Origin of the sequence: Pseudomonas sp. MEJ108, from assembly GCF_030208985.1 — a bacterium.
In the GTDB taxonomy this organism is placed as follows: domain Bacteria; phylum Pseudomonadota; class Gammaproteobacteria; order Pseudomonadales; family Pseudomonadaceae; genus Aquipseudomonas; species Aquipseudomonas fragariae.
The window spans coordinates 1-54,404 of sequence record NZ_JARVSW010000003.1; the positions used below are offsets into that span (position 1 = coordinate 1).

Sequence of the window (54,404 nt, forward strand, 5' to 3'; positions counted from 1 at the left end):
GAGCGTCCAGAAAGGCATGCGACGCAGAGCGCCGCACGATAGTCGCGCCTGCACCTGCCCCTTCGTGAGCAAGCTCCCACAAAGGCTGGGTACGCATGGCCTTGCCGCTGCAGCCCGGCCGCATTTCACGGCGCAGCTGTGTCTTGACCGTTCATTAAAAAAAGCCAGACTGAATAGCTGACTCAACTCAGGGATTGGAGCCAATGGACATCTCGACACTCGCTGTATTCATTCCGGCCTGCTTTGCGCTGAACATGGCGCCCGGTCCGAACAATCTTCTGTCGATCAGTAACGCTACCCGCTACGGCTTCTCCAGCTCTTGCGTCGGCGGAGCGGGGCGCTTGCTGGCGTTTGTCATCATGATCGCCTTGGCCGGCGCAGGACTGACTGCTGTGTTGCATACGTCCGAATGGTTGTTTCATGTGATCAAGGTCGTCGGCGCAGCGTATCTGTTTTATCTCGCGGTGCAGCTATGGCGCGCCGACCCGGCTATTCAGAACCAGGCAGAGATCACAACAGCCAACGCTGGCAGCCTTGCGCGTCAAGAGTTTCTGGTGGCTATTGGCAATCCGAAAGCGATCCTGCTGTTTACTGCTTTTCTTCCGCAGTTTGTGGATCAGCAAAGTGATGTGTCAGGTCAGTTCGCGGTGCTGGGTGGTCTGTTTCTGGTACTGGAGTGCATAGCGATCGCGTTGTATGCCGCGATGGGGATCCATGCTCGTCGCCTGTTGGCCAGACCCAGTGGCAAGCGGTTGTTCAACAGGGTATGCGCGGGGTTGTTGGCAAGCGCTGCGTCGGTACTGCTGGTGTCGCGGCGGGCTTGAAGTGTGACCGTGGAATGACTGCCGCGCAGACGAAAAAAAGCCCCGAAACGACCAGGTCGTTCGGGGCTTTTTTCTGGGTTTTTACAGACCGGCAGCTGCGCGCAGGGCGTCGGCGCGGTCGGTTTTTTCCCAGGTGAAGGCGGTGAAGGTGTCATCGCCAACGGTCATTTCGACCGGGATACGACCGAAGTGGCCGTAGGCTGCAGTGGCCTGGTACATCGGGTGCAGCAGGTCGAGCATGGTGGTGATTGCGTAAGGACGCAGGTCGAAGTTGTCGCGGACCAGCTTGATGATCTTGTCATCGGACAGCTTGCCGGTGCCGAACGTGTTCAGCGAGATCGAAGTCGGTTGAGCGACGCCGATGGCGTAGGACACCTGAATCTCGCAACGCTCGGCCAGGCCGGCAGCGACGATGTTCTTGGCGACGTAGCGACCGGCGTAGGCAGCCGAACGGTCAACCTTCGATGGGTCCTTGCCGGAGAAAGCACCGCCGCCGTGACGGGCCATGCCGCCGTAGGTGTCGACGATGATCTTGCGGCCGGTCAGACCGCAGTCGCCTACCGGGCCACCGATGATGAAGTTGCCGGTCGGGTTGATGTGGAACTGGGTGTCCTTGTGCAGCAGGTGCGCAGGGATGACGTGCTTGACGATCAGCTCCATCACGCCTTCGCGCAGGTCCTTGTACGACACATCCGGGTTGTGCTGGGTCGACAGTACGATAGCGTCGACGCCGACCACCTTGCCGTTTTCGTAACGGCAGGTCACCTGGGATTTGGCATCCGGGCGCAGCCACGGCAGCAGGCCGGATTTACGCGCTTCGGCCTGACGCTGCACCAACTGATGGGAGAAGGTGATCGGCGCTGGCATCAGCACGTCAGTCTCGTTGCTGGCATAGCCGAACATCAGGCCCTGGTCGCCAGCGCCCTGATCTTCTGGCTTGCTGCGGTCAACGCCCTGGGCGATGTCTACCGACTGCTTGCCGATGATGTTCATCACGCCGCAGGTCGCGCCGTCGAAACCGACGTCGGAGCTGTTGTAGCCGATGTCGAGGATGACGTTACGCACGATGTCTTCCAGATCGACCCAGGCCGAAGTCGACACTTCGCCAGCGATGATCGCCACACCGGTCTTGACCAGTGTTTCGCACGCTACACGGGCGTATTTGTCTTCAGCGATGATGGCGTCCAGAACCGCGTCGGAAATCTGGTCGGCGATCTTGTCCGGATGCCCTTCGGACACGGACTCGGAGGTGAAAAGTGAGTATTCGCTCATCTCTACGGGTTTCCTTCATTTTACCGATGGTGAGTGTCGCCAGCCGGTCGCTGAAAATGGCGAACCTGGATCTGGAAACCATTACGTAAGCCTACATAGAGGCTTTCCCCGGGAACTAGCCCCGCAGCGATGGCCCAACGGGCCAGGTCTTCCTGCTCGAAACCTAACCAGAGATCGCCACAGGCCTCCCTGGCCCAACTCTGGTCATGACTACACAATTCTGTTACCAGCAGGCTACCGCCGGGTTTTACATGTTCGGCCAGTTGCCTCAAGGCTTCGGCCGGTACCGCGAAATGATGCAGCACCATGTTGAGGACGACGCAATCGGCACTGACTTTAGCGTCGGTCAGTGCATCGGCCAGTCTGAGCTCAACGTTAGCCAGTGCCTTGCGCTCGCAGACGCCGCGTGCCAGGTCCAGCATGACCGGGCTGTTGTCCATCGCGATCACCTGACCGAAGCGTCGCGCCAGCTCTGGAAGGAAGCCGCCGTCGCCGGGGCCTACTTCCAGAGCGGTCGCTTGCGCGCCGAAGCTCAGTTTGTCGAGCAAGGTCAGCAGGCTTTCGCTGTACTGCGCCAAACCGGCGATCAGGTCCTGCTGGGCGCGAAACTTTTCTGCGGTGCGGGCGAAAAAATCCTGACTGGCCAATGCCCGTTGCCGATGCACCAGGCCGATACGGCTTTGTACGTCGTCCGGCAAGTCCAGCGTATCCACTTCATCGAGCAGCGCCGCATGCAGCCTGCCGCCCGGTAATTCGGTGTGGGGCAGGGCGCGGCGGTAGAAAATCGCGTTGCCTTCACGCCGTGTCGCGACCAGATCAGCCTGCGCCAGCACCTTGAGGTGGTGGCTCATGCCGGACTGGCCGATGGCGAAAATCTGCGCCAGTTCCAGCACGCCGAACGAGTCATTGGTCAGCACACGCAGCACGTTCAGCCGCAAGGGATCTCCGCCGGCCTTGCACAATGCAGAGAGGTCGTCGCATGCATCGTGGCGAATGGCAGGTACACGCAGGTTCATAGCTGCGCAGTCTAGAGAGCGATCCGGAGTGTCGCAAGGGCAATATCAAAAAGTTTTGATATTGCGGGATGGATGGCGTCGGTCAGGCGTTGTGAACTTGTCGTGCAGGCGGGTGATCCAGTCTTTGCGTGGCAAATAATGTCCGCAACCCCGGAAAAAAGCCTATGGTCGTCTATCTGTGATTGCCCCCGGCCTGTCCGTGAGGGAAAATGGCCTTCTTTTTATCAATCCTATTTCTTAATTCCCAGGAGATCAGCGATGCCAAGCCGTCGTGAGCGTGCCAACGCTATTCGTGCCCTCAGCATGGATGCCGTGCAAAAAGCCAACAGCGGCCATCCGGGTGCCCCCATGGGCATGGCGGATATCGCCGAGGTTCTTTGGCGCGATTATCTGAAACACAACCCGGCAAACCCTTCATTTGCCGACCGTGACCGTTTCATCATGTCCAACGGCCACGGCTCGATGCTGGTCTATTCGCTGCTGCACCTGACCGGCTATGACCTGTCCATCGACGACCTGAAAAACTTCCGTCAATTGCACAGCCGTACACCGGGTCACCCGGAGTACGGTTACACGCCTGGCATCGAGACCACCACCGGTCCGCTGGGTCAGGGCTTTGCCAACGCTGTCGGTTTCGCTGCTGCCGAGAAGACGCTCGCCGCGCAGTTCAACCGCCCAGGCCACTCCATCGTCGATCACCATACCTACGTGTTCATGGGTGATGGCTGCATGATGGAAGGTATTTCCCACGAAGCGGCCTCGCTGGCCGGTACGTTGCAGTTGAACAAGCTGATCGCGTTCTACGACGACAACGGCATCTCCATCGATGGCGAAGTGGAAGGCTGGTTTACCGACGACACGCCAAAGCGTTTCGAGTCCTACGGCTGGCTGGTGATCCGCAATGTCGACGGTCATGATCCTGAAGAAATCAAGACGGCCATCGAGACCGCTCGCAAGAGCGATCAGCCGACGCTGATCTGCTGCAAGACCACCATCGGTTTCGGTTCGCCGAACAAACAGGGCAAGGAAGAGTCCCACGGTGCGCCGCTGGGTGCTGACGAAATCGCCCTGACCCGTGCTGCACTGAAGTGGAACTACGGTCCTTTCGAAATCCCGGCTGATATCTATGCCGAGTGGAACGGGAAGGAAAAAGGCCTGGCTGCCGAAGCCGAGTGGGACCAGCGCTTTGCTGACTATTCCGCCGCGTTCCCGGAACTGGCCAATGACTTCATTCGTCGCATGAGTGGGCAGTTGCCTGCTGATTTCGCTGAAAAATCAGCGGCTTATGTCGCCGAAGTCAACGCAAAGGGCGAAACCATCGCCAGCCGCAAGGCCAGCCAGAACGCGCTGGGAGCACTGGGCCCGTTGCTGCCTGAAATTCTGGGAGGTTCGGCTGACCTTGCCGGGTCCAACCTGACCATCTGGAAAGGCTGCAAGAGCATCACCGGCGAAGACCCTAACGGCAACTACCTGCACTACGGTGTTCGCGAGTTCGGCATGGGCGCCATGATGAACGGCATCGCCTTGCACGGCGGTTTCGTGCCTTACGGCGCCACCTTCCTGATCTTCATGGAATACGCGCGCAACGCGGTGCGTATGGCCTCGTTGATGAAGAAGCGCGTGATCTACGTATTCACCCACGACTCCATCGGTCTGGGCGAAGACGGTCCGACTCACCAGCCGATCGAGCAATTGACCAGTCTGCGTACCACGCCGAACCTGGACACCTGGCGTCCTGCGGATGCCGTGGAGTCGGCCGTGGCCTGGAAACACGCGATCGAGCGTGACGATGGCCCGTCGGCACTGATCTTCTCCCGTCAGAATCTGACCCATCAGGCGCGTGACGAGAAGCAACTGTCCTACATCGCGCGTGGCGGCTACGTGCTGCGTGACTGTGCTGCCGAGCCTGAGCTGATCCTGATCGCAACCGGTTCGGAAGTCGGTCTGGCTGTGCAGGCGTACGACAAGCTGACCGAGCAGGGTCGCAACGTGCGCGTGGTGTCCATGCCATGCACCAGCATTTTCGAAGCTCAGGATGCTGCTTACAAGCAGGCGGTGCTGCCGTTGCAGGTCAGCGCGCGTATTGCCATCGAAGCGGCTCACGCCGACTACTGGTACAAATACGTTGGTCTGGAAGGGCGCGTGATCGGCATGACCACCTTCGGCGAGTCGGCCCCTGCGCCAGCGCTGTTCGAAGAGTTCGGCTTCACGCTGGAAAACGTCCTGAGCACTGCTGAAGAGCTGCTGGAAGACTGATCAGCTATGTGATGTTGATGTTGTGGGAGCGGACCGGGCGACGCTTCGCTCCCACATGATTGTTATTCCCTGGCGAAAACTTCATGCCCCAGCCCCGCCCTTACAAAGTTGCTCTGAACGGTTACGGCCGTATTGGTCGTTGCGTCGTTCGCGCGCTGTGCGAGCGAGGGGCCAAGGCCGGGTTTGAAGTGGTTGCCATCAATGATCTGGCCGACATGGCCAGTCTCGAATACCTCACGCGCTTTGATTCCACACATGGCCGGTTCCCCGGCGAAGTGCGGGTCGAAGGGCAATACCTGCACATCAATGATCACCGGATCAAGGTGTTGCGCAGTGCGACGCCGGAAGGCATCGACTGGGCCGCTCTGGAAGTCGATCTGGTGCTTGAGTGTTCCGGTGTCTACAACACTCGCGAAGATGGCCAGCGCTTTCTGGATGCCGGCGCGCCGCGGGTGCTGTTTTCCCAGCCGATGGCCAGTGAACGAGATGTCGATGCCACCGTGGTGTTCGGCATCAACCAGCACAAGCTGACCGGCCGCGAGCTGCTGGTCTCCGCCGCGTCGTGCACCACCAACTGCAGTGTGCCGCTGCTGCGCTTGCTGGATCAGGCCATCGGCCTGGAATACATGACCATTACCACCATCCACTCGGCGATGAACGATCAACCGGTGATCGACGCTTATCATCACGAGGATCTGCGCCGTACCCGCTCGGCCTTCCAGTCGATCATCCCGGTGTCCACCGGTCTGGCGCGAGGAATCGAACGGCTGCTTCCGGAACTTGCCGGCCGAATTCAGGCCAAAGCTGTTCGCGTGCCGACCGTGAATGTGTCCTGTCTGGACATTACGTTGCAGATGTCGCGAGACACCGATGCCGTGGAGATCAACCGTATCCTGCGTGAGGCCGCCACCAGCGGTCCGCTCAAGGGACTGTTGGCCTACACTGAATTGCCGCACGCCAGTTGCGATTTCAACCATGACCCGCATTCGGCCATTGTCGATGCGAGTCAGACCCGCGTTTCCGGACCCCGGCTGGTCAATCTGCTGGCCTGGTTCGACAACGAGTGGGGCTTTGCCAATCGAATGCTCGACGTCGCCGATCACTTTCTGCGCGTCGCTGACCAATAACAGTAAAAAAACAGGAATGCTCATGACCGTCTTGAAGATGACCGACCTCGATCTGCAAGGTAAACGTGTACTGATTCGCGAAGACCTCAACGTCCCGGTAAAGGACGGCGTGGTCAGCAGTGATGCACGTATCCTCGCTTCGCTGCCGACCATCAGGCTGGCGCTGGAAAAGGGCGCGGCCGTCATGGTCTGCTCGCACCTTGGCCGCCCGACAGAAGGTGAGTTTTCTGCCGAGAACAGTCTCAAGCCGGTTGCCGACTACCTGAGCAAGGCGCTGGGTCGTGACGTTCCGCTGGTTGCCGATTATCTGGACGGCGTCGACGTGAAGGCCGGTGAGGTGGTCCTGTTCGAGAACGTTCGCTTCAACAAGGGCGAGAAAAAGAACGCCGATGATCTGGCGCAGCAATACGCAGCGCTGTGCGACGTGTTCGTGATGGATGCCTTCGGCACCGCGCACCGTGCCGAGGGGTCTACTCATGGCGTGGCCAAATTCGCCAAGGTGGCGGCGGCGGGTCCGTTGCTGGCTGCCGAGCTCGAAGCACTGGGCAAGGCCCTGGGCGCTCCGGCCCAGCCGATGACCGCCATCGTTGCCGGCTCCAAGGTCTCCACCAAGCTGGATGTGCTCAACAGCCTGAGCGGCATCTGCAATCAGTTGATCGTCGGCGGCGGCATTGCCAACACCTTCCTGGCTGCAGCCGGTCACAAGGTCGGCAAATCGCTGTACGAACCTGATCTGCTCGACACCGCCCGCGCCATCGCCGCCAAGGTCAGCGTGCCACTGCCAACTGACGTGGTGGTTGCCAAGGAGTTCGCCGAGAGCGCTGCCGCTACCGTCAAGCTGATTGCCGATGTCGCCGATGACGACATGATTCTCGATATTGGCCCGCAAACTGCTGCACATTTCGCCGAATTACTGAAATCTTCCGGGACTATCCTGTGGAACGGTCCGGTCGGCGTATTTGAGTTCGATCAGTTCGGTGAAGGCACCAAAACGCTGGCCAAGGCCATTGCTGAAAGCCAGGCGTTCTCCATCGCGGGCGGTGGTGACACACTGGCGGCCATCGACAAGTATGGTGTGGCACAACAGATTTCCTACATTTCGACCGGTGGCGGTGCGTTCCTCGAGTTCGTGGAAGGCAAGGTCCTGCCAGCGGTGGAAGTGCTCGAACAACGCGCCAAGGCTTGAGTGAAAGCCTTGGACAAGGAGTGGTCAATGGTCAGGGCGTTACCGTGGTTTCTCATCGCAGGTTTACTGGCCGGTTGCGCGGGCAAGCCTGCGGCTGAAGAGGTGGAGAGCGACTCCCCGACGCAACCGCTCCAGCTGAGCTGCTATCAGGCGGGCTGGCAGGCCGAAACGGTGCCGGTGGTCTACAAGCGCGGCGGCCCGGAAGTATGGGATCGTTACGAATTCATGCCGCGGACCGGCAATGTAGGTTGTCTGTGAGCCAGGTCTGAAACCCGTTGGCAACATTGACGGGCTTCAGTGGTCTTTAAAGGGTGGATATTTTTCCGCGAAAGGAGTTTCGCCATGAAGATCGCTGCCCTGGCTCTTATGAGCTGCATTGTACTGGCTGGTTGTACCGGTTCTGGCTCGCGTGCCAAGACCTGTCAGATATTCAGCCCGGCCGACGTGAATGTGCCGACGACCGAAAACAGTCAACGGGTCGAGGCGCATGTGACCGGTGAGCCGGCCGATGACCGAAAACAGGAACAGAACTGCCCCTGACAGTTGAAACGGCCGGCACACGCCGCGTTTCGCAGGGCAGCCAGGAGACGTAATGAAAGGCGTGATTGCCCTCGGGGTTTTGGCAGTGCTTGGCGGTTGTTCGAGCATGAGTTCACCGCAGCAGAATGATCCCTGGAATCGCTGGGTATGCGACAGCAATGCTGAGGTCAACTGGCGCTACATCGACTCGGCCAAAAAGGAAGTCGATGTGCGTCTGAATCAGAGCGATCAGGTGTTCAGGCTCAAGGCCGAACCCGGCGCTGCCAGCGGAACGCTGTACAGCAACAATGTGTTGGCATTCGTCAACAAGGGTAGCGAGGGCCTGATCTACTGGGACGCTACCAACGATCTGATCGGTCGCGGCTGCAAGGCCAGATAAGTCGGATCTCGGGCACACACGCACGGCCTCGCGGCTGAGCTTATAACTTGAATGGCAGCCGCCACTACGGCAGGCTTGCTCGACTAACGACCCTACCGGGAGAGAAACAGACAATGGCACTTATCAGCATGCGCCAGATGTTGGACCACGCAGCCGAATTCGGCTACGGCGTTCCAGCCTTCAACGTAAACAACCTGGAACAGATGCGCGCCATTATGGAAGCGGCCGACAAGACCGACTCCCCGGTGATCGTCCAGGCTTCTGCCGGTGCCCGCAAATACGCCGGTGCGCCGTTTCTGCGTCACCTGATCCTCGCCGCGATCGAAGAATTCCCGCACATCCCGGTGGTCATGCATCAGGACCACGGCACCAGCCCTGACATCTGCCAGCGCTCGATCCAGCTGGGTTTCAGCTCGGTCATGATGGACGGCTCGCTGCGTGAAGACGGCAAGTCCCCGGCCGATTACGACTACAACGTCGACGTTACCCGTCGCGTGGTGTCCTTCGCTCACGCCTGCGGCGTTTCCGTGGAAGGCGAGCTGGGCGTGCTGGGTTCGCTGGAAACCGGCATGGCCGGTGAAGAAGACGGCGTTGGTGCGGAAGGCGTTCTGGATCACAGCCAGATGCTGACCGACCCGGAAGAGGCCGCTGACTTCGTCAAGCGCACTCAGGTCGATGCCCTGGCCATCGCCATCGGCACCAGCCACGGCGCTTACAAGTTCACCAAGCCGCCTACCGGCGACATCCTGGCGATCGAGCGGATCAAAGAGATCCACAAGCGCATCCCCAACACTCACCTGGTGATGCACGGTTCTTCGTCCGTTCCACAGGAATGGCTGAAGATCATCAACGAGTTCGGCGGCGACATCAAAGAAACCTACGGTGTGCCGGTCGAAGAAATCGTTGAAGGCATCAAGCACGGCGTGCGCAAGGTCAACATCGACACCGACCTGCGTCTGGCGTCGACCGGTGCCATCCGCGAATTCATGGCCAAAAACCCGAGCGAGTTCGACCCGCGCAAGTATCTGGCCAAGACCGTTTCGGCCATGCGTGATGTATGTATCGCTCGTTACGAAGCATTCGGCACCGCTGGCAACGCCTCGAAGATCAAGCCGATCTCCCTGGACGCCATGTTCGAACGCTACGCGCGTGGCGAACTGGATGCCAAGGTCAACTGAGTTGACTGAGCATTGAAGAAACCCGCAGAAATGCGGGTTTTTTTATGTCCGGTCAAAAGCACCTGCCGGGTGAATGAATGCTCCGCGCTCATGGTTAGACACAAGTACTGAAGAGCCTGAACATCTCGCTTCTGCGCGGCGGGCGTAGGAGCGAACTTGTTCGCGAAAGGGCCGGTACATTCTCCAAAAATGCATTTTATGAACTACCGTCTTCGCGAACAAGTTCGCTCCCACGGCCTTCGGCCAGAATCAAAAGCGGACTTGTGCGTAACGATGGGTACTCCGCGTGGGCATGCGGTTCCGGACGCTCTTGAAGCGTCTAAACGCTCTTCATCAACCCTGCACACGCCGCCTTGTACGCTTCGTGCTGGTACTTGTTCAGGGTGTCAGGCAGGGCGAAGGTGTGTTTCTTGTTCTGTGCGTTGATGGTTTGCGGCGAGATCAGCACCACGTCGCAATCGGACATCAGTTGAAAGATGGTTTCGATCTTGAAGGTGGTCGGGCCGCCAGCGAATTCGCCTTTCTTGCTGCGCTTCTTGATGGCGATGTGGCTGACGCCGTTTTCACGCACGAAGCCTGCGATTTGCGTGGCGAAAGCCTTGACGTTGGCAGGCTCTTCATCGTCCTCCAGCGCGATCTTTTTCGTGGCCAGCGGCAGGTGGGCGAGGCCGCTGCTCTGCCGTGTGGCGAGGGCGAAGATGGCTTCGCTGCCTTTGATTTCTACACCGCAAATAATCATGAGAAAACCTGATGAGCTCGTTCATATAAAGAGGCAGGTTATCTCATCGTAGACGTTATTCCTGAGCTATCGACTCCAGATACTCCGAGCGCTCGTCACTCATGCGTGCAATGCAGTCGTTTTCGCTGATGGTGAAGGCCTTGCTGCCTGCTGCAGAAGGAAAGACTTCCACCGCGCAGTCGGCGTCACGCAGCTTCTCCCAGGCTTGCTGGGCGGTTTTGAGTTTGCTGGTAAAGTCGTTGAACTGCGTCTTATTGGCAACGAACTGGGACTGAACCCGCTTGAGCAGATTGTCGAAGTTCTCCTTGAGCAACTGTTCGGCAGTGGTACGGCTGTAGGCCGAGCATTCCAGTGTCTGCTTGTCGTCCTCGACACCGTCGCAGGGCGACGCGTCCGGATTCTGAGCAGCATGTACGCCTGTCACAGCTGTCGTCATAAGGGCCAGGGTCAGCAAAAACGTTTTCATCGAGTCGCTCCGATCCATTGATAGGCTCGATTCTGTCTCAAGCGCGAGACATTGAACAGGTTTACGACATCGCACGACCACGCGCCGTACCCCTTTGTCGCATCTTGACGCTTTCGGCAAACCCCCTGTCGTTTTTGCACCCGGTTCCCCTGACCCTCCGGCATATGCTGACCCCATTAGCGCCGACAGCCGATTCGGCGCACCGGAATCAAAAAAGGGGACAGCCTGATGAGCCCAGCCGAATTACACGCTGACAGCATCGTTATTGACGGGCTGATCATCGCCAAGTGGAACCGCGAGCTGTTTGAAGACATGCGCAAGGGCGGCCTGACCATGGCCAACTGCACCGTGTCGGTGTGGGAAGGCTTTCAGGCGACCATCAACAGCATCTGCACCAGCCAGAAACTGATGCGCGAGAACAGCGACCTGGTCATGCCGGTGCACACCACAGCCGATATCCGCAAGGCCAAGGAACTGGGCAAGACCGGCATCCTGTTCGGCTTCCAGAACGCGCATGCCTATGAAGACCAGATCGGCTACGTCGAGATCTTCAAGAAGCTCGGCGTCGGCATCGTGCAGCTGTGCTACAACACCCAGAATCTGGTGGGCACGGGCTGCTACGAGCGCGACGGCGGGCTGTCGGGTTTCGGTCGTGAGATCGTCGCTGAAATGAACCGTGTCGGGGTGATGTGCGACCTGTCCCATGTCGGCTCGAAAACCTCGGAAGAAGTCATTCTCGAATCGAAAAAACCGGTCTGCTATTCCCACTGCCTGCCGTCCGGCCTCAAGGAACACCCGCGCAACAAGTCTGACGCCGAACTGAAGTTCATCGCCGACCATGGCGGGTTTGTCGGTGTGACCATGTTCGCGCCGTTCCTGGCCAAGGGCATCGAGTCGACCATCGACGATTACGCCGAAGCCATCGAATATGTGATGAACATCGTCGGCGAAGACGCCATCGGCATTGGTACTGACTTCACCCAGGGTCACGGCCAGGAATTTTTCGAGTACCTGACCCACGACAAGGGCTACGCCCGCCGCCTGACCAACTTCGGCAAGATCATCAACCCGCTGGGCATCCGCACCGTCGGGGAGTTTCCCAATCTGACTGAAACGTTGCTCAAGCGCGGTCACTCCGAACGCGTGGTGCGCAAGATCATGGGCGAGAACTGGGTCAACGTTCTGGCCGACGTCTGGGGCGAGTAAACCGCCCGCCATACCTTATCGAATTGAACCCCCACGGCCTTTCGAGCGGTGGGTGTAGCCCGAATCATCTGGAGTTTGACCGCCATGGCTAAAATCGCCCCGCAACTGCCCATCGAAGTCGACAGCGAAACCGGCGTCTGGACCTCCGATGCGTTGCCGATGCTGTACGTGCCCCGGCACTTTTTCGTCAACAACCATATGGGCATCGAAGAAGTGCTGGGCGCCGATGCGTACGCCGACATCCTCTACAAGGCGGGTTACAAATCCGCCTGGCACTGGTGCGAAAAGGAAGCCGAATGCCATGGTCTGCAAGGCGTTGCGGTGTTCGAGCACTACATGAAGCGCCTGTCGCAGCGTGGCTGGGGCCTGTTCAAGATCCAGGACATCGACGTCGAGAAAGGCACTGCCAGCGTGAAGCTGGAGCACTCCTGTTTCGTGTACGTCTACGGCAAGGTCGGGCGCAAGGTCGATTACATGTTCACCGGCTGGTTCGCCGGGGCCATGGACCAGATCCTCGCTGCCAGCGGCAGCCCTGTGCGCACGGTTGCCGAGCAGGTTTACGGTGGTTCCGAAGAAGGTCATGACGACGGTCTGTTCGTCGTCAAGCCGCTGTAAATCGAGGATCGGGTTATGGCTTTCGAAGCGATGTTCCAGCCGATCCAGATCGGCAAACTCACCATCCGCAATCGCGTGCTGAGCACCGCGCACGCTGAGGTCTACGCCACCGACGGCGGCATGACCACGGATCGTTACGTGAAGTACTACGAGGAGAAAGCCAAGGGCGGCATCGGTCTGGCCATTTGTGGCGGCTCTTCAAGCGTGGCCATCGACAGCCCGCAAGGCTGGTGGAAATCGGTCAACCTGGCGACCGACAGAATCATCCCGCACTTCCAGAACCTCGCCGACGCCATGCACAAGCACGGCGCCAAGATCATGATCCAGATTACCCACATGGGCCGTCGCTCGCGTTGGGATGGCGATCACTGGCCGACCCTGCTGTCGCCGTCGGGCATTCGCGAGCCGGTACACCGGGCAACCTGTAAAACCATCGAGCCGGAAGAAATCTGGCGGGTGATCGGCAACTACGCCAGCGCTGCGGCGCGTGCCAAGGCCGGTGGTCTGGATGGCGTCGAGTTGTCGGCGGTGCATCAGCACATGATCGACCAGTTCTGGAGCCCGCGCGTCAACAAGCGTACCGATGAGTGGGGCGGCAGTTTCGAGAACCGCATGCGCTTCGGTCTGGAAGTGATCAAGGCGGTGCGCAAGGAAGTCGGCCCCGACTTCTGTGTGGGGTTGCGCATCTGTGGCGACGAGTTTCACCCCGACGGCCTCAGCCACGAGGACATGAAACAGATCGCCAGGTATTACGACGACACCGGCATGATCGATTTCATCGGCGTGGTGGGCTCGGGATGTGACACCCACAACACCCTGGCCAACGTCATTCCGAACATGAGTTATCCACCGGAGCCGTTCCTGCACCTGGCGGCCGGCATCAAGGAAGTGGTCAAGGCCCCGGTGCTGCACGCGCAGAACATCAAGGACCCGAACCAGGCAACGCGAATTCTGGAAGGCGGCTATGTCGACATGGTCGGCATGACCCGCGCGCATATCGCCGACCCGCACCTGATCGCCAAGATCAAAATGGGCCAGATCGATCAGATCAAACAGTGCGTCGGTGCCAACTACTGCATCGATCGTCAGTATCAGGGCCTGGACGTGCTGTGCATCCAGAACGCCGCGACCTCCCGCGAATACATGGGCGTGCCGCACATTATCGAGAAATCCGCCGGGCCGAAGCGCAAGGTCGTGGTGGTCGGTGCCGGTCCTGCCGGCATGGAAGCGGCGCGGGTCTCCGCCGAACGCGGCCATGACGTGACCCTGTTCGAGAAGAAGGACTTCATCGGCGGGCAGATCACCACGGCATCGAAGGCACCGCAGCGCGACCAGATCGCCGGCATCACCCGCTGGTTCCAGCTGGAGCTGGCGCGCCTGAAAGTCGACCTGCGTCTGGGGACCGCAGCGGATGCGGCAACCATTCTCGACCTGCGCCCGGACATCGTGGTGCTGGCGGTCGGCGGTCATCCGTTTCTGGAGCAGAACGAACACTGGGGGGCGGCGGAAGGCCTGGTGGTCAGCAGTTGGGACGTGCTGGACGGCAAGGTGGCGCCAGGCAAGAACGTGCTGGTCTACGACACCATCTGCGAGTTCACCGGCATGTCGGTGGCCGACTTTCTGGCCGACAAGGGCTGCCAGGTCGAAATCGTCACCGATGACATCAAACCGGGCGTAGCGATTGGCGGAACCTCGTTCCCGACCTACTACCGCAGCATGTACCCCAAGGAAGTGATCATGACCGGCGACATGATGCTGGAAAAGGTCTATCGCGAGGGCGACAAGCTGGTAGCGGTGCTGGAAAACGAATACACCGGCGCCAAGGAAGAGCGGGTGGTCGATCAGGTGGTGGTGGAAAACGGTGTGCGTCCGGACGAAGCGATCTACTACGCGCTCAAGGAAGGCTCGCGCAACAAAGGCCAGATCGACATCGACGCGCTGTTCGCCATTCAGCCACAGCCATCGTTGAGCCAGCCGGGTGACGGTTACCTGCTGTTTCGTATAGGCGATTGCGTGGCGCAGCGTAATACCCACGCGGCGATCTATGACGGCTTGCGGCTGTGTAAGGATTTCTGAGAGCAGCTGCAAGTTGTTAGCTTCAAGCGGCAAGTAAGCGCTTCTGTTCCGTGCTTTTTCTTGAAGCTTGTAGCTTGCAGCTTGAGGCTTTTGCCTTGAGAGCGACATGATGCTAGACACTCTTCTTCCCATTCTGCTGTTCAGCGCCCTGGCCCTTGCGGCGCTGGGCGCCTGGCGGCGGGTAACCCTGTGGCGCAACGGTCGGTCCTCGAAAGTCGATTGGCTGGGTGGCCTGCTGGCTATGCCCAAGCGTTACATGGTCGATCTGCATCATGTGGTCGCACGCGACAAATACATCGCCAATACCCACGTGGCCACAGCGGGCGGTGCGGTGGCCTCGATTGTGCTGGCGATTCTGGTGCACGGTTTCGGTCTGCATAATCGCGTGCTTGGCTATGCGCTGCTGCTGATGACGGCGGTGATGTTTGTCGGCGCGGTGTTTGTCCATCGTCGTCGTCTGAACCCGCCTGCGCGTCTGTCGAAAGGCCCATGGATGCGCCTGCCGAAAAGCCTCATGGCGTTTTCCGCGAGCTTCTTTCTGGTCACGCTGCCGGTGGCCGGCATTCTTCCCGAGCACTTCGGTGGCTGGGTGCTGGTGGCCGTCCTTGGGCTGGGCGTGCTGTGGGGCGTGAGCGAACTGTTTTTCGGCATGACCTGGGGCGGGCCGATGAAGCATGCCTTCGCCGGGGCGCTGCACCTGGCCTGGCATCGCCGGGCCGAGCGTTTTGGTGGCGGACGTTCCACGGGCTTGAAACCGCTGGACCTGGCCGATCGCAGCGCGCCGTTGGGTGTGGAAAAGCCCCAGGACTTCACCTGGAATCAACTGCTGGGCTTCGACGCCTGCGTGCAGTGCGGCAAGTGCGAAGCGGCCTGCCCGGCGTTTGCGGCGGGCCAGCCGCTCAACCCCAAAAAGCTGATTCAGGACATGGTGGTCGGCCTTGCCGGTGGCACCGACGCAAAATTTGCGGGCAGTCCGTATCCATCGCTGGACGGTAAAGGCAAACCGCTGGGCGAGCATGGCGGCAATCCGCATCAGCCCATCGTCAACGGGCTGGTGGACGCCGAAACGCTGTGGTCCTGCACCACATGCCGGGCCTGCGTCGAAGAGTGTCCGATGATGATCGAGCACGTTGATGCCATCGTCGACATGCGCCGCCACCTGACTCTCGAAAAGGGCGCTACGCCGAACAAGGGCGCTGAAGTGCTGGACAACCTGATTGCTACCGACAACCCCGGCGGGTTTGCGCCGGGCGGGCGAATGAACTGGGCGGCGGATCTGAACCTGACGCTGCTCAACGAGAAAAAAACCGTGGATGTGCTGTTCTGGGTGGGTGACGGCGCGTTCGATATGCGTAACCAGCGTACCCTGCGCGCGTTCGTCAAAGTCCTCAAGGCGGCCGGTGTGGATTTCGCCGTGTTGGGGCTCGAAGAGCGCGACAGCGGCGACGTGGCGCGACGTTTGGGTGATGAAGCGACCTTCCAGACGCTCGCCCGGCGCAACATTCAGACCCTGTCCCAGTACAGTGTCCAACGTATCGTGACTTGCGACCCGCACAGCTTTCATGTGCTGAAAAACGAATATGGCGCTTTTGGCGGTGACTATCAGGTGCAGCATCACAGCACCTTCATGGCCGAGCTGGTGCGCAACGGCGCCCTGACGCTGGGCCAGCACAAAGGCGCCAGCGTGACCTATCACGATCCGTGCTACCTGGGCCGTTACAACGGCGAGTACGAGGCGCCGCGTGAAGTGCTGCGTGCGCTGGGGATCGAGATCAGGGAAATGCAGCGCTCGGGCTTCCGTTCTCGCTGCTGCGGTGGCGGCGGTGGCGCGCCGATCACGGATATTCCCGGCAGACAGCGGATTCCCGACATGCGCATGGACGACATTCGTGAAACGGCTGCCGAACTGGTGGCCGTGGGTTGTCCACAGTGCACAGCCATGCTCGAAGGCGTTGTCGAACCGCGACCGCTGATCAAGGACATCGCCGAGCTGGTGGCCGATGCGTTGATCGAGGAAGTTATCCCCAGCACGCCAGCACCGGCCAAACGTGAACCTGCGGAGGTGCACTGATGAGCGACCTTATCCGCCGTGATCCACGCGCCGAGTGGATCGCCCGCAATCGACTGCATCCGTTGCACGCGGCCATGCAGCCCGTACAGAACAGCTGGATGGGGCCGAATGGCCTGATGCGCAAAAACCTGCATGGTCAGGGGTTTATCGGCCCCAACGGCATCAAGCGTATTGACCGCAGCGGCGCGCAGCAGGGCGGCGCGGTCAAGCGATCGGCCGCTGTCGAGGTGCAGCTACCGCTGCATGCCGTCGCCGAGCCAGGGTTCTATATCACCGTGGTGCCCGATATGGTCGGCGGCCGCCTGAGCAGCCATGACCGTGATTTGCTGGGCCTGGCGCGTCAGCTGGCGGGGGCCGAGGGCGCCGTGCTGGCGGTGGTGTTCGGCGAGCACAAGGAAACTGCCTTCGACACCGCTGGCGCGGATCGGCTGTTGATTATCGACGGTGCCGAGTTCGACGGTTATTCACCTGAACAGCGCGTGCAAGGGCTGCGGGCTGTGGATAACCAGTTCAACCCGCGCCACTGGCTGCTGCCGGACAGCCGCAGCGGCGGTGGCGAGCTGGGAAGACGTTTTGCGGCCAGCATCGGCGAGCGACCTGCAACGCGGGTCTGGCAGGTCAAGGACCAGCTGTGCACAAGTCGGGCGGGAGCGGGGCGCGAAGACCTGGTCCGGCCTCTGGGGCGCTTGATTCTGGCCGCTGTGGAGTGCGCCGAACCGGTCAGCGAAACCCGTCACGAGGTATTACCGGTCGAGTTGTCCACAGGCGTGGCGCGCAGTCTGCCGCGTATTGAGGACCTGGGAGCGGTAGCCGTCGATCCCCGGGTTATCCCCATGGCTGAAGCCGAATTCATTCTGTCTGGCGGCAATGGCGTCAGGGACTGGGACCTGTTTCATCAGGCCGCTTCGGCTCTCGGTGCCACCGAAGGGGCGTCGCGGGTGGCGGTGGACGATGGTTTCATGGGCCGCGAACGGCAGGTCGGCGCGAGTGGCACCTGGGTGACCGCAAGGGTGTATGTTGCCGTCGGTATTTCCGGAGCCATCCAGCATCTGCAGGGCATCGGCGCCTGTGACAAGGTCATTGCGATCAATCTGGATGCGGGGTGCGACATGGTCAAGCGCGCTGATCTATCGGTCATCGGCGAGAGCGCCGAAGTACTCACGGCGCTGATCGCCGCCGTCGAAGCCTGGCGCAGCGGAGGTAAACGCGATGCAGCCTGAAGTGTCTGTGGATAAGCATGCGGTACAGATCATCAGTCTGGTGTCCATCGGGGCGCACCCGACATCAGGTCGTGCGCGCCGCGCCGAACAGGATGCGCGGGCCGTCGAGCTCGGTTTGCAACTGGCTGGGGATAACTTGCAGGTGCTGCACGCCGGCAATGCCGAAGAACCGGCGCTGCGCGCTTACCTTGGCATGGGGCTCAACGAGCTGCATGTGCTGGAGCAACCCGAGGGCGCCGATGCGCTGGTTGCGTTGACTGACTACCTTCGCGATTCTGCCGCACAGGTGGTGTTGGCCGGCAGTCAGGCTGAAGCCGGTGAAGGGTCGGGCATGCTGCCCTTTCTGTTGGCTGAGAGGCTGGGCTGGCCACTGGTGACCGGTCTGGCTGAAGTCGAATCGCTGAATAACGGCAGCGCGCTGGTGTTGCAGGCTCTGCCTCGCGGCCAGCGTCGCCGGCTGAAGGTTCGTCTGCCGTTTCTGGCCACTGTGGATAACGCAGCTCCCAAACCCCGGCAGAGCGCGTTCGGGCCTGCACAGCGTGGCACGCTGGACACCGAAATGGTTCAGGTCGTTGCCGATGAGTTATTGACCGCCCAAGCGCTGCAGCCAGCCAGACCGCGACCCAAACGCCTGAAAGTGATCAAGGCCAAGAGCGGCGCTGATCGCATGAAAGCCGCCACTGCCAAGGCCAGTGGCGGCGGGGGCCAGGTGCTGAAGGGGCTGCGCCCTGAAGAGGGCGCAGCCGCGATTCTGAAGCTGTTGATCGATGAGGGCGTCGTAAAGTAAGGCTAGGGTCTTGTGCTGCCCTCTTTAATGGGCGGTTTGCCTTTCTGCTCGGAGAGAGGCCGGAAGTAGGCATACGAAATACTCCCGTCCAGATCACCGCCATTGCTGACCTCGACTTTGACATCCGCGTTTTCGTAACTGCGATCGAAACTCGAAATCGTGATGGGTAGCAAAATGGCTCGTTTGAACGTCACGCCTGTACGGCCTTGACCAAAGCCTCCGTCCGGCCTGCCAGTCACCGAAAACATCGATCCCTTGCCGGCCTTGAGTATTTTGGCCGAGCGTATTTCATCGTTGTCGCAGCCATAGTTGTTGTTGCCACTGCCCATCTTGAATTGCCTGTCGACGTTGAAGGGAACGGTGCAGACAATATTCTGTGTTGCCCCGTTGCCTTCATAGAACACAATGCTTGCGTCACTGATGTCGTTATCGTCTGGCTTGTTAAGCACTCTTATTCGTGAAACCTTACCGTCGAGCCCGTTATTGCGAGAGGCGAGCTTACGGTAATAGAACGTATCGGTCGTGCCCTCGAATGAATCGATTCGCACCCTTTTGCCCATGGGGACCGATTGTTTGACGTCTATGATCGTGAAGTCATCTTGCCGGTCACCGTTGGGGTTGTCGTACAGTTCGATACGCGTGCCCGCTCGAACACCTTCAAGTTCCATTGACCTGAGTTCGTCGTTCTCACACCCGCGTGAGGCAAGCTTCAGATCATATTGAACGCCGCTGCTGCCCCCGCTCTGATTGACCGGCAACACGCAGGAGGCGTCGCCTCCACGATCGGCATTGTTGCGTTCGTAGAAATAAAGACCGCCTTGAGAAAGCGTCGCGGCATAGGGCAGTGCGTCACCCACCTGGTTGAAATCAATGCCCAGATAGTTGGGTTTGCGCCAACCGGTCGCTTCACCGCAATGGTTTTCTACCCTGCGCTGCAACCAGGTCAGGTTGTTATCCACGTCCCCTGCATGCAGCGTAGTACTGCCCCAGGAATGGAATTGATTGAGGACAAATAACCGCGGCAGGCCGCCGTCCCGGGTGCGTAACGAAAGGTCCATGTAACCGTAGCGGCTTTTGCACTGCCAGTCATGCACCAGCGACGTTATACCCAGGTTATAGGTGTTCTCGACTTCTGTATCGGGTGCCCAAAGAACCTCGGCCTGCTTGCCGGCCAGCGTGTACCTTTTGGCCACTTCTCCGTTCGATAACATGACGAGGCGTTTGTTACTGTCGATCATTTCCCTAAGCGTTGGCCAGCTGTATCCATTGGACACATGGCTGTAATCTGCCAATTCCGGCACTTGCTCCAGCACCGGACGCAGTTCGTCTGAGCTCAGCGTCGATTCGAACAGCAGGGAAATGACGGCATTTCGGTCTTTCTGCATATAGGCAACAAACTCTCTGAGTACGTCGCTTAACAAGGGCGCGTCCGCCCAGCATGCACCGATCGCCGGCAGATGGCATACCCGAACCCGTTTTTGCCCGTTGTAATCGCCCACATCCATGTGGATATCCAGCATGAACCCTCTGATCCCACGCTCCAGTTGCGGGGTAATGGCGTCCAGATAGGCGTTGTGCGCGGTGACCCATGTGTACTGATCGAATGGCCTGGTAAAATCATTGATGCCCGGCGCTGCATAAGCGTCCTTGCTGACCTTGATCCAGTAGGCGTTTTCTGTTTCGGCGGTCGGGTAGTACCAATAGTGCGTCGCCGCGTTACCGGAAAATTTCGAACGGTAAAAAGTGATGTTATTCAGCGAGTGAATGGCGCCAGGATAAGTAGGCTCGTTCCATTCCTTCGGGTCCTGCCAGGTGCCTGCATGCTTGCCGGCATAGGTCCAGAAACCATTGTCTGCGGCACCAGCAGGGTAATACCAGTTGTGTCTGGCAGGGCTGCCCTCCTGCAAGGCTTTGAAGAACCACGTCTGGCCGTCGTGATCGGAACGATGGATTTCCCCCACACGCGTAAATTCGTTCCACGTTTTGGGATCGGCGTAGTTACCTTCATTTTTGTAGAGGTATGTCCAGTCTGACGTGCTGTATTCCGAGGTCGGAAAGTACCAGCCTTTTTCAGAAGGACGACCCTCTTTTTCTGCGCGGAATAACAACCGTTCGCCCTGGTAGTCGTAGCTGTAGATATCATCCGGGTAGGCGTAGTCGTTCCAGGTATTGGGCACTTGGAGGGTGCCCCGTCCCTTGCTGAAGAACTCCCACCATGTAGAACTCTTGGGGGCAACGGGGTCATCTTTTGCGGGCTGCCCCTTGGGGTAGTCGTTCTTCCCTGTGAACTTCGACCTGAACAGCATGCGCTGATAGTCGATGGTGGTCTGGTGGACGAGCCCGTTCTGCGTCCAGTCAGCTACGCTTTTGGGCTGTTCGCGTGTTCCGTTGAGGTGCGTGACCTGAAGAAACTTCCAGGCCGGTGACTTTTCGACCAGAGCCGGAGGCTTCTTTTCTTCGTCCGCATCCAGTGGCGCGTTCGGAGGCAGCGTCCACTTGTCCTGTTCTGGAATGCCCTCCTTGTCGGAGTTCACGCTAAACAATAAACGCATCCCGCTGACGTTGTGCACATGCACGGCGCCGCGCCAGCTGACTTCGTCCCACTCCTTGGGGGCATCGAGGGTGCCTGCGTTTCTGGAGATGCCATAGAAAACCCAGTTTTCGGTGTCTCGCAGGTCGAAGGGGAACGGCCAGTCATTCAATGAAGGAACGCCGCTGTTTTTTGCGATGAAATAAAGATCAATGCCCTCATGGGGTGTTTTTACATAATCGCCCGGCACGACGGGCTCCTTCTCATCCTTGGGATCGCTGAGCGTGCCGGCGTGTCTTTCGGTCGCTACGTAGATGAAATGCTCATTGTTCGTCGCGTCCGTGGGGTAGGTCCAGTTCTGCTGCTCGGGTATGCCAGCGCTTCTGGCTTTGAAATAGAACCGTATGCCGTCTTTTTCTACGCGATGAATCGCTCCCCTCCACGTAACTTCGTCAGGTATATGAGGGTCGGCAAAAGTGCCTGCATGGGATGTTGTACCGTAATAGGCCCACTGCTCGGTGCTGCTTTCATCGGTCGGGTAGTACCAGTTGTTGGCTGAGGGTGTCCCTGTCATCTGTGCATGAAAATAGAGTGTTTTGCCGTCATGCTCATAGCGATGCAGACGTCCGGGCCAGGTGTATTCATCCCATTCCTTGGGATCGTTCTGGGTGCCGAAGTGCTTGCTGATACCCAGGAAGTGCCAGGATTCGTTATCCGTCGGCGTCATTGGCCGCTCGCCTACATCTATACCCATTTCGCCGGATTTTCTGGCTTCAAACAGAAACTGCGTTCCCCGGTCCAGATGGATGGCGCCCACCCAGGTGGGCTGATCGAAAAGCTTGGGACTGTTCAGCGTGCCTTGGTAAATCGAAAAGCCCACACGATCAAAGTTGTTTTCGTTCGCGTAACCCTCTTCATCATCCGCTACATGCCCCCAGATTTTTGATCTGTAGAACCATCGGGTGAAACTTTCGCCGATGCCGGTGGGGATCTTCACCACGTGCAGCGCGCCTGGCCAGGTCGCATCGGATTGAGGTTTCGGATCGAGCCAACTGCCCGCGTGAATGCCCATGTCCAGGTAAGACCACTGCTCGTTACTGTCAGGCGGTGCCGGATAGTGCCATCCTTCCTGGCCGGGAGCGCCATCGATGAGGGCCCTTGCGAAGTAAGCCTTTCCATCAACTTCAAAGCGGTGAATCGCACCGGGCCAGGTGATTTCGTAAGCGTCCTTGGGCGATTGCAAGGTGCCTGCAAAGGCACTTTTACCCACATAAAACCAGTTGTCATTGCTTTGCTGTGAGTCAGGCAGCGGATGCCCGGTATTGAAAACACCGGCAAAGCGAGCCTGGTAATACTCGTCCGCAGTATGGATAACCTTGACAGTGTCTCCGGGCCTGATCATCTCCCCCGTCTGCACTGGATCAGTCAGTGTGCCTTGGTGAGAGGACTGCCCCGCGAACTCCCACCAGGCGTTGTCGGTTGCCTCCAGCGGCAGCGGGTGATCGATGCCGATGACCGCGAGATTGCCCGTAATCTTCGAGCGGTAATAACGCCTGGTGTTGTCGACCTGGCGCATATGAATCGCCCCGGTCCAGGTCACTTCCTGCTGATCCTTGGGGTCGATGATCTCGCCCGAATGCCGGGATTCCCCGACCACTGTCCAGTAATCATTTTCTCCGACCAGCGGAATCGGCCAGTCGTGCTCGGCAAGCAGTCCATCGACCTTGGAAAGCAGATACAGAGTACGGTCTCTGGCTTGCATCGCGTGAATGCTGCCCGGCGTGGTAAAGCCGGAGTCGCCTTTCGGATCGGCCCAGGTGCCCACGGGAAGGTTTGTGCCCAGATACTCCCAGTGCTCGTTGTGGGTTCCGGGCGCGGGGTAACTCCAGTCATTGGCTTGAGGAACGCCTCGTGCGAGGGCGCGATAATAGACGCGCTGCCCTTCAACGATAGTGGCGTGAATCAGCCCCTGGCTGGTCATTTCATCGAAGTCTTTCGGATCGGCAAACGTGCCTTTGTGCCGGACCAGGCCCAGCACTTTCCAATACTGTGTGTCGCCCGAAGTCGGGAGAGGCCAATTGTCGGCGATCGGGTTTCCCGACTGCTGAGCGATGTAAAGCTGGCGCCTGCCTGATGAGCTGTACTCGTGAACAGCGCCAATCCAGGTCTCGCCGCTCATTGATTTGGGGTCGGCGTAAGTGCCCGCCTGATCTGAGGTAAACATGAACTCCCAGAAGTCTGTACTTGTGGGGTCTTGCGGGTAAGGTGTTTGCGAAGTGGGCTTTCCGGTCATCTTCGATTTGAGGAGCACCCGTTGGCCATTGATGGTGGCCACGTGTATCGCATCCGGCCAGGTAGGATCGGTGAAGGGTTTTGGGTCCGAGAAGGTGCCGGCATGTTCTCCGGCGTACTCATAGAACGTGTTGGATTCTTCACCTGAGGGATAGACGGCACCCACATCCTGGGCAAATCCGGCAAATCTGGAGCGAAAAAGTTTTTGACGGGTCAGGCCAAGCTGGTCGGCAAAGATTGCGCCGGGGGTGTTGATGTCGTTACGTTCGCGTGGCGTTTCGGCAGTGCCGCCGTTGAGTGAGGTCACGTAGCTCCACTGCTCATCGCTTGTTTCACCCGCCGGATAAACCCATCCCCCTGCAACCGGTTGAGCCTGCTGCCGGGCCGCGAAAATGATGTGCTGATCGTCATCCAGGTGCAGTGCGCCTGGCCATGTGGCGTCATCACGACCTTTGAGGTCGTCTGCCGTACCGGCATGTTTGAACACTGTGACGAATTCCCAGTGGGTGTTACTGGCAAGATCACTTGGGTAAGGCGTCGCGGCAGAGGGCATGCCGTCGAACAGTGAGCGCAGCACTACACGCTGCCCCTTGATCGAGGCTTCATGCAGTGCGCCGATCCGGGTGATGTCATCGAAGGGCTTGAAGTCGCTCCATGTGCCTGCGTGTCCGCCTGCATAGACCCAGTAAGGATCGACGATGCCCACCGTCGAGAAGCTGTCGAGATCGTTGGCGGGATAGCCTTCGTAGCTGGAAACATAGAACGTGCGCGCGCCTGGAACGGTGCCATCCACGTACACCGAACCTGCCTGGCTGTAGTCATCGAATCGTCTCGGGGCTTCGAAGGTACCCAGCGGTGGTATCTCTGGAATATACGACCAGTGCTCGTTGCTTTCTGGTGTGGCTGGTAGCGGCCAGTCATGCTTGGAGGGAAAGCCTTCCGCCAGCGAGACGAAATACACCGGGTTGTCGTCGATCAGCGTTTCGTGCACTGCGCCGGGCCAGGTAAATTCCTGTTGGGTTTTGGGGTCGGCCACTGTTCCTGCATGGAGGGAGGTCCCCAATAACTCAAACTCGTCGGTCTGGCTGTAATCCCAGCCGGTTGGCGGCGCGGTCCAGGATTTCAGCGCACGGTACAGCGCTTTTCCCTGGCCCTGCTGTACCGAATGGATAGCGCCGACCCACGTCTCGGTGTCCAGGTCAGTCCTGGGGTCCTGCCAGGTTCCGGCATTCTGGGTGATGTGGCGCACTCCCCAATAAGTGGTGTTGGTGGGCGAGGTCGGGTAAGGCTGTTCAACTGCCCCTGAGAAGTGCGCCGCAAACGAAACCCACTTGCCCTGCAGTTTGGCGCGATGCAGTTTTTCGAGCGCGGTGTTTTCTCCGAAGGCTTTCTGGTCGGTGTATGAGCCTTCATGGACGCCGCGATAATCCCAGTACTGATTGCTCTGCGCGCCGCTCGGGAATTGTGCATTCAGAAGGGGCGCGAATCCGATAAAGGTGGAGGCGTAGTAGTCACTGCGTAGCGGCGTCAGCGGGTTGCGATAATAAGAGCCTTTCGACGTGCTCAGGTCGGTCCAGGGTTTGGGGAGGGAGGTCTGAATGCCTGACAGCGTCCCCGCAAACGTCCAGTACCCGGCGCCGCGCTCTGTGCCGGGTGCAGGCCATGCATCGACGCTTGGGCGTCCGGTGTGCTGCGCCAGATAAACGGCCTTGGTCTGCTCGAAATAGACGAAGACGCCAGGCCAGACCAGATCCTGATCGGTTTTCATCGCTTCAGGTGTTCCGGGTTTGTCAAAAAAGCCGATGAAGTCCCAGAAGTCATTGCTTTGCGCTGTGGTTGGATAGGGCGTTTGCGGACCGGGCATGCCGGTGATTTTCGAGCTCAGCAAGGCGTTTTTGCCTTCGATCATCGCCAGGTGCAGCGCCCCCTCGCGGGTTGGCTCGTCGAATGGCTTAAGGTCAGGTCCCAGGCCTGAATGCTGGCCTGCGTAGGTCCAGAAGTCCGTCGAATGGGGTGCGTCGGGAGGGGCCGGATCGAGCTGTTCAGGCTGGCTGTCGAAGGCTGCGATAAAGAATGCAATGAACTGGCCCGTATGGACGAAGAACACGGCGCCCTCGAAGGCGGGTTCTCCGGCCTGTCGTGGTTGTTCGAACGTGCCCGCATTCACTTCCCTGCTGACGGTCGACACTTGCGCAATCGACACCGCTGGCGCTGGCAGAGAAGAAGGTCCCTGGTCTGGGGCCGCACTGACGAGCCAGGCCAATAGCAGGCCTGTGATGAACGCCACTGACAATACAGTCCTTTGGTATTTTTTCATGGCACCGGTGCGTCCATTCACAGTGGCTCGGAATTGCCTCTTTGATTAATCAAGGAGCGCTGAAAAGAGCCTATGCGCGTGCCACGCGTCGAGATACTCGCAAAACTGATAGGTGGACGTGGCAGCCGTGATGGACTTACACACAATCCCTGTGCGCGTGCCTGTGGATAAAGTGTTCGTTAATCGCTGAAGCTCTTGCTGGACGTGGCGTGTGACGTAGCGATCAAAAATTGATCAATCTAAGTGGTTATTTCCATTGGGCTTTTTGTGGATAAGCATTCAGGCGCTACCTGTCAGTCACTCACTTTGCCCACAATCTCTGTTGGTGTGACTGTGGACAACTTGTTTGTGGTTGTCTGCAGGCCATATATTTAAAGGGTCTTGAGCTGTTGTTCAAAAAATGATCAGGATGGTAGGTTGCGCGCGAAATCATCCTGACGGCGAGGTTTTTTTGGCCATTTCAGACGTTGTCCACAGCGGATGGGTTATCTGGACCAAGTTGTACCCAAAGTCTGTTGGCGCTTCTGTGGATAAGGTGTTCGTGCTCGTCTGTAGCCCAATGAAATTAAGCTCTGCAGAGAGTTGGTTAAAAAACATACAGGCTTTGTGATTGAGGTGTTCCACGGTAACTCGTTGTTGCCCGAGCTATTTCCGAGCCTACGAAAAAACGACTTATCCATAAACGCTTTTTGGGCGCTGTGGATAAGTCGTTCAGTCATTACACCGTCACCGTCTGTTTATGAGCCAGGGCAGGTACTCGCGAGGTTCACTGCCATTCTTTCGGCCAGTCGCGGAAACCTCTGCCGCCTGCTTGCTCGGTCCAGGGTGCCCATAGCGTCGGCGCACCGCCTGGGTACCAGTCTGTTTGTGAATGGTGAGGATTGAGGCAGATGTAAGAGGCACCGGCATACATCACCTTATCCCCCTTCACGTAGTCAGTATTTGTTTTCCATTCAAGCAATGCGGCGCTGGTCGAGGCCTGCACAACGTTGCTGGGCCCGGACAGTTCTGAATCTTTATCGCGTGCGCCGACCAGATACTGATAGGTCTTGCTTGGGGTCAGGCCTCTGACGGTATAAGTCAGTACGGTTGAGTCGACGGCCACAGTAGGCGCGTCGAAACTGTAGACATGGTAGACGTCAACGGCAGTACCCCCGGTAGGTGCATCCCATGCCAGTGAAACACTGGTGGGGGTCGCACCTGTCTGACGCAAGTTGCCGGGTGGCGCAGGTCGATCATTGGACGCCTCGGATTCTGTAGTGGCCAGAAGTTCTTCAGAGAGTCCTGAGCTGTTGCCCAGACTGTCGGTCGCGATGATGTGATAACCATAAAGGCGGCTTTGCAGAAGGCCTTCGTCGATGAAGGGAGGAACCTTGCCCTTGCCTATCGAAACACCCTCGCGGAACAGCTCATAGTCAAACGGACCGCTGGCATCCGTCGAAACACTCCAGTCCAGCGTTATCGATGTGGTGGTCCGCCCGGTTGACCTGAAGTCGACAGGCACTGAAGGTCTATAGGGTTCCAGATCGGTTGGGACTTCCAGCTCGTTGCTGATCTCCGACCACTTACCCTGTATATCTTTTGCAATAACGAAGTAGGTATACGTTCTGCCCGGTGTGAGGTTCTCATCGGTATAGACGCGTGGTTGGTCAGCAGGGACCTTCACAAAAGGCCAGCCATCCCGGGCAATTTGATACTCGAGGAGTCCAGCTTCGCTGCTGGACTGTGTCCATTCCAGCGATACACTTCTATCGGTGACGCCTGCCAGGCTCAAGGCTGGTGGTGTCGGGTTCGCCGCACCGCCGCCGCCTGCCTGGGTACTCACGCTGATCGCTGGAGAGAATGCCGAGGTGTTGCCCATGACATCAATGGCACGTACCTGGTAACTGTAAGTGATACCGGACTGAAGGCCGGTGTCTTCATACGAAGGACTGTCCGCAAATAACGACACGCTGTTATCGCGGCGCAGTTCATAGCGCAGTACCGGGTTCTGGCCTGCCGACAGCGACCAGACGAGTTTCACCGACGTTGGGGTTTGTTCGGTTGACCTGAGGCCAGTGGGTACTGAAGGCTTGTCAGGTACGGGCGTTTCGCCGCCGGTGAGATAACCGTAGCGTTTGGCAAACTCCCATTTATAGGCTTCGCCAACCTTGGGCGTGCCATTGTCCCAGTTGACCGACCAGGTCATCAGACCGCGAATCGGGTTGCCGTCGGCCTGCAGGGTGTCCAGGGCGTATTTCACGTCGTCCGGGTTGATCACATAACCTGTCGCGGCGGCGTCATTATTGGTGGGCAAGCCGATCGCAAGCCGGTTCGCCGGGATTTTGGTAAAGCCGCGCGTGCCGTGGATCAGGCTGTCGGTCAGGTAATAGAGAAATTCCTTCTTGTGGGCATCATTGTTTTGCGTCACCCACAGGTTGAGCTCGTCGACCCATATGCCGTCGCCACCCTGGTTGTAGTATTGGGGGGCGATAAAGTCATAGAGGTCCTCAAGCGCCTCGATATAAGCGAGGTACGCGCCGCCACTTCTGAAGGACGTGAGGAAGGCGACGGCTTCTTTCAGAAACGGAAAGTAGGTGGTGATTTCTTTCAGCAGTGGCGTATCGCGGGCAGCCGATCGCAGATAAGGAAACTCCGGAGCCATGCTGATAATGAAATGCTTGCCTTCGGTCTCGTAATGCTCGCGCACCATTCTCAGTGCGGCGGGTAATACGGTGCGGTTATCGGCAAAGGTAATGGCGGCCTGTTCGAGATCGATATCCAGGCCGTCAAAGCCATAGACTTCGACCAGCCGGATAATCTCGTAGGCCAGCGCTTCTTCCTGGCCGGCATGCAGCTCGATATGCGCATCAGCCCCGCCAAGCGAGATCAGCACCGCCCGGCCCTGGGCATTCAGTTCCGCTACCTGAGCGCGAAACGCCTCATCACTCAGGTTATAAGGCTTGAAGGTCGGTATGCCGGCGCCTTTCATGAAAGCCACTGCAATGACGTTGTAGGCCTTATCTATGCCTGTCAGCGGCATTTCGGCAAACATTCCCTGCTGGTAGCCCTGACCTGATTCCGAGGGCCAGTTATGCCAGAAGCCCATGAGGATATTTTTCCCTGATATATCCGTCATGGTCGATGCGGCGTCGACCTTCTTGTTTTTGTATTGAGTGATGATTTTTGGGTTGAGCATGATTCGTGTCTCCGTCCGTTGGATTGACTGCAACGGGAGTTGATCACGAAAGGTTTTTTCACGTAACTGTCAGAAATGACGGTATCGGCGGGAAGGCTTTTGTGTCGGCGAGGCTCGGGCTGACTCGCTTCGTGCGTGAAGTGAGTCAGCCCTGAAGTATCGCGTTGGCGGGGTAAACGCTACTCGTGATTGACCGCCACGCCCTTCAAATACGGTGCAGGCTCCGCGCCGAGGTTTTCCAGCATGCGCGAGCTGTACCAGTCGACGAAGTTGACCACGCCGAACTCATAGGTTTTCGAGTAAGGGCCGGGTTGATAGGCGCTGGAGTTGATGCCTCGCTGGTTTTCCTCGGCCAGACGACGGTCCTGATCATTGGTAGCGTCCCAGACCTGGCGCATACGCTCGACGTCGTAATCGACGCCTTCGACCGCATCCTTGTGGACAATCCATTTAGTGGAGACCATGGTTTCCTGTGCACTGATCGGCCACACCGTGAAGACGATGATGTGATCGCCCATGCAGTGGTTCCAGGAGTGCGGCAAATGCAGAATGCGCATCGAGCCCAGGTCAGGGTTCTGGATACGGCCCATCAGTTTCTTGCAGCCGACCTTGCCGTCCATGGTCATCGACACTGTGCCTTTAAGCAGTGGCATGCGCACGATACGGTTGCGCAGGCCGAAGCTGGCGTGGGCGTAGGGAATTTTCTCTGCGTCCCAGGCAGCGGCGGACGCGGCGACATGATCCTTGAAGGTCTGATCGGCGCGGGGATCGGTGACGTCGTCCCATTCCAGCAGCGTCTTGAGCAATTCCGGGTGCGAGCCACTGCAGTGGTAGCACTCGCGGTTGTTTTCCAGCACCAGCTTCCAGTTGGCCTTCTCCATCAAGGTGGTTTGCACCGCCACCTTGGTGTTCTCCATATCGTAGGGTTCCATGTAGTGGCGCAGCGTCGAGAGGAACTCGTCGATGGCCGGCGGGTTGTCTGCCAGGCTGATGAAAATGTAGCCACCCGCAGTCTTGACGTGGACCGGTTTGAGGCCGAACTGCTTCATGTCGAAGTCGTCGCCCATCTCGATACCGGCATACAGCAGGCGACCGTCCAGCTCATACGTCCACTGGTGATAGTGGCAAACCAGTTTGGCGACCTTGCCTTTTTCGGCTGTGCACAGGCGCGAGCCGCGATGGCGGCACACATTGTGGAACGCGTTGACGGCACCGTCCGGGCCGCGCACGACCAGGATCGGGTTCTTGCCGATCTGCAGCGTCAGGTAATTGCCCTTGGTCGGGATTTCGCACGTCATCCCGGCAATCAGCCACTCCTTGTGAAAGATTTCCTGCATGTCGATTTCAAACAGTCGCTCATCACTGTAGAAAGGCTGCGGCAGCGAGTACGTGCGCTCGCGATTCTGCAGCATCTCGGCAGTGGCCTTGCGTGCAGGTTCCAGCGGATCGCCCAGGCTCAAGGTTGCGGTGACGTCCATCGATTAAATCCCTCATGACCGCGGCATGGGCGGCCTGCGAATATGGCTGATACGGGTGTGATCGCTTTTCACGCATGACGATAGATCAGTCGATCATGCTTATGACCCTTGGTGGCGAGTGTGGAGCCGGGCGCTCAGCGAACCTTATCCATGGGCGACATGGCCGCATCCGTTCCCGACGCGACAGGCCTTGTTGGACGGGGCTGGTCGCGGTAAGTACGTGAATGTCGTTGATAGGTAAATGGCCGCCTCGCGCGTTACGCAGAATCCGCAGCATGAGAGGCCGACAGTCGGCCGTGGAGATCGAGTATGTCCCAAAGTTTCCTGAGCCCGGTCACGACCCAGACATGGGCCAACGGGCGTCACCTGGTACGTGTCGTCAAAGTCATCCAGGAAACCTGGGACGTGCGCACGTTCTGCTTCATGGCCGACCAGCCGATCATGTTCTTCTTCAAGCCGGGCCAGTTCGTGACCCTGGAGCTGGAGATCGACGGCCTGCCGATCATGCGCTCCTACACCATCTCCAGCTCGCCATCGGTGCCGTACAGTTTTTCGATCACCGTCAAGCGTGTGCCGGGCGGCAGGGTTTCCAACTACCTGCATGACACCCTGATTGAAGGGCAGGAGCTGGCGGTACACGGGCCGGTCGGGCTGTTCAATGCCATCGACTTCCCGAACCCGAAGATTCTCTACCTCAGCGGCGGTGTCGGTATCACGCCGGTGATGTCCATGGCGCGCTGGTTCTACGACACCAACGCCAATGTCGACATGGTCTTCGTGCACAGCGCCCGCTCGCCCAAGGACATCATCTACCACCGCGAGCTGGAGCACATGGCGTCGCGGATCGACAACTTCAACCTTCACCTGGTCTGTGAAAAACACGGGCTGGGCGAGCCGTGGGCGGGTTATCGCGGTTACCTGAACCAGAAAATGCTTGAACTGATGGCCCCGGACTTCATGGAGCGCGAGGTGTTCTGCTGCGGGCCGACGCCGTACATGACCGCGGTCAAGCGTCTGTTGCAGGAAAACGGCTTCAACATGGCGCAGTACCATGAAGAGTCGTTTGGTGCGACACCGCCAGAAGCCAGGGCCGATGCGGTCGAGCAGGCCGAAATCGCTGCCGACGCGCCCGACGTCGATATCGCCGACCTGCATCAGGTGGAATTCACCGACACCGGCAAGAGCATCCGTGTGGGACCGGGCGAAACCGTGCACGCCGCCGCCGCGAAACTCGGCCTGATGATCCCCAAAGCCTGCGGGATGGGCATCTGCGGGACCTGCAAGGTCATGAAGCTGAGCGGCGAAGTCGAGATGGAGCACAACGGCGGCATCACCGACGAGGATGTTGCAGAGGGATACATCCTGTCCTGCTGCAGCGTGCCGAAGGGTGATGTGCGGATTGAGTATTGAATACGCCTGACGCTATGTGACGCGCTACACGCTCAAGGCAGGACGCAGAGCGTCCAGAACGGCATACCCACGCGGAGCATGGGTACGATAGTCAGAGCCTTATCGTTCCTGACGCTCCAGCGTGGGAATGCATTGCGTGACGCTCCGCGTCACAAATCTGCGCCGCGCCGCAGGTTCAAGGCAGGACGCAGAGCGTCCGGAACGGCATACCCACGCTGGAGCATGGGTACGATAGTTAAAGCCTTATCGTTCCTCACGCTCCAGCGTGGGAATGCATTACGTGACGCTCCGCGTCACAAATATACGCCGCGCTACAGGCTCAAGGCAGGACGCAGAGCGTCCAGAACGGCATACCCACGCGGAGCATGGATACGATAGTCAGAGCCTTATCGTTCCTCACGCTCCAGCGTGGGAATGCATTGCGTGACGCTCTGCGTCACGAATCTGCGCCGCGCCGCAGGTTCAAGGCAGGACGCAGAGCGTCCGGAACGGCATACCCACGCGGAGCATGGGCCCGATAGTCAGAGCCTTATCGTTCCTCACGCTCCAGCGTGGGAATGAATTGCGTGACGCTCTGCGTCACGAATCTGCGGATTGAGGTATATCCGCGTGCGGAATGGCTCTGATGTATTTCTGTATCATAAAGACGATTTACACGGAGGTCTTCCGGCAGCAATCATCTCTTGGAACTGCGAGCTGAATGCCTATAACCACCACAGGATGTGTGATGTTACAAAATAATCGTCACAATCTGGAGCTTGAAAAGCTGCAACTGGAATGCCGGAAGCTTGTTGCAGAAACTCGAAAACTCCTTTCTGAAGACAGGAAATTGAAACGAGAGGCTTTCTGGTATCCGTTCCTGGTTGGCGCGGGCCTGATAACAGCGGGTAGCGCAATTCTTAAGTTATTGGCGCCCAGCTGATTGCCATAGCCTCTACCCTTTGGCCCTTGAGTTTTAAAGGTGAAAGGTTCAGATTGTTCGCACGGGACGTGTGGTAGGCCTGCACCCTATTTTTACAGGACGCATTATGGATACCTTGAATCCAAAAGCAGATTCATCCGTCAGTCATGAAATAGCTGATCTGGATGCACGCATGAGCGCCAAAGAGTCATTTGCTACACGCATTGGTCTTTTGCCGTTCGCTACCGGAGCTATTGCAGCGCTTATCTCATTGGTTGCAATGCAGGTCATTACTCACCTGTAGGTTGCACCAGGGGCGCTCAGTCCCGTTGCATTTGCTACGTTGGAAGTGCATCGCGACCTTTCGGCAGGTAGACAATAGTGCTCTGAACTCATTAACCCGCCGCCCCAAATCTTGCCATGCATTGTGGCGCAACGCGTCCATAGCCTCATTACTCCTCGAAGCGTAAGCGCTGCGTTTATCGTCCTGATCCACTGTGACTCTGCTTGTAAGCCGCCAGCGCGGGCAGCAGTTGCTGGTCGATGGCCTGGCGGACGGCGGGGAGGAGGGTGGCGCTGCCGGTGAGGAGTTGTTCTACCAGGCGCCGCAAGGCGGTCGCGCGTTCGGCGTTGAGGCCGCAGACGGCGTTTGCGCAGGCTTGTTCAGCGGTTGCGCCGCCGGGTGCTTCGAAGCCCAGGGCTCTGAGCTGGCCGAGCAGGTCTTCCTGGTCAATCAAATCCGCGTGCATCATGACGTCTGTTCCTTTGATCGGGCTTTTTCCGATTCTGGAAGGACAACCGCCTGCGGGCAACCCCTGCCTGTCGTGAGTGGCAGGATTGGCTACAAGTGCGTCGTTTTCAGTTCATGCGGTCATTCGGCTTGCAGGTTGTCTATGGTTCTGTCGACCATGACCTTGGCCATTTCCACCAGGTGCATGATCGACAGCGTCATGTCGCGCTGGGTGCCGGTCATGCTGTCGCTGAATTCACAGGCGCTGGTGGCAGCGCAGCGCAGCAGGTCGCTGGCATGCATCAGGGCGTCTTCATGGCTGACGTTGGGGTTGGCGGTGAAGAGGGGTGGATCTGGGACGATTTTTAGCATGTGATGTATCTCCTGAAGTTTTAGAAGACCATCACCGTCGGCTACTAATCGAGGGTGGTGATCATGCGCAGGTAGTAGCCCGGTCCAGGAACCCCGGTGCATCCAAAGATGCCCCACGCACGACCACCATAAAAGCGCAGGCCGTGAAAGGGCACCTGCACAAGGTGGCGCAATGCGCCTGGATAACGAGGGCTACTAATCCTCACCGCTGAATATGCAGCGGCGGGCGCAGAGTAGAGATCGAAACAGGCAGGCACAAGGGGCCGGGAGTTTCTCGGAAATTTCCTTCAAGCGAAAGAGACGAGTCCCGCAAATTCGTTACAAATTCTTGTTCATTGCTAAGGTTTGCTAAACTGCGCAGCTTGCCAGGAGCTGCCATGAATTACCGTCACGCCTACCATGCCGGCAACCACGCCGACGTCTTCAAACACCTGACCCTGACTCGCCTGATCGCCCTCATGGCGCGCAAGGAGCAGCCGTTCGCCTATCTCGACACCCACGCCGGGCTCGGCCTGTACGACCTCAAAGGCGATCAGGCCACGCGCACCGGAGAATGGCTGGAAGGTATCGGCCGTCTGTGGAACGCCACCGACCTGCCTGCGCTGGCGTCCGACTATCTGCAAGTGCTGCACGACATGAACCCGGATGGCGAGCTGCGCTACTACCCCGGTTCGCCGGAACTGGCTCGCCGCCTGACCCGCGAGCGCGAGCGTGTGCTGCTCAACGAGAAGCATCCCGAAGACGGGCGTCTGCTCAAGGAGAACATGAAGGGCGACCGCCGCGTAGCGGTGCATCTTGGGGAAGGCTGGCATGTCCCGCGCGCCTTGCTGCCCGTGGCGGAAAAGCGCGCTGTCATGCTCATCGACCCGCCATTCGAGCAGCTCGATGAAATGAAGCGTTGCGCGGTCGCGCTCAAGGAAACCATCGGGCGCATGCGTCAGACAGTGGCGGCGGTCTGGTATCCGATCAAGGATACCCGCCTGCTGCGCCGCTTCTATCAGGACCTGGCAGAAACCGGCGCGCCCAAGCTGCTGCGCGTCGAACTGTTCGTCCACCCGCTGGACACCCCGGCCAGCCTCAACGGTTCAGGCCTGGCCATCGCCAACCCGCCATGGGGCCTGGAAGAAGAACTGCGCGAATTGATGCCGTACCTCGCCCAGAAACTGGGCCAGACCCAGGGCGGCTGGAAGATGGACTGGTTGATTGCCGAGTAGGCGTGTTCATAGCCAGGCCGAGTTGCGCTGCCTAGCGGACGCAGAGCGTCCAGAACTGCATTCCCACGCAGAGCTCAGCGTTATACATAAGCCCGCTTTTGATTCTGACCGTAGGTCGTAGGAGCGAACTTGTTCGCGAAAGGGCCAGTATATTCGGCGAAAATGCGTCACCTGAACTACTATCTTCGCGAACAAGTTCGCTCCTACGCCCTGCGGGCAGAAGCCTGAAAAACGCTGTTTTCGGGCCGCCAGGCGCGAATCAAGCCGGCATGCACACGCCCGTGCCGCCCAGCCCGCAGTAGCCCTGTGGGTTCTTGGCCAGGTATTGCTGGTGGTAGGCCTCGGCAAAGTAAACCGTCGGTGCCTGCTCGATTTCGGTGGTGATGGCGCCCTTGCCGGCCTTGTTCAATTGCGCCTGGAACGTTTCGGCACTGGCTTTGGCAGCGTCGAGCTGTTCGGGCGTCGTGCAGTAGATCACCGAGCGATACTGAGTGCCGATGTCGTTGCCCTGGCGCATGCCCTGAGTCGGGTTGTGCACTTCCCAGAACACCTTGAGCAGTTCTTCGTAGCTGATTTTTGCTGGCTCGTAGACCACCAGCACCACCTCGGTGTGGCCGGTCAGCCCGGAGCAGACTTCTTCGTAGGTCGGGTTCGGGGTAAATCCGCCTGCGTAGCCGGCGACAGTGCTCACCACACCTTCCTGTTGCCACAGACGGCGTTCTGCGCCCCAGAAGCAACCCATGCCGAAGATGGCGAATTCGACATTGCTCGAAAACGGCCCCAGCAGCGGATTGCCGTTGACGAAGTGAAATTCCGGAAGCGCCATAGGTGTTTCACGACCCGGCAATGCTTGTTCGGCGGTAGGCAGTACATTTTTGTTCACTAGAATTTCCGAGCGCAAAGTCATGAACCATATCCTCTCGTTTAGAGACAGGCAGCAGGGGCCAGGACGGATGAATGCAATTACATAGGTCCCGTTACACGTAGAAACAAGTGCTGCCGTGTAATAACAGACTGACAGTGTGCCCGAGAGAGCGGGGTGCAGGGAAGGTTGTCAGGCGGATGGGCGACGAGGGTAGCGCTTCAGTTTCTCGATCAGCTCTTGGCCTGGGATAGGCCTGTCGAACAGATAGCCCTGGCCGACATCGCAGCGATGGCGTCGCAGGAAAGCCAGCTGAGCCGCAGTTTCAATGCCTTCGGCGACCACTTTGAGCTTGAGGTTGTGAGCCATGGCGATGACCGCGGAGGTGATTTCCATGTCGTCTTCATCATCCGGAATATCGCGGATGAAGCTGCGATCGATCTTGATCACATCGATGGGGAATTTCTTCAGGTAACTGAACGACGAGTAACCGGTGCCGAAGTCGTCCATGGCCAGCGACAGGCCGAGTTTTTTCAACGAGTCGAGTTGCTGGCGGGTATCTTCTGTCGCTTCCAGTAGCAGGCCTTCGGTCAGCTCCAGTTCCAGCAGCGAGGGGTCAAGCTCTTCTTCTTTGAGGATGGCGGCAATCGACGACACCAGTTCCGGGTCGGAGAACTGCTTGGGCGATACATTGATGGCTACTTGCAGGTTGCCGAACCCGGCGGCGGTCAGGTCCTTGCTCATGCGACAGGACTGACGCGCGACCCATTTACCGATGGGGATGATCAGGCCGGTCTCTTCGGCCACGCTGATGAACTGGTCCGGTCGGATCATGCCTTTTTCAGGATGATTCCAGCGCAACAGCGCCTCCATGCCCAGCAGGCGGCCCGTCAGCAGGCACAGCTTGGGCTGATAGAACACCTCCAGCTCGTTCTGGGTCAGGGCGCGGCGCAGGTTGTTTTCCACGAACAGCTTGTAGCTGGCCTCGGCATTCAATGCTTCGGTAAACACCTGAACCTGATGTTTGCCATTGGCTTTGGCCTTGTGCAGGGCCAGACCGGCGTTTTTCATCAGGGTCTGCGGATCACGACCGTGCAGCGGCGCGCAGGCGAGGCCCACCGAGCCGGTGACGCTGATCAGCTGATTGTCGACGAACATCGGCTTGTCCAGCGTGGCCAGCACCTGGGTGGCGGTGGCGTGCCCGGCTTCCTGATCGGTGTTGTCGATCAGCACGGCAAATTCGTTACTGGCAAAGCGCGCCAGTATGTCGGACGGGCTCAAGGTATTGCGCAGGCGCCGCGCCAGGCTGATCAGCAGTTTGTCACCGGTCTGGTGGCCAAGGCTGTCGTTGATGCGCTTGAAGTTATCGATGTCGACCAGCAACAGGCTCATCGGCGTATCGGTGTCGCGGGCAAAGCGTTCGTCCAGATTGCGGATAAAGGCCGGACGGTTGCCCAGGTTGGTCAGGTTGTCGGTGTACGCCAGGCGCTCGATGCGCTGCTGGGCCAGTTTGCTCTGGGTGATGTCTTCGTAGATGCCGATATAGTGCGTCAACTCGCGGTTGTCGCCATACACCTTGGAAATCGACAGCTGGCCCCAGTAGGGTTCGAGGTTCTTGCGCCGGCTTTTGAACTCGCCCTGCCAGCTGTTGCTGTTGGTCAGGCTGGAGTTGGCTTCCAGCAGCAACTGGTTGAGGTTTTCCAGCGCGGGCAATTCCGACAGCTTGTGCCCGGAGACTTCCTCCGAGCTGTACTGGGTGATCGCCGTGAAACTCGGGTTTACGTATTCGACCACGCCGTTGCAGTTGACCAGCAGAAAGGCGTTGGCGCTTTGTTCGACCGCGCGCTGGAACAGGTGCAGTGCGTTGGTCGCAGCGCGTCGGTTATGGTTGTTGATGACCTGGGCAAACTGGTCAGCCAGCTCGCCGGCGAAGGCGATCTCGTCGGACTGCCATTCGCGCGTCGAGCCGGACTCTTCCAGGCACAGCACGCCGATCACCTGCCCATCGATACGAATACTGGCATCGAGCACCGCCCTGGTTTCTCCCGGGTTCAGGCTTTTGGCCATTTCGCAGGTGCGCGGGTCAGTCTGGATATTGCTGGCGTCGATCGCTCGGCTGGTATTCAGCGCTTGCAGGTAGGTGGGGTAGGGGCTGATATCCACCGGCGTGCGCGACTGGTAGTCGCCGGTTTCGCGGCTGTAGTCGGTGATCGGCTCCAGGCGCTTGTCGTTGAGGTTCCAGATACTGACATGATCGACATCGTAGATATCACAGGCGCTTTTGGTGATCAGCTCTGCCGCTTCGAGCAGGGTATTGGCCGTGGTGTAGCGATGTCGGGTCAGGCGCAGGATCAGATCCTGCTGGGCGCGCACGCGCTCCAGGTGGGCAAACTGGTCGCGCTGGGCGCGCTGGTTGAGTTCCAGGGCAATCTGCAGTCGCAGGTTGCGGGTTTCCAGATCGGAGTCCGTGACCGGTTCGCCAGTCATGACAAGGCCTTCGACGATCAGAAAATAACCACGTAACAGATGGCGGTTGTGCTGTTTGTAGGCTTCGCCGATTTCCAGCAGGCCAAGGGGGCCCTTGGGGCTGTGAAGGGTGTAACGAATCAGGTAATTCGGGGAAGAGGCCAGTTGCAGCTGGATGTCATCGTGCAGTTGATAACGAGCTTCCGGCTCCATGAGGCTGGCATAAGGGGATCCAATCAAGGCGCAAAGGTCAACGGCTGCCAGTCCGAACTGCCTTTCGCAATTTGGATCGAGAAACAATAGCGCCCAATTGGCTTCATTCAGCCGCTCGAAACGCAGCATGCCCAGGCGCGAGGGCACTGGCAATTGCGTCACTACCTCGGCTGCGGATCTACCGGCAGCATCGGTTTGGCTTTTCATGAACAAACTCGCTTCCGGAATACTAGTCGCGACAGGGGTAAACCCCACTTTCGCGTATGGCAAGGTTGCATCATGCGGCCCGTGCTTACAAGAGACCACAGTGGCTTAGTGCTATAAAAGTGTCGGCCGGTTGTCCAGGTTCTTCAGTGTATCTGGTCGGATACTCAAATTCGTTGATTTTTCGGGCGAAACCCCCGTTTTCCAGGGGAATTCGCTTTGCAGATTTGCTCTAGTCACGAGCCGTTGTCAATCAGGCTTTGGCCATCCTGGGCTCCTTCGCGGGCAATTGCAGGAAAATACCTGCTGCAAACATGGCCAGCACCCCGACACTCAGGAAGGTCATCTGGAACGCCCCCAGCATGCTGCTGACCTCGCCGGTGGCAACTTCTTCGCTGAAACCACCCAGCAAGGCTGCTGCGCTTGCCACGCCAAGACTCAGGGACAGCTGTGCCACGACCGAGAGCAGGCTGTTGCCACTCGCTGCACTGGCATCGTCCAGATCGATCAGGGTGACCGTATTCATCGCCGTGAACTGCAAGGAGTTGACCGCGCCGAGCAGCCCCAGATGCACCAGCAACACCCAGTATGGGGTTTGCACATCGACCAGCGCCAGGCTGGCCAGCAGGATGCCCAGCAGCAGTGTGTTGCCGGTCAGAATCATGCGATAGCCCAGCCGCTCGATCAGCCAGCGGGCGACAGTCTTGGCGAACATGCCAGCGGCGGCCAGTGGCAACATGCTCATACCCGCCTGAGACGGCGAATACCCCAGCGCCACTTGCAGCAGCAATGGCACCAGAAACGGCAGGGCACCGCTGCCCAGACGGGCGAACAGGTTGCCCATGATGCCGACCGCAAACGTTCGGGTACGGAACAATGAAGGGGCAAACAACGGCGATTCGATGTGCCCGGCACGCAGCCAATACGCTGCCAGACAGCCCATTCCGGCAAACAGCAGCAGTACCACGCGCATGTGTGGCAGGTGCAGCTCGCCCAGGCCCTCCAGGGCAATGGTGATCAGTATCATCGCCGCGCCAAACAGGATGAAGCCAACGCCGTCAAACCGGGTTCGACCGCCTCCCGGAAGATCAGGAATGAAGTGTTTGACGGCATAGCAACCGAGGATGCCGACCGGAATGTTGATCAGGAAAATCCAGTGCCAGCTCAGGTACTCCACCATCCAGCCGCCAAGCGTCGGGCCGAGCAATGGGCCCAAAAGGCCCGGCACGGTGATAAAACCCATGATTCGCACCAGCTCCGAGCGCGGATAGGCGCGCAATACGATCAGGCGCCCGATGGGCAGCATCAGCGCGCCCCCAAGCCCCTGAATCACCCGAGCGGCCACCAGCACGTTCAGTGACCAGGACAGCGCGCACAGCAATGATCCGAAGCTGAACAGCAGGATGGCGCTGAAGAAGATGCGCTTGATCCCGAACCGGTCGGCGATCCAGCCCGAAGCCGGGATCAGCAGCGCAATGGTCAGCATGTAGGCGATGACCACCGACTGCATGCGCAACGGGTCTTCTGCCAGGGAGCGGGCCATGGACGGCAAGGCGGTGTTGAGAATCGTGCCGTCCAGGCTTTGCATGAAGAATGCGATGGCGATGACCCAGGGCATCCAGCGCAGGGTCTTTTCGTCCATGATCGGCGCTGCTGAGTTCTGCATAGGCTCCTGCTATAGCGTGAGGGTGAGTCGGCTGATCAATGCGCCAGGCAACTGGATTGAACCGGTCTGGCGCTGACTGTAGGTACTCGATTGGAGAATCAGTTCCCTCTCTTTGGTCAGGTCCTCCAGTGCGCTGCCCAGCAGGCTGTAGGCGCTGTCATCGAAACGCATGGTGCTCACCGGCGCGACGATCTTGCCCTCTTCGACCCAGAACGTTGCGAAACGTGTCATTCCGGTGAGGCGCGCAGCGGCGCGGTCGGAGAAGTTCAGATACCAGAGGTTACTGATGTAAAGCCCGGTGCCGAGCCTGGCGAGGATCTGATCCAGCTCCAGTGAACCGCCGGCAATGCTCAACGCGCTTGGGCCTTCGCCATAATCCGCGCCGTTGGCAGGCAGGTCGTATTCGGCAGCGCTGCTCGAATCCACCAGTCGGTCGCGGGCTTGCCCGTCGACGATCAGTTTCAGGTCCTTGCGCGGGTACCCTTCGCGTGAAAACGCCGGCGAGAGTGAACCGCTGACTTTTTCGTCGAAGTTGACCAACGGGCTGAAAGGCGTCTCGCCGTCATACAGCCTTTGCAACGGGCTGCGTTTACTGGCCAGTGACTGCGCGGAAAATCCGCCCCAGGTGAGCATGCCGATGACTTCGTCCAGAGCCGCTGGCGCCAGGTACGCGCGGTATTGTCCGGGCTTGAGCGCATGCAGCGGGCGGCCGAGAAACTCCAGCTGTTCGCGGGCCTGTTGAAAACGCTGCGCGAACGCTTCGTCGCTCCAGTGGTGACCGGCGTAGTTGGCTTTCACGGCCTGGCCGTTTTCGTGAAACAGGCTCCAGTCGAAATTGAAGCTGTTGGCCTGATGCCAGCCCAGCGCGCCCCAGGAACTGGCGAAGCCGCGGTAAAGCGGGCCTGCGGCATAAAAGCCTACCAGGTCCAGATCGCCTGCCAGTTCGCTGATCTGCTCGACAACCCGGGCGCTGTCCGGCAGCGGCAAGTCTTGAACGTTGCTGCTTTGCCAGGCAGTCGTGTTCGGCAACAGATAGGGATCCCTGGCCAGCGACGGCAGTGTTTCGCGCAATTTTTGCAGGGCGTCGACAAGGCGCTGCTGGTCGGTCTCGGCGTCGCCGGACAAGGTCAGTTCCAGATTGGCATGCCGGCCGTCATCGATCAGTTTGAACGTGGCGATGACCTGCTGGACGCTCCCGGCCTGTCGAACCTGGCCGTGGTTGAACCGGATGAAGTCAGACGCCTCGGCGTCGTAGGCCAGAGTGAAGTGTTCCGTCGGGCTGATGGCAGCCTTGAGCACGGCGACCAGCGCCTCGAACTGCTGTTGGTGCGACATCAGGCATCTCCTCCAAACACATCGACATTGGCAAACACACACGCCGGAGAGGCATGACCTACACGGATCACCTGGTTGGGTTCGCCCTTGCCGCAGTTCGGCGTGCCCAGCACTTTGAACGTGCTGGCATCACCTACGGCGCTGAGGTTTTTCCAGAATTGCGCGGAGATCGCACGGTAGTTAGGGTTCTTCACCACGCCCTTGAGCTCGCCGTTCTCGATCAGTTGGCCCCATTCGCAGCCGAACTGGAATTTGTTGCGTGCGTCATCGATGGACCAGGAGCGATTGCTCGACATCAGAATGCCGTGCTCGATGTTGCCGATCAGACTGTCCAGCGACTGGTCACCCGGTTCGATGTTCAGGTTGGCCATGCGATCGATGGGTGCACGGTTCCAGCTGGAGGCGCGGCTGTTGGCGACGCCTGCCAGACCGCTGCGGTATTGCGACAGGGCACCACCGAGCGGGCGCTGCAGCAGGCCGTCACGAATCAGGAACTGCTTGCTGGCTGACGTGCCGTCGTCGTCGTGCGCGTAGCTGGCCAGTTGCTCGGGAATCTCCGGGTCGAAGGTTACATTCAGCAGGCTGGAGCCGTATTGCAGGGTGCCGAAGTCAGTCGTTTTGACGAAACTGGTGCCTGCGTAATTGCGCTCGTCACCGAGAATCCGGTCCAGCTCTAGGGGATGGCCGATGGACTCGTGAATCTGCAGGACCATCTGATCGGGCATCAGCAGCAGGTCGCGTGGGCCTGATGGTGTGTTGGGGGCGAGGATCAGCTGCAAGGCCTCGTCGGCAACAGTGGCGGCAGACCCGATCAGGCCGCAACTGCTCAGCACTTCGATGCCACCTTGCTGGCCGAAGTTATGCCCGCCCAGGGTGCGCGTCTGGCTGTCGCGACCGTCGTAGGCCGTCACGCTCATGCCGGGAAACACGAAGCGCTGTGCCTGACGCAATTCTGCGCCCGCGCTGTTGAGGTAGATTTGCTCGACGGTTTCCAGGTCCAGTATGGCCTGCCAGTTGACCAGGCGTTCGTCTGCCGGGACCGCGCTGGACTCTGCCATCAACAGGCCAATGCAGTCGCTTAGCGGCGGGAAGGCTCGATCCATGTTTGGCGACAGGTAGTCAGCCTTGGCGCTCGAGACAGCTTGATCGCTCAGGTCCAGCAGCGCATGCGGTGCCAGACGGCGGGCCAGCGTTTCGGCCTGCTGCAAGGCCGCCTGCAAACCCTTCAGGGAGATGTCGTTGGTGGCGGCGTAGGCTTCAACGCCGTTCAGGCGCACGGTCAGCATGGCGCCCTCGTCGCTGATCAGTGACGGCGGCTCGGCCACATTCTTGCGCACGCACAGGCGCTGGCCGGTGCGGTGCACGTAACGTACGGAAAAGAATTGCGCTTGACTCTGCAGGGCAGCGAAATGCTGCTTGAGCCGGGCGGAGAAATCGAACATGCAGACAAGCTCCTTCTTGAGGGCGGTCGGTAAAGTCCGGACGGCCTTGTGGGCCGTTTGCCGTCAAGAAGGAGATTAACCCGTCGCTCGTCAGGCTGCACCTGCAAGCTTGATTTAGACGCTTCAGCCCTGCATCACCAGCCTGATATCGGCGGCCAGTTCACGCACGCGGTCTTCTTCGGTGTCCCACGAGCACATGAAACGGGCGCCGCCGTTGCCGATGAAGGTGTAGAAGCGCCAGCCGCGGGCGGTCAATGCAGCAATGGCCGGCTCCGACAGCTGCAGGAACACGCCATTGGCCTGCACCGGGAACATCAGCTCCACGCCAGGAATGTCCTTGACCAGTTCGGCGAGCAGTTGTGCACAGCGGTTGGCGTGACGGGCGTGTTTGAGCCAGGCGTCGTTTTCCAGCAGGCCGACCCACGGTGCAGACAGGAAGCGCATCTTCGACGCCAGTTGCCCGGCCTGCTTGCAGCGATAGTCGAAGTCTTCAGCCAAATCATGGTCGAAAAACAGAATCGCTTCGCCCACCGCCATACCGTTTTTGGTGCCGCCGAAGCACAACACGTCAACGCCGGACTTCCAGGTCAGTTCAGCCGGGGAAGCCTTCAGAAAGGCGCATGCATTGGAGAAGCGGGCACCGTCCATGTGCAGATGCAGGCCCAGTTCCTTGCAGGTCGCGCTGATCGCCTTGAGTTCTTCCGGCTGATAGACGCCGCCCACCTCGGTGGCCTGGGTCAGGGTCACGACGCGCGGCTTGGGGTAATGAATGTCCTGACGCTTGAGCGCCACTTCACGAATCGATTCCGGAGTCAGCTTGCCGCCCGCGCTGCGGGCTGTCAGCAGTTTGGAACCGTTGGAGAAAAACTCCGGCGCACCGCATTCATCGGTTTCGACGTGAGCCGTTTCCGAACAGATGACACTGTGGTAACTCTGGCACAGCGATGACAATGCCAGCGAGTTGGCCGCCGTACCGTTGAAGGCGAAGAATACTTCGCAGTCGGTTTCGAACAGTCGGCGGAAATCATCCGAAGCGCGGGCAGTCCATTGATCGTCACCATAAGCGCGTTGATGGCCCTTGTTCGCCTGCTCCATGGCTGCCCAGGCTTCAGGGCAGATGCCGGAGTAGTTGTCGCTGGCGAACTGTTGGCTTTGGTCTGTCATGGCCGATTCCTTATGGGCGATTATGGTGCGCACTGTAGCGACAATATAAGGTTCGGTCATGTGTTGACTGCATGACGCAATTCCCCGTTCAGGAGCACTATGGATCTTTCCAACCCGCCTTTTCTGCCCGGACGCAACAAGGCGCTGGACCTGCTCAAGTGGCTGGCGATGTTGAGTATGGTGCTTGACCACCTTCGCTATGTGGGCTGGTCAGTCGATTTTCTTTACGTGCCGGGGCGTTTTGCCTTTCCCTGGTTCTGTCTGGCCATCGCCGTGAATCTTTCCCGGCGCAGCGCAGCGATTGTGGCCCCGCGGGTGCAATGGCGTTATCTGGGCTGGCTGCTGGCATTTGCCGGGCTGGCGGAGATTCCGTATCGGCTGTTCATGGCTGACGCGACGGTGCTGAATGTGATGCCGACCCTGCTGCTGGGGCTGGTGATTGCTCAGGGCTGGCAGCATCGCAATCCGACGACGCGAGTGATGGCCCTTGTCGCACTGCTGCTGACGGCGATCTTCCAGAAATACCTGATGTTTGGCTTTGCCGGTGTGCTGCTGCCGCTGGTCTTTGTGCTGGTGCTGGAAAAGCGGCTCTGGTATGCGGTGTTCCCGGCGGTCTTTTGTCTGGCGGGTAATGCGTGGTCGCAGATGTTTGCCGGTGCGAGCTGGGGCGATCCGATTTCCATCGGTTCGATAGTCGCCTGCGTGTTGGCGCCTGTGCTGGGCATCGCGCTGCTGCGGGCGAAGCCCGGGTTCGCAGTGATTCCCATGCGGCGCTGGGCCTACGCGATCTACCCGCTGCACTTTCTGCTGTTGCTGGGGTTGCGGATGGTGTTGGGCAGGGGTTGATCGGGAGTGTGCAGTGCGTCCTCACACACTTCTCGTTCCTCACGCTCCGCGTGGGAATGCAGTTCGTGACGCTCTGCGTCACACAGGGGTTCTGCGATGTCAGGTGGATGGGGGGGGGGCGGCTCAGGTCACCTTTTCGCCTCTCGGCGACTCACTTTGAGGGACCAAAGTGAGCAAAGTCCTCGCTCCGGTTTCCGGCCCGACTTCGTCGGGTTCCTTCGCCCTGTCACTGATCCGGGGGTCGCCGCAACGGGCCCTCCATGGCCCGGTGCGGCTAGCCTGGCGTCCTGCCAGGCTACCCCCGGATCAGCGCCAGGACTCAGCCGTCACTAACGTCGCACTCTGCGTCGTCAGCGCCACCGTGGGAGAAAAGCACTTTTGCGGCAGTGGCTGCGGTCTTGACTATCGTGCCAACGCAGAGCATTGGCACGATAGTCATAGTCAGGAACAGCGAGCTCTTGCAGGAGCGAAGAGGTCGGGGCGCTTCGGTATCAGCTGTTGGGCAGCAACCGGCAGGTGATGCTTTTGATGTAGCGCGTTTCGGCGATCGCCGGGTGTACCGGATGGTCCGGGCCCTGGCCGCCGCGTTCCAGCAGCTGGATGTTACGGTCCAGATGGCGGGCGCTGGTCAGGAGGATGTTTTGCAGGTCGTCTTCCGGCAGGTGCATCGAGCACGACGCGCTGACCAGAATGCCGTCCTTGCTGAGCAGGCGCATGGCTTGCTCGTTCAGGCGGCGGTAGGCGCCTTCACCGTTTTTCATGTCTTTCTTGCGTTTGATGAACGCAGGCGGATCAGCGACGATCACGTCGAAACGCTCTTCAGCGGCTTTCAGTTCCTTGAGCGCTTCGAAGACATCGCCTTCGATGCAGGTCATTTTTTCTGCAAAGCCGTTCAGGGCTGCGTTGCGCTCCACGCCATCGAGGGCGAAGGACGACGCGTCGACGCAGGTGACATCGCTGGCACCGAACGCCGCTGCCTGAATGCCCCAGCCACCGATATAGCTGTACAGATCCAGCACACGCTTGCCTTTGACGTAAGGAGCGATGCGCGCGCGGTTCATGCGGTGGTCATAGAACCAGCCGGTTTTTTGCCCGGCCATGACCGGTGCTTCGAACTTCACACCGTTCTCTTCCAGCGCGACCCATTCCGGTACCAGACCGAAAACAGTCTCGACGTAACGATTCAGGCCTTCCGCGTCGCGAGCCGCCGAATCGTTCTTGAACAGGATGCCGCTTGGCTTGATGACCTGAACCAGCGCCGCAATGATGTCTTCCTTGTGGTTTTCCATGGTGGCCGAGGCCAGCTGAACGACCAGAATGTCACCGAAACGATCGACCACCAGGCCCGGCAGCAGGTCGGAGTCACCGTAGACCAGGCGGTAGAAGGGCTTGTCGAACAGGCGCTCACGCAGCGACAGCGCAACGTTGAGGCGATGGACCAGCAGAGACTTGTCGAGCGGCAGCTTGATGTCGCGCGACAGCAGGCGTGCGCAGATCAGGTTGTTGGGGCTCATGGCGACGATGCCCAGCGGCTTGCCGCCCGCAGCTTCGAGGATGGCCTGGTCACCGGCTGCAAAACCATGCAGTGGGGTGGCGGCTACATCGATCTCGTTGCTGTAGACCCACAGATGACCGGCGCGCAGGCGGCGGTCGGCGTTGGCTTTGAGGCGCAAGCTAGGCAGGGACATGACGTCGCTCCTGAAAAAAGAGCGGGATTATAGCGCGTCATCCCGGCGCTGGGCCGGGATGACTGCAATTAACTGACGGAATCTGTCAGGCAGACAGTGCTTCGATCAGTTTGCTGTTGAACGCGGGGATGTCGTCGGGTTGACGGCTGCTGATCAGTTTGCCGTCGGTGACGACTTCCTGATCGACCCATTTCGCGCCAGCGTTGACCAGGTCATCTTTCAGCGTCTTGAAGCTGGTCAGGGTTTTACCTTTTACCAGGCCGGCCGAGATCAACAGCCAGCTGCCATGGCAGATAACCGCCACCGGCTTGCCCGCGGCCTCGATGTCTTTGACGATCTTCTGCGCGTCGCTGTCTATGCGGATGGTGTCGGAGTTCTGTACTCCGCCCGGCAGCACCACACCGTGGTAGTCACTGGCATTGGCAGCCTTGAAGGTGCCATCAATCTTGAAGTCATCGGCCGGTTTGTCGTGATTCCAGCCTTTGACCTTGCCCTCTTCAGCGGAAAGGATTTCCACGGTGGCGCCTGCTTGCTCCAGCGCTTCTTTCGGACCGGTCAGTTCAACCTGTTCGAAACCGTCGGTTACAAGAATTGCTATGCGTTTGCCAGTCAATGCTTTAGACATGGGATCCTCCAGTGTCGGGCTTAAAAGTAGCGTCTGGCAGGCCGTTTTGCAGCCGCCGTTCACGCCGTTAACACAGAGTCCGAAGCTTCGTACCAGGCAAAGTTCCGAGAATATCTTCGTCTCGGATGATGGACCGTTTCTCCGCAAGGGGTCAGAATCCAGTCATCACCGTGAGTAAATTCCTATGTCCGAAGAGCTAAGCCCAGAACAGATCCAGCAAGCGTTGCAGGGCATCAGTGTGCCCCCGCAGCCGCAAATCATGGTGGACCTGCAGATGGAGCAATACATGCCCGACCCGGACCTGGGGGCGATTGCGCGATTGATCGCGCAGGATCCCGGGTTGTCCGGGGCGCTGTTGAAGATCGTCAACTCCGCCCACTACGGCCTGTCCAACAAGATTGCCTCCATCGACAAGGCGGTAAACCTGCTGGGCAGTCGGACGGTGATCAACCTGATCAACGCGCAGTCGATCAGGGGCGAGATGACCGATGAAACCATCGTCGCGCTCAACCGCTTCTGGGATACGGCGCAGGATGTCGCCATGACCAGTCTGACCCTGGCCAAGCGCATCGGCTCGCAGACGGCAGACGAGTCCTATGCTCTGGGCCTGTTTCACGACTGCGGCATTCCGTTGATGCTCAAGCGTTTCCCCAACTACATGCCAGTGCTGGAAGAGGCCTACGCCAACGCGGGGCCCGATTGCCGCATCGTCGATACTGAAAACAGCGCCTTCGACACCAACCATTCGGTGGTTGGCTATTACACGGCCAAATCCTGGCGTCTGCCTGCGCACATTACCGACGCGATTGCCAACCATCACAACGCATTGGCGATCTTTCAGGACGATACCAGTCGTAATGCCACGCTCAAGAACCTCCTAGCGCCCCTTAAAATGGCCGAGCATATCTGCCAGTCCTATCGGGTATTGGGCAACCAGGACGAGGACCACGAGTGGGAATCCATCGGTGCGCTGGTGCTGGACTACGTGGGTTTGTCCGAATATGACTTTGAATACCTGAGGGAAAGCATTCGCGAGCTGGGCGCGCGCTGATCCGGCGCCGCCCCGGCCTGTCCTTTCTGCACGACCGAGTTGTCCATGCCTGAATTACCTGAAGTCGAAACCACCCGTCGTGGCATTGCGCCGCATCTCGAAGGTCAGCGCGTCAGCCGCGTGATCGTGCGCGACAGCCGCTTGCGCTGGCCCATTCCCGAAGACCTGGACGTGCGCCTGTCCGGCCAGCGCATCGTGCAGGTGGACAGGCGCGCCAAGTACCTGCTGATCCAGGCCGAGGTGGGCACCCTGATCAGCCACTTGGGCATGTCCGGGAATCTGCGTCTGGTCGAGGCCGGGCTTCCGGCGCTCAAACATGAGCATGTCGATATCGAACTGGAGTCCGGGCTGGCCTTGCGTTATACCGACCCGCGTCGCTTCGGCGCGATGCTCTGGAGTCTTGATCCGCATAACCACGAACTGTTGATCCGCCTGGGGCCGGAGCCGCTGACCGATCTGTTCGATGGCGAGCGTCTTTACGAGCGTTCGCGTGGCAAGTCGATCGCGGTCAAGCCGTTCGTCATGGACAACGCCGTTGTGGTCGGGGTGGGCAATATCTATGCGACCGAAGCGCTGTTCGCCGCCGGCATCGACCCGCGCCGCGAAGCGGGGAGTGTGTCCCGGGCGCGTTACCTGAAGCTGGCCATCGAGATCAAACGTATTCTGGCCTACGCCATAGAGCGTGGCGGCACCACCCTGCGTGACTTCATCGGCGGTGACGGCAAGCCAGGGTATTTCCAGCAGGAATTGTTTGCGTATGGGCGTGGCGGCCAGCCATGCAAGGTGTGCGGTACGACGCTGCGTGAGGTCAAACTCGGCCAGCGCGCCAGCGTGTATTGCCCGAAATGCCAGCGCTGAAATACGCATGACAGGGGCTCTGGGCCATTTGCTTAACCCACAGCCCTGTTTATAGTGATGGCACCTTAACTATTTGCTACGCCTGAAGGATCAAGCCATGAGCCCGTTTCGTATTCTCGCTGCCACGCTGGCATTGTTCATCGGCCTGCAGGCGCTGCCGGCGGTTGCCGCCGATGTCACCACAGGCAGCGGCGATCCGGTCTACACCATCCAGAACCCGCCGGCGTTTGCCATGATCGGTGACTTGCTGATTGCCCGCCCTTTGCTGATCGCGGCCACCGTCATCGGCACGGGACTGTTCGTGATCGCTGCGCCTTTTGCGGCGGCAGGCGGCAACCTCGGGGCAACAGGCAAGGCGCTGGTGGTGGATCCGGGCAAGGCAGCCTTCGTGCGTTGTCTGGGTTGCACGGGCGACGGGTACGGCAAGCAGCAGTAAAGACCGTTATCAGGCCTTGCTGGTGATGATCCGGTATTTGTCCATCAACTGCTCTTTGCTCTCGACGTGATTCTCATCCAGGGGGATGCAGTCGACCGGGCAAACCTGCTGACATTGAGGCTCGTCGTAGTGACCGACGCATTCGGTACACAGGTTCGGGTTGATCACGTAGATCTCCTCGCCTTGTGAAATCGCCTCGTTTGGGCACTCGGGTTCGCAGACGTCGCAGTTGATGCAATCGTCAGTGATGATAAGGGACATGAATTGCTCCTGCCGCGGCCGACGCCGGGGCACATTAAAACCAATGCGGCGAATTGTGCCGCATTAGGCTTCGGGATGCACCTTCACATGCAGCGCGTCTAGCGCTTGAAGCGTTCGGTCAGCGCCTGGGCAACTGCAGGGTGAACGAACTTGGTGATATCACCGCCCAACGCGGCGATTTCACGCACTAACGTCGAGGAAATGAACGAGTAGCGCTCCGACGGCGTGAGGAACAGGCTTTCGACGTCCGGTGCCAGCTGACGATTCATGTTGGCCAACTGAAACTCGTATTCGAAGTCCGAGACGGCACGAAGTCCGCGCAGAAAGACATTGGCATTCTGTTCCTTGGCAAAATGCGCCAGCAGGGTCGAAAAACCGACCACTTCCACATTGGGCAAGTGCTTGGTGACTTCGCGGGCCAGCTCGACGCGTTGCTCCAGAGGGAACAGCGGGTTTTTCTTCGGGCTGGCGGCAACCGCAATGACCACTTGGTCGAACAGGCGCGAGGCGCGCTCGACCAGATCTCCATGGCCCTTGGTAATCGGGTCGAAGGTGCCTGGGTACAACACTCGGTTCATCGCGTCGTCCTGGTCGGAGTCCGTTGTGGGACTCGGATGGTATCGCAGCCTTCCCGATGGGCCAAGCTGTGCGGCGGGTATCAAACGTCGTATTGCGCCGATTATCGGCCATGTTTCTACTGAAATCCCTGATTTTGGGGCTATTTGGCGCAGTCACAGCGCCTGGTCGGCGTATGAAAAAGTTTGTAAGGATGACGCTGGTTGATGAGCGAGGTGTCATGCGGATTTTCGGTCCGTCCGGGTGTCGGCCCAGGTCCGTGTGCCTGCGTCGACATAACACTCTCACCGCGACGATTCTGCCACCATTGCAGCATCAGCCTGCGCTAAGATTGCCATCATCTGATCAGCATAGAGTGGTCTGGCCCAGCATGGCACCGCGTACCAAAACCCGTGAACGAATCGTGCAAACCAGTCTGGAACTGTTCAATCAGCAGGGTGAGCGTAGTGTGACCACCAATCACATCGCTGCGCATATGGAAATCTCGCCCGGCAATCTCTATTACCACTTCGCCAACAAGCAGGCGATCATCGCCGAACTGTTCTCCGAGTACGAGGTGCTGATCGGCAGTTTCCTGACCTTGCCAGCCGATCGTGCGCCGACCATCGAGGACAAGCGCGATTACTTCCTGGCGATCATCGACGCCATGTGGCGCTACCGTTTTCTGCACCGTGACCTTGAGCACCTGCTGACGTCCGATGAGGAGCTGGCGCGGCGCTATCGGCGTTTCTCATACCGCTGTCTGATGCAGGCGATGACCATCTATCGGGGATTCATCAAGGCAGGCATCCTGAAGATGGATGAGTCGCAGATCGAGTGGACCAGTCTCAACACCTGGATCGTCCTCACGTCGTGGGTGCGTTTTCTGTGCACCAACCGGGAAAACTCCACGCAGATCAACCAGTCGGCTATTCGACGTGGCGTCTATCAGGTACTTATGCTCGAATCTGTTTTTGTCGCGCCTCAGGCTCGCGAAGCGTTCGATGCACTGTGCGAAACGTTTCACGCGTCGCTGCCCGAGGTTCTGATGTGAATTCCGGGACCGACGAGCAGCCTGCTTGTCAGTTCTCTGCCACGGGAGAGTGTCATGTCCATTGCGCAACTGATCAACCCTGAGCAACTGGCTGAACGCCAGAAAACTCCAGGCCTGGTGATTCTCGATTGCCGTTACGCGCTCGAAGATTCCGACTACGGTCAACGCAGTTACGCCCAGGGGCATATCGAAGGCGCGTCTTTTGCCGATCTGAAGCGCGACCTCAGCGGGACTGTGATCAAGGGCAAGACCGGACGTCATCCACTGCCCGATCCCGCCGCTTTGCTGCAATGCTTTCAGGCATGGGGCATCAACGCCGACAGCGATGTGGTGCTGTATGACGATGGGCCGGGAATGTATGCCGCACGGGCCTGGTGGTTACTGGCGTGGATGGGCAAGCGTGAAGGCGTCTACCTGCTCGATGGCGGGCTGAAGGCCTGGCACGCGGCGGGGCTGCCGTTGAGCCTTGATGCGCCGAATCGTGAACCCGGTCATTTCAGCGGTGAGCCGGACATGTCCATGGTGCTCAGCGGCAGTCGCTTGCAGGGTCGTCTGGGGCGCCCGGAAATGACCCTGATCGACGCGCGCGCCGAAGCCCGCTTTCGAGGCGACGTAGAGCCTATGGATCCGGTGGCCGGGCATATTCCCGGTGCGCAGTGTGCCGCCTGTACCGACAACCTCGGCGCGGACGGACGCTTTTTGCCGCCCGGGCAGCTCGGGCAGCGTTTCGCCGAAAAGCTGCAGGATCGCCCGCCGGAGAGTCTGGTGTCCTATTGCGGTTCAGGTGTCACCGCCTGCCACAACCTGTTCGCCCTGTGTCTGGCTGGCTATCCGCTGGCTACGCTGTATGCGGGGTCGTGGAGCGAGTGGATCACCGATCCTGAGCGTGAAATCGCCACGGGCGCCTGATTCGTTATCAAATCGTGGGCGAGCCTTCGCGCTCCTGAGCGGCGCATAACCACAGCGGGATGCGACGTTCGAGGTAGTAACGCGGAGTGCGAAGCGAGCCTTCGACGAAGCCGACATGCCCGCCTTTGGTGTGCAGTTCGAATTCGGTGCAGGACGACAGTTCGCTGGGTTCGGGCAGGCTGTGAGGGAACACGAACGGGTCGTCGCTGGACTGGATGATCAGCGTCGGCGTCTGAATCTGGCCCAGGTAGTAGCGGCTGGACGCCCTGCGGTAATAATCCGTGGCATCGGTAAAGCCGTGCAGTGGTGCAGTCACCCGGCCATCGAAGTCCCAGAAGGTGCGCATGTTCTCCAGTGAACCCAGCGCGGCGAGTTCGGCCAGCCCCTCGCTGATGCCTTCATGCTGGAACCGATGCTGCTTGTCACGGATATAAGCCAGCATTTCGCGCATGAAGTGCCGCTGATAAACCCGCGAGAAGCCTTGGCCGATACGGTTGGCGCATTCGTCCAGACGAAACGGCACGGACACCGCCACGGCCCCCCGCAAATCACTGTTGGCGCCGGATTCACCCAGGTACTTGAGCAACACATTGCCGCCCAGCGAATACCCCACCGCATAAATCGGAGCCAATGGCCGCAGCGAACGCAAATGGGCGATCACCTCGGCCAGATCCTCGCTCGCCCCGGAGTGATAACTGCGCGACAGCAGGTTGGGCTCTCCCGAGCAACCGCGCCAGTTCAACGCCACACTCGGCCAGCCCTGCGCCGCCATGGCTTTTTGCAGACCGGCGACATAGGGCGAGTTGGACGACCCAGTCAGGCCGTGCAGTACCAGCACCAAGGGTTTATCGGGCTGATCAGGACCATGCCAGTCCATGTCCAGAAAGTCCCCGTCCTGCAACCACAACCGCTCGCGCGTGCGCGCCAGCAACGTCGGCTTGCGCAGCAGCGGCCCCCAAAGCGTCTGCAAATGCGGATTGCCCATGCCGACGGCCGGGACGAATGGATTGGCATGGGACACAAAGGTAGGGCGTGTGGGCACGTGCTTGCTCAACGATCAATTCAGGGGTGACTGGCTATACGTTGCCACTAAGCTGTCCGGGATGTAAGGGGGAAGCGCCGGAATGTATTCATGACACTCTGCATGACCACGAGGACGCAGAGCGTCCAGAACTGCATGCCGACGCAGAGCATCGGCACGATAGTTACAAGAGTCTCGTTCCGCACGCTCCAGCGTGGGAATGCCGTTCATGACGCTCTGCGTCGTCAAGAGGACGCGGAGCGTCCAGAACTGCATGCTGACGCAGAGCATCGGCACGATAGTTACAAGGGTTTCGTTCCGCACGCTCCAGCGTGGGAATGCCGTTCATGACGCTCTGCGTCGTCAAG

At 59.2% G+C, this 54,404-nt stretch carries 44 protein-coding genes; 24 read left to right on the plus strand and 20 right to left on the minus strand.

Annotated features, from left to right (window positions below; all coding sequences use genetic code 11):
* The first annotated feature begins 203 nt into the window (after positions 1-203).
* A complete protein-coding gene (locus tag QRN50_RS01090) occupies positions 204-824 on the plus strand; it encodes a LysE family translocator (protein WP_011269231.1) in 621 nt (206 codons plus the stop codon).
* 81 nt (positions 825-905) lie between these two features.
* On the opposite strand, the gene metK is transcribed toward QRN50_RS01090, so the two are convergent.
* Both metK and QRN50_RS01100 read right to left on the minus strand, forming a co-directional pair.
* Entirely contained in the window at positions 906-2,096 is a 1,191-nt protein-coding gene (gene metK, locus QRN50_RS01095; RefSeq protein WP_003372639.1) for a methionine adenosyltransferase, read from the minus strand.
* Positions 2,097-2,116: 20 nt separating this feature from the next.
* Positions 2,117-3,112 (minus strand): ArsR/SmtB family transcription factor, encoded by a 996-nt coding sequence (locus tag QRN50_RS01100; RefSeq protein WP_003316359.1) that lies wholly within the window; start codon positions 3,110-3,112, stop codon positions 2,117-2,119.
* Between the two features lie 258 nt (positions 3,113-3,370).
* Here QRN50_RS01100 and tkt point away from each other — a divergent pair, with 258 nt between their 5' ends.
* The 7 genes from tkt to fba all read left to right on the plus strand — a co-directional run bounded on the left by tkt (position 3,371) and on the right by fba (position 9,778).
* Positions 3,371-5,368: a transketolase gene (gene tkt / locus QRN50_RS01105; RefSeq protein ID WP_003405179.1), complete on the plus strand. Its 1,998-nt coding sequence runs from the start codon at positions 3,371-3,373 to the stop codon at positions 5,366-5,368.
* A gap of 83 nt (positions 5,369-5,451) precedes the next feature.
* Complete coding sequence (epd, locus tag QRN50_RS01110; RefSeq protein ID WP_011269230.1) at positions 5,452-6,495, plus strand: erythrose-4-phosphate dehydrogenase; 1,044 nt, start codon at positions 5,452-5,454, stop codon at positions 6,493-6,495.
* 22 nt (positions 6,496-6,517) lie between these two features.
* A complete protein-coding gene (locus QRN50_RS01115) occupies positions 6,518-7,681 on the plus strand; it encodes a phosphoglycerate kinase (RefSeq protein ID WP_096126940.1) in 1,164 nt (387 codons plus the stop codon).
* A gap of 27 nt (positions 7,682-7,708) precedes the next feature.
* Positions 7,709-7,939 carry a lipoprotein gene (locus QRN50_RS01120; RefSeq protein ID WP_003316354.1) on the plus strand — a complete coding sequence of 77 codons (231 nt, stop codon included), beginning with the start codon at positions 7,709-7,711 and terminating at the stop codon, positions 7,937-7,939.
* An 84-nt stretch (positions 7,940-8,023) separates the two neighbouring features.
* Positions 8,024-8,221 (plus strand): hypothetical protein, encoded by a 198-nt coding sequence (locus QRN50_RS01125; RefSeq protein WP_003405172.1) that lies wholly within the window; start codon positions 8,024-8,026, stop codon positions 8,219-8,221.
* 52 nt (positions 8,222-8,273) lie between these two features.
* A complete protein-coding gene (locus QRN50_RS01130; protein ID WP_003320832.1) occupies positions 8,274-8,600 on the plus strand; it encodes an MliC family protein in 327 nt (108 codons plus the stop codon).
* Between the two features lie 113 nt (positions 8,601-8,713).
* Positions 8,714-9,778 carry a class II fructose-bisphosphate aldolase gene (gene fba / locus QRN50_RS01135; RefSeq protein ID WP_003316351.1) on the plus strand — a complete coding sequence of 355 codons (1,065 nt, stop codon included), beginning with the start codon at positions 8,714-8,716 and terminating at the stop codon, positions 9,776-9,778.
* Positions 9,779-10,097: 319 nt separating this feature from the next.
* Here fba and QRN50_RS01140 read toward each other — a convergent pair whose 3' ends face one another.
* Positions 10,098-10,517, minus strand: a complete 420-nt coding sequence (locus QRN50_RS01140; protein WP_011269228.1) for a DUF3010 family protein — start codon at positions 10,515-10,517, stop codon at positions 10,098-10,100.
* Positions 10,518-10,572: 55 nt separating this feature from the next.
* Entirely contained in the window at positions 10,573-10,983 is a 411-nt protein-coding gene (locus QRN50_RS01145) for a lysozyme inhibitor LprI family protein (protein WP_003405168.1), read from the minus strand.
* Positions 10,984-11,211: 228 nt separating this feature from the next.
* Here QRN50_RS01145 and QRN50_RS01150 point away from each other — a divergent pair, with 228 nt between their 5' ends.
* From QRN50_RS01150 to etfB, 6 genes are all read left to right on the plus strand, one after another.
* A complete protein-coding gene (locus QRN50_RS01150; protein ID WP_003405167.1) occupies positions 11,212-12,189 on the plus strand; it encodes a dipeptidase in 978 nt (325 codons plus the stop codon).
* An 84-nt stretch (positions 12,190-12,273) separates the two neighbouring features.
* Positions 12,274-12,804, plus strand: coding sequence for a DUF5943 domain-containing protein (locus QRN50_RS01155; RefSeq protein WP_003405158.1), 531 nt, complete (start codon positions 12,274-12,276; stop codon positions 12,802-12,804).
* A gap of 15 nt (positions 12,805-12,819) precedes the next feature.
* Complete coding sequence (dgcA, locus tag QRN50_RS01160) at positions 12,820-14,880, plus strand: dimethylglycine demethylation protein DgcA (protein ID WP_003405157.1); 2,061 nt, start codon at positions 12,820-12,822, stop codon at positions 14,878-14,880.
* 109 nt (positions 14,881-14,989) lie between these two features.
* Positions 14,990-16,951, plus strand: coding sequence for a dimethylglycine demethylation protein DgcB (gene dgcB / locus QRN50_RS01165; protein WP_192873886.1), 1,962 nt, complete (start codon positions 14,990-14,992; stop codon positions 16,949-16,951).
* Entirely contained in the window at positions 16,951-18,171 is a 1,221-nt protein-coding gene (gene etfA / locus QRN50_RS01170; protein WP_096126938.1) for an electron transfer flavoprotein subunit alpha, read from the plus strand. The genes dgcB and etfA overlap by 1 nt, the downstream gene beginning before the upstream one ends.
* The gene (gene etfB / locus QRN50_RS01175; RefSeq protein ID WP_011269225.1) at positions 18,161-18,958 is read left to right on the plus strand and encodes an electron transfer flavoprotein subunit beta; all 798 of its coding nucleotides are present in this window, start codon (positions 18,161-18,163) and stop codon (positions 18,956-18,958) included. The genes etfA and etfB overlap by 11 nt, the downstream gene beginning before the upstream one ends.
* Before the next feature lie 2 nt (positions 18,959-18,960).
* Here the strand turns inward: etfB and QRN50_RS01180 are convergent, their stop codons facing one another.
* The 3 genes from QRN50_RS01180 to gbca all read right to left on the minus strand — a co-directional run bounded on the left by QRN50_RS01180 (position 18,961) and on the right by gbca (position 30,753).
* Complete coding sequence (locus QRN50_RS01180; RefSeq protein WP_096126937.1) at positions 18,961-26,097, minus strand: PI-PLC domain-containing protein; 7,137 nt, start codon at positions 26,095-26,097, stop codon at positions 18,961-18,963.
* Positions 26,098-26,863: 766 nt separating this feature from the next.
* Positions 26,864-29,275: a fibronectin type III domain-containing protein gene (locus QRN50_RS01185; protein ID WP_096126936.1), complete on the minus strand. Its 2,412-nt coding sequence runs from the start codon at positions 29,273-29,275 to the stop codon at positions 26,864-26,866.
* A gap of 179 nt (positions 29,276-29,454) precedes the next feature.
* Positions 29,455-30,753: a glycine betaine monooxygenase oxygenase subunit gene (gene gbca, locus QRN50_RS01190; protein ID WP_096126935.1), complete on the minus strand. Its 1,299-nt coding sequence runs from the start codon at positions 30,751-30,753 to the stop codon at positions 29,455-29,457.
* 309 nt (positions 30,754-31,062) lie between these two features.
* Here gbca and gbcB point away from each other — a divergent pair, with 309 nt between their 5' ends.
* The 3 genes from gbcB to QRN50_RS01205 all read left to right on the plus strand — a co-directional run bounded on the left by gbcB (position 31,063) and on the right by QRN50_RS01205 (position 33,368).
* Entirely contained in the window at positions 31,063-32,163 is a 1,101-nt protein-coding gene (gene gbcB, locus QRN50_RS01195) for a glycine betaine monooxygenase reductase subunit (protein WP_003405143.1), read from the plus strand.
* 727 nt (positions 32,164-32,890) lie between these two features.
* Complete coding sequence (locus tag QRN50_RS01200; RefSeq protein WP_003347260.1) at positions 32,891-33,085, plus strand: hypothetical protein; 195 nt, start codon at positions 32,891-32,893, stop codon at positions 33,083-33,085.
* 106 nt (positions 33,086-33,191) lie between these two features.
* Positions 33,192-33,368 (plus strand): hypothetical protein, encoded by a 177-nt coding sequence (locus tag QRN50_RS01205; RefSeq protein WP_154218250.1) that lies wholly within the window; start codon positions 33,192-33,194, stop codon positions 33,366-33,368.
* Between the two features lie 175 nt (positions 33,369-33,543).
* On the opposite strand, the gene QRN50_RS01210 is transcribed toward QRN50_RS01205, so the two are convergent.
* Both QRN50_RS01210 and QRN50_RS01215 read right to left on the minus strand, forming a co-directional pair.
* On the minus strand, positions 33,544-33,816 hold the full coding sequence (locus QRN50_RS01210) for a hypothetical protein (RefSeq protein WP_003397393.1): 273 nt from the start codon (positions 33,814-33,816) through the stop codon (positions 33,544-33,546).
* 119 nt (positions 33,817-33,935) lie between these two features.
* Complete coding sequence (locus QRN50_RS01215) at positions 33,936-34,166, minus strand: DUF6124 family protein (RefSeq protein WP_011269220.1); 231 nt, start codon at positions 34,164-34,166, stop codon at positions 33,936-33,938.
* Positions 34,167-34,543: 377 nt separating this feature from the next.
* On the opposite strand from QRN50_RS01215, the gene QRN50_RS01220 reads away from it, so the two are divergent.
* The gene (locus QRN50_RS01220) at positions 34,544-35,380 is read left to right on the plus strand and encodes a 23S rRNA (adenine(2030)-N(6))-methyltransferase RlmJ (protein WP_058399133.1); all 837 of its coding nucleotides are present in this window, start codon (positions 34,544-34,546) and stop codon (positions 35,378-35,380) included.
* Positions 35,381-35,639: 259 nt separating this feature from the next.
* Here QRN50_RS01220 and msrA read toward each other — a convergent pair whose 3' ends face one another.
* The 6 genes from msrA to QRN50_RS01250 form a co-directional block, all read right to left on the minus strand.
* Positions 35,640-36,287, minus strand: coding sequence for a peptide-methionine (S)-S-oxide reductase MsrA (msrA, locus tag QRN50_RS01225; protein ID WP_060409458.1), 648 nt, complete (start codon positions 36,285-36,287; stop codon positions 35,640-35,642).
* A 147-nt stretch (positions 36,288-36,434) separates the two neighbouring features.
* On the minus strand, positions 36,435-39,128 hold the full coding sequence (locus tag QRN50_RS01230) for a bifunctional diguanylate cyclase/phosphodiesterase (protein WP_096127458.1): 2,694 nt from the start codon (positions 39,126-39,128) through the stop codon (positions 36,435-36,437).
* 250 nt (positions 39,129-39,378) lie between these two features.
* Complete coding sequence (gene mdtD / locus QRN50_RS01235) at positions 39,379-40,791, minus strand: multidrug transporter subunit MdtD (RefSeq protein WP_024641820.1); 1,413 nt, start codon at positions 40,789-40,791, stop codon at positions 39,379-39,381.
* Between the two features lie 9 nt (positions 40,792-40,800).
* Entirely contained in the window at positions 40,801-42,126 is a 1,326-nt protein-coding gene (locus QRN50_RS01240; protein WP_057457176.1) for a TldD/PmbA family protein, read from the minus strand.
* A complete protein-coding gene (locus tag QRN50_RS01245) occupies positions 42,126-43,568 on the minus strand; it encodes a TldD/PmbA family protein (protein ID WP_096127459.1) in 1,443 nt (480 codons plus the stop codon). The genes QRN50_RS01240 and QRN50_RS01245 overlap by 1 nt, the downstream gene beginning before the upstream one ends.
* Positions 43,569-43,691: 123 nt before the next feature.
* Positions 43,692-44,732, minus strand: a complete 1,041-nt coding sequence (locus tag QRN50_RS01250) for a threonine aldolase family protein (protein WP_032655819.1) — start codon at positions 44,730-44,732, stop codon at positions 43,692-43,694.
* Between the two features lie 99 nt (positions 44,733-44,831).
* Between QRN50_RS01250 and QRN50_RS01255 the strand changes: the two genes are divergently transcribed.
* Positions 44,832-45,578 (plus strand): TraX family protein, encoded by a 747-nt coding sequence (locus QRN50_RS01255; RefSeq protein ID WP_003402257.1) that lies wholly within the window; start codon positions 44,832-44,834, stop codon positions 45,576-45,578.
* A gap of 491 nt (positions 45,579-46,069) precedes the next feature.
* Here the strand turns inward: QRN50_RS01255 and QRN50_RS01260 are convergent, their stop codons facing one another.
* A complete protein-coding gene (locus QRN50_RS01260; protein WP_003393654.1) occupies positions 46,070-47,266 on the minus strand; it encodes a class I SAM-dependent rRNA methyltransferase in 1,197 nt (398 codons plus the stop codon).
* A gap of 85 nt (positions 47,267-47,351) precedes the next feature.
* Entirely contained in the window at positions 47,352-47,891 is a 540-nt protein-coding gene (locus QRN50_RS01265; RefSeq protein WP_003372548.1) for a type 1 glutamine amidotransferase domain-containing protein, read from the minus strand.
* A 238-nt stretch (positions 47,892-48,129) separates the two neighbouring features.
* Between QRN50_RS01265 and QRN50_RS01270 the strand changes: the two genes are divergently transcribed.
* The 3 genes from QRN50_RS01270 (at position 48,130) to QRN50_RS01280 (ending at position 50,236) form a co-directional block, all read left to right on the plus strand.
* Positions 48,130-48,942, plus strand: a complete 813-nt coding sequence (locus tag QRN50_RS01270) for an HDOD domain-containing protein (protein WP_172452203.1) — start codon at positions 48,130-48,132, stop codon at positions 48,940-48,942.
* A 45-nt stretch (positions 48,943-48,987) separates the two neighbouring features.
* A complete protein-coding gene (mutM, locus tag QRN50_RS01275; RefSeq protein WP_003372546.1) occupies positions 48,988-49,800 on the plus strand; it encodes a bifunctional DNA-formamidopyrimidine glycosylase/DNA-(apurinic or apyrimidinic site) lyase in 813 nt (270 codons plus the stop codon).
* Positions 49,801-49,897: 97 nt separating this feature from the next.
* On the plus strand, positions 49,898-50,236 hold the full coding sequence (locus QRN50_RS01280) for a hypothetical protein (protein WP_003411945.1): 339 nt from the start codon (positions 49,898-49,900) through the stop codon (positions 50,234-50,236).
* Positions 50,237-50,245: 9 nt separating this feature from the next.
* On the opposite strand, the gene QRN50_RS01285 is transcribed toward QRN50_RS01280, so the two are convergent.
* Positions 50,246-50,497 (minus strand): YfhL family 4Fe-4S dicluster ferredoxin, encoded by a 252-nt coding sequence (locus QRN50_RS01285; protein ID WP_003316325.1) that lies wholly within the window; start codon positions 50,495-50,497, stop codon positions 50,246-50,248.
* A gap of 98 nt (positions 50,498-50,595) precedes the next feature.
* Entirely contained in the window at positions 50,596-51,075 is a 480-nt protein-coding gene (gene coaD / locus QRN50_RS01290; protein ID WP_003348749.1) for a pantetheine-phosphate adenylyltransferase, read from the minus strand.
* A gap of 368 nt (positions 51,076-51,443) precedes the next feature.
* On the opposite strand from coaD, the gene QRN50_RS01295 reads away from it, so the two are divergent.
* Positions 51,444-52,106, plus strand: coding sequence for a TetR/AcrR family transcriptional regulator (locus QRN50_RS01295; RefSeq protein ID WP_011269213.1), 663 nt, complete (start codon positions 51,444-51,446; stop codon positions 52,104-52,106).
* 54 nt (positions 52,107-52,160) lie between these two features.
* Entirely contained in the window at positions 52,161-53,015 is an 855-nt protein-coding gene (locus tag QRN50_RS01300; RefSeq protein WP_024659943.1) for a sulfurtransferase, read from the plus strand.
* Positions 53,016-53,022: 7 nt separating this feature from the next.
* Here QRN50_RS01300 and QRN50_RS01305 read toward each other — a convergent pair whose 3' ends face one another.
* Positions 53,023-54,057 carry a hydrolase gene (locus QRN50_RS01305; protein ID WP_032619941.1) on the minus strand — a complete coding sequence of 345 codons (1,035 nt, stop codon included), beginning with the start codon at positions 54,055-54,057 and terminating at the stop codon, positions 53,023-53,025.
* Between the last annotated feature and the right edge of the window lie 347 nt (positions 54,058-54,404).

Bases quoted from the DNA above. Each gene is read 5' to 3' on its own strand.
- QRN50_RS01090 (WP_011269231.1), top strand. From the start codon at position 204: ATGGACATCTCGACACTCGCTGTATTCATTCCGGCCTGCTTTGCGCTG.
- metK (WP_003372639.1), bottom strand. From the start codon at position 2,096: ATGAGCGAATACTCACTTTTCACCTCCGAGTCCGTGTCCGAAGGGCAT.
- QRN50_RS01100 (WP_003316359.1), bottom strand. From the start codon at position 3,112: ATGAACCTGCGTGTACCTGCCATTCGCCACGATGCATGCGACGACCTC.
- tkt (WP_003405179.1), top strand. From the start codon at position 3,371: ATGCCAAGCCGTCGTGAGCGTGCCAACGCTATTCGTGCCCTCAGCATG.
- epd (WP_011269230.1), top strand. From the start codon at position 5,452: ATGCCCCAGCCCCGCCCTTACAAAGTTGCTCTGAACGGTTACGGCCGT.
- QRN50_RS01115 (WP_096126940.1), top strand. From the start codon at position 6,518: ATGACCGTCTTGAAGATGACCGACCTCGATCTGCAAGGTAAACGTGTA.
- QRN50_RS01120 (WP_003316354.1), top strand. From the start codon at position 7,709: ATGGTCAGGGCGTTACCGTGGTTTCTCATCGCAGGTTTACTGGCCGGT.
- QRN50_RS01125 (WP_003405172.1), top strand. From the start codon at position 8,024: ATGAAGATCGCTGCCCTGGCTCTTATGAGCTGCATTGTACTGGCTGGT.
- QRN50_RS01130 (WP_003320832.1), top strand. From the start codon at position 8,274: ATGAAAGGCGTGATTGCCCTCGGGGTTTTGGCAGTGCTTGGCGGTTGT.
- fba (WP_003316351.1), top strand. From the start codon at position 8,714: ATGGCACTTATCAGCATGCGCCAGATGTTGGACCACGCAGCCGAATTC.
- QRN50_RS01140 (WP_011269228.1), bottom strand. From the start codon at position 10,517: ATGATTATTTGCGGTGTAGAAATCAAAGGCAGCGAAGCCATCTTCGCC.
- QRN50_RS01145 (WP_003405168.1), bottom strand. From the start codon at position 10,983: ATGAAAACGTTTTTGCTGACCCTGGCCCTTATGACGACAGCTGTGACA.
- QRN50_RS01150 (WP_003405167.1), top strand. From the start codon at position 11,212: ATGAGCCCAGCCGAATTACACGCTGACAGCATCGTTATTGACGGGCTG.
- QRN50_RS01155 (WP_003405158.1), top strand. From the start codon at position 12,274: ATGGCTAAAATCGCCCCGCAACTGCCCATCGAAGTCGACAGCGAAACC.
- dgcA (WP_003405157.1), top strand. From the start codon at position 12,820: ATGGCTTTCGAAGCGATGTTCCAGCCGATCCAGATCGGCAAACTCACC.
- dgcB (WP_192873886.1), top strand. From the start codon at position 14,990: ATGCTAGACACTCTTCTTCCCATTCTGCTGTTCAGCGCCCTGGCCCTT.
- etfA (WP_096126938.1), top strand. From the start codon at position 16,951: ATGAGCGACCTTATCCGCCGTGATCCACGCGCCGAGTGGATCGCCCGC.
- etfB (WP_011269225.1), top strand. From the start codon at position 18,161: ATGCAGCCTGAAGTGTCTGTGGATAAGCATGCGGTACAGATCATCAGT.
- QRN50_RS01180 (WP_096126937.1), bottom strand. From the start codon at position 26,097: ATGAAAAAATACCAAAGGACTGTATTGTCAGTGGCGTTCATCACAGGC.
- QRN50_RS01185 (WP_096126936.1), bottom strand. From the start codon at position 29,275: ATGCTCAACCCAAAAATCATCACTCAATACAAAAACAAGAAGGTCGAC.
- gbca (WP_096126935.1), bottom strand. From the start codon at position 30,753: ATGGACGTCACCGCAACCTTGAGCCTGGGCGATCCGCTGGAACCTGCA.
- gbcB (WP_003405143.1), top strand. From the start codon at position 31,063: ATGTCCCAAAGTTTCCTGAGCCCGGTCACGACCCAGACATGGGCCAAC.
- QRN50_RS01200 (WP_003347260.1), top strand. From the start codon at position 32,891: ATGTTACAAAATAATCGTCACAATCTGGAGCTTGAAAAGCTGCAACTG.
- QRN50_RS01205 (WP_154218250.1), top strand. From the start codon at position 33,192: ATGGATACCTTGAATCCAAAAGCAGATTCATCCGTCAGTCATGAAATA.
- QRN50_RS01210 (WP_003397393.1), bottom strand. From the start codon at position 33,816: ATGATGCACGCGGATTTGATTGACCAGGAAGACCTGCTCGGCCAGCTC.
- QRN50_RS01215 (WP_011269220.1), bottom strand. From the start codon at position 34,166: ATGCTAAAAATCGTCCCAGATCCACCCCTCTTCACCGCCAACCCCAAC.
- QRN50_RS01220 (WP_058399133.1), top strand. From the start codon at position 34,544: ATGAATTACCGTCACGCCTACCATGCCGGCAACCACGCCGACGTCTTC.
- msrA (WP_060409458.1), bottom strand. From the start codon at position 36,287: ATGACTTTGCGCTCGGAAATTCTAGTGAACAAAAATGTACTGCCTACC.
- QRN50_RS01230 (WP_096127458.1), bottom strand. From the start codon at position 39,128: ATGAAAAGCCAAACCGATGCTGCCGGTAGATCCGCAGCCGAGGTAGTG.
- mdtD (WP_024641820.1), bottom strand. From the start codon at position 40,791: ATGCAGAACTCAGCAGCGCCGATCATGGACGAAAAGACCCTGCGCTGG.
- QRN50_RS01240 (WP_057457176.1), bottom strand. From the start codon at position 42,126: ATGTCGCACCAACAGCAGTTCGAGGCGCTGGTCGCCGTGCTCAAGGCT.
- QRN50_RS01245 (WP_096127459.1), bottom strand. From the start codon at position 43,568: ATGTTCGATTTCTCCGCCCGGCTCAAGCAGCATTTCGCTGCCCTGCAG.
- QRN50_RS01250 (WP_032655819.1), bottom strand. From the start codon at position 44,732: ATGACAGACCAAAGCCAACAGTTCGCCAGCGACAACTACTCCGGCATC.
- QRN50_RS01255 (WP_003402257.1), top strand. From the start codon at position 44,832: ATGGATCTTTCCAACCCGCCTTTTCTGCCCGGACGCAACAAGGCGCTG.
- QRN50_RS01260 (WP_003393654.1), bottom strand. From the start codon at position 47,266: ATGTCCCTGCCTAGCTTGCGCCTCAAAGCCAACGCCGACCGCCGCCTG.
- QRN50_RS01265 (WP_003372548.1), bottom strand. From the start codon at position 47,891: ATGTCTAAAGCATTGACTGGCAAACGCATAGCAATTCTTGTAACCGAC.
- mutM (WP_003372546.1), top strand. From the start codon at position 48,988: ATGCCTGAATTACCTGAAGTCGAAACCACCCGTCGTGGCATTGCGCCG.
- QRN50_RS01280 (WP_003411945.1), top strand. From the start codon at position 49,898: ATGAGCCCGTTTCGTATTCTCGCTGCCACGCTGGCATTGTTCATCGGC.
- QRN50_RS01285 (WP_003316325.1), bottom strand. From the start codon at position 50,497: ATGTCCCTTATCATCACTGACGATTGCATCAACTGCGACGTCTGCGAA.
- coaD (WP_003348749.1), bottom strand. From the start codon at position 51,075: ATGAACCGAGTGTTGTACCCAGGCACCTTCGACCCGATTACCAAGGGC.
- QRN50_RS01295 (WP_011269213.1), top strand. From the start codon at position 51,444: ATGGCACCGCGTACCAAAACCCGTGAACGAATCGTGCAAACCAGTCTG.
- QRN50_RS01300 (WP_024659943.1), top strand. From the start codon at position 52,161: ATGTCCATTGCGCAACTGATCAACCCTGAGCAACTGGCTGAACGCCAG.